Genomic DNA, 53,357 nt, shown 5'->3' on the forward strand with positions numbered 1-53,357 from the left:
CCTGCTCACAAATTGGAGCCTCCGGAAAACCCGGGGCGCTTCAGTCGCTGCGCAACATGGCGGCGTGAGTAGCGAGGACGATTACGTGATCGTAGTTGCGGTAGTCCTCCGGCAGTTCCTCGATCCGGCGACTGACCGAGCTTCGCCACGCATCATCCTGACTACTGATCTGGACGATGATGGGCCGGGTGCCCCGCTTGGCGGCTTCCCGTTCGATGTCCCGCTGAAGTTCAGAGAAACGCTCAATGCGCTCGACAATGAATAAAGTCCTACCTTTATTCGCAGTGATACCTTCGATTTGCCTATATGTTTTCCCGCTACCAGCGGGGGATTCATCAATGTGTATTTTCATGCAACTCCTGTGTTGTTAATTTGATGTCTCCTTATATAACTTGTTATATGGCGCGCGCAATATTATTTCGTCCGTTCGCCAGTCTATTTGGATGTGTCCGCTCTATTTCTCCAAAAGAAGTAAGAATTACGACGGACACGACGTGTTCAATTCAGCTCTTTCAAAGCAGGTCTGGCAGCGAGAGACTGAACTTCGATACGTCGCTTGCGGCGGAGCGAAGTTTGGTCACGAGTTGCCACGACCTTGCCTATGGTCAGATAGATTTGGATGCGGGCCTTGGGCCCGCTGCTAAATCTGGGTAACCATGCCCGTCATAATGGAAGGGTGGGCGTTTCAGCGCAGCGGGGCTGCGCCCAGAAGCGCTCTTCCGAACCCTTGGAGAAATCCCGACATCACAAGCGATGCCGGCGATTTCGCCGGGTTCGTTTTTGTGAAGATGTCGTTTTTTCGAGGTGGACCAAGATGAAGGCAGGTCATTGCCTCGTTCCCATGTCTATGAAGGAAAAGGCGACCGTTAGGGCGCCCGACCCGGCTAGATCGGCGAACGGACACCCATTCCATAACCCTCCCCCCCCCCCCAAAGGCCTCTCAAACGGCCCGGAAAACCGTCAATCTGACCGTCCGGATTTTGCCATTCCAGATATGTTTGATTTAGGGATGGCCGTTAACTGGCGAAGGACTAATGTCCGGCCACTATGATGCACGGCCCAACAGATATGTGGAATGACGACAACGCCATCTATGACGATGGCGAATGGATCACTTGGACTGAGATCAACTCGCACCTCGAACGGTTGGAGTTGGAAGCCCAATATCCCAACGCCGACATCGAACTGGTTCCAGTCTTCGAAGAGCTGCTGTCAACGGCCCAGCACTATCACCTCCTCACCGGACGCCACCTCCAAGTCTATGGCGACCTCGGCGAACTCTACGGGGCGATCACCTACGGGATCAAACTCCACCGCAACTACGCGCAAGGGTCGGATGGCAGGCTCGGCAACGACCTTGTGGAAGTGAAGACCATCACGCCCTTCAAGAGCAACAACATCGTCACCCTCAATCTCAAGCGCAACTTCAGCAAGGTGCTGATCGTGAAGATCGATGCCGACTTCGAAGTGCAGGGTAAGATGATCGACCGCAAGGCGCTCCCCAAGGTGAAGGGCGACCAACTCCAACTCAACTGGGATGACTTCAAAGGCGATGATTGATCGCACATTCCGATTATATTTTGTTCAATAATCGCCGGAGTCGATGTATAATACATGCGATGAAGCGCATCGCCCTCTACACCCGGGTCTCAACCGATCAGCAAACCACCGAGAACCAGCGCCTCGAACTCCTCGCCGTCGCCCAGCGGAATAGCTGGGAAGTCGTCGCAGAGTTCACCGACCTCGGCATCAGTGGTGCAAAGGGACGGGATCAGCGTCCCGGCTACGATGCCTTGATGAAGGCAGTAGCCCGCCGTGAGATCGACATGGTGGCGAGTTGGGCAGTGGATCGCCTCGGACGCTCACTGCAAAATCTCGTCGGCTTCCTCACCGAGATCAATGCGAAGGGTGTCGATCTCTACCTGCACCAGCAGGCTCTCGACACATCAACCCCAAGTGGACGCGCGATGTTCGGCATGCTGTCGGTGTTCGCCGACTTCGAGCGCGAGATGATCCGCAGCCGGATCATGGCTGGTCTTGCCCGCAGTGAGAAGAAAGCTGGTCGTCCGCGCCTCGATCCGGACAAGGTTGCTAAGATCGAACGCGCCCTGCTTCGCGGGACTTCGATCAATGAGACTGCGCGGAAGCTGCGCGTCGGCGTCGGCACGGTGCACCGGATTAAGGTGAAGCTGGATCAGGCTGCCTGATTAGGCTCGGCCAAGCCATTCAGCCACTCATAAAAGTCACCGTCTACGAGTTCGTGCTCGATCTCGTATTGAAGTTGCGCAAGATATTCCGGCGGCAACGGCTCACCACGACACAACGGGCAGTCATCGTCGTATTGGCCAAAATGGTGCTCGCGCTGACGCTCCTCCTCCTCTTTCTTTTTCTTCACCGCTGCTCGAAGTTGCTCGAAGCGTTCCTTGCCAAGCGTCGGAACAGGCTCCCCCGATGGCAGGCGACGCACTTCATCACGTTCGTGGTTCTGATCGTCAGCCATGATCATCAAGCCTCCCCTTCAACCGAGTCACCATAGCACATGCACGACCTGTCACCTTGAGCTATGATCTAAGCTCAAGGAGCACCGACATGGACGATGAGGACCCCAACATCGTAGTTTCTGATCTCTCCCGGATCGTCTCCGAGAAGGGCATCACCGTCGATGTCTCAATCTTCCGGCTCGAAGACGAGACCGAATGGACCCTCGAAGTCATCAACGAGTCCGGCACCTCTATCGTCTGGACAGACCTCTTCGATACGGAAGAGGAAGCCTTTGCTGCCTTCCAGCATGTGCTTGAGGACGAGGGCATCGAAACGTTTCTCGACGATAATTGCGGCCTGACGCCGCATACCATTCACTGATCCACGATCTGAAAAGCGTCGCTAGCCGATTGACGAAAGTCCGATCTGTGAGACGCTGCCGAAATGATCGACAAGAACGCTCCGAAGATCGTCGATGCCAACGGTCTGACATCATCCGGCACCACCCCTAAATGCCCCGGCCAAGCATCCAGCGAACCGTCCCCGGTTCAGTTCCCGCTACCGGAATCGCATCACGCGGAACCCCAACCCATTGAGGTGGAACCAGAACCGGAATCGAACCCCACCCCGAAACTCGGCTCCGAGGTCTGGCAGTCTCCCGCTACCCGCTCCAGCCGCCCTCCCAAGAGGTCTGAAAACGCTATCGCACAGTTCGGCAAAGCTGTCCTCGCCCGGCCATCCGTCGAGCACGATGCGGATATCGTCCTCAGCCGGGAAGTGCCGCCGCGTCTGACCGCGGATATCCTTCCATGCCCTTTTGAGGGCAGACAGCACCGGCCAGAGAAACCACTTGCAAAATTCGCAGCCTCTGCCCACGCCAATGGTGGGGCAAGCTGTTATGGCAGCCATCCAACAGGAGTTGCGATGATCAGAATAAACGAGGCGATTACCGGCCGGTTCGAAAAACCGCTGATTGGCGTTCTCTGTCAGCGGATGCCGGGATGGGTAACTTCGGATATGCTGACTTCTCTTGGTGTGGCGGGAGCGGCAGTTTCGCTTTGTGGCTACTGGGCCTCGGCCAGCGATGCCGGATGGTTATGGGTGGCGATTGGCGGTCTCGCAATCAACTGGCTCGGTGACAGTCTCGATGGTTCACTAGCCAGGCACCGCAACGCAGAGCGGCCCAGGTATGGCTTCTTCATCGATCATATGACGGACACCCTGGCAATGGCGCTGATAGCGATCGGTATTGGTTTGTCGCCATATGCCGACCTTACTTGTGCAATGGCCGTACTTCTGGCCTATTATGTGCTCGTTATCTTTTCGATGGCTAACTGCATCGCCACAGGCGTATTCCGGATTACTTTCAACGGCGTCGGCCCTACCGAGATCCGTCTGGTGATCATGGCGTGCACTGCAAGTGCTGCTCTGATGCCGATACCGAGGTATCAGGTTGGGATTTATATGCTGACGGTTTTCGATTTGATCATGCTGGTGTTCGCGGCAGTCATGATGGTCATGTGTGCGCAGCAGGCTATCAAGACAGCCCGTGCTTTGGCCGTAGAGGAGCCCCCGCTGCCGTAATTCCGGGCCGTGGCGTCCAAGGCCGGTCCGCGCTGCGGGCGATGTAATCGATGATTTGCGCTTTTTCGAGCGGACGGAATGCCTGGTACACAGCATCGCGAGCCCACCAGGGGCTGATCCCGGGTTCGTCGCGTATGGCCTCTCCCCACTTGTGGTAAAGAGCCCGCAATTCCTCCTGATCCCAGGCCACCTTCTTCCTGTTGTCGTTGACGCCGCGGGTCAGTGATTCATGGTGGATCAGTTCAATTCCCGGATCATAGAGCACTGTGCGGCCCAAGGCGCGCACGGCCAGGCACAGATCGACATCATTGTAGGCGACGATAAATCGAACCGGATCCAGACCGCCCGCTTGCACGTAGAGATCTTTGCGGATTGCCAGAAACGCACCGGTCACCGAACTGCACGCATGGCAATGGTCGAAGCGCGGGTCAGTGGCAGCGTTCGACAGTCCTGTGCCTACACCATCGTGAATTGGTGCGCCTTCGTTGAAACCGAAGATCATGCCGGCATGCTGGATACTGCGATCAGGGTAGAGCAGGCGGGCGCCCACGATGCCCACATCTTGCCGTTGCAACTGTATGCGAAGGCGATCGTCCCACCCCTCCGAGAGCATTTCGATATCGTTGTTGGCCAGAACAAGAATCGGTTCGCCGCTTTGCCCTGCCGCCAGATCGTTGAGCGCAGCCCAGTTGAACGGCGTATCGCAATGCAACACGGCGAAGCCGGTGCGTGACGCCAGTTGGCCCAGCAGGACTTGTGTCTGGGGTTCGGCGCTGCGGTTGTCGATAATGGTGAACGAGAGCAGTTCAGGTTGGCTGGCTGACTGGACGAGCGTGTCAATCGCCAGGTTTAGCTGAACGGCGCAATCGCGCGTCGGTATGATGACCCGGATTGGATCACGGCCTGTGGCAAAGGCGCCCTGCGTAAGGGGCGGCCGGCCGGGGCGGTATGTCACGCACAGAGGGGCGTCAGCCAAATTGCCGCTACCAGGCTCGGCACCATCGCGGGGTTGTGACCAAATTGGCATGTCCTCGCCATTTTTCGGGGCGATTTTGGCTCGTTCGGCGATGCTCCCGATGGCAGCAAGAGGCAGAGGGATGTGTGCGATCCGCGCCCCCACACCGAGCGAAAGCAGTATGCGGCGACGGTCTTCGCAGGCGAGCGGGCCGTCCCTGCTGGCGTTGCGCAACGCGATCAGCGGGGGAGGCACAGGGGATGCGGCAAGGCGATCCATATCGAAGACCCCGTGCACCTCAGGTGCGGCGTGACTGAGGTCCTTGTCCCAAGCGTGGCTGCACCAGTCCCAGTCGCACGTGGCAGCCTGGGCCTCCGTCGTCGAGAAGGTATGAATAATCCAGCCTAATGCCTCCGGGTCCAGCCAGGTGCCTGCAGTGAGATATGCCGATATGGCCGCTGATTGTAGGGGGGCACGCCCCTGATCATGAGCTGAAATGAAAGTGATGCGCGGATCAACGGTGGCGAGGCTGGCGACGGGATGCTCCATCCCTTTGTCATCCACATGGACAATCACCTGCCAATCACTGTGTGTGGATGCCAGCAGGCTTTCCAGCGTCATTCGCACGAAGGAAGGTGCAGCGGAAATGCCATCGACCTGTATCAAAACCGGGCCGGTTCCGGCAGGTGGCGTTGGTGCCGGGATGGTCATGGCGGGGCGAAACGAGGCATAATCGGAAAGGCCATGACGTTCAGCCGCCTGTTTTCGTCTGTTCTGGCGTGCCAGTGCTGCTTCTCGATCTGCCACATCGGCGCGCAGAGCCTGCCGGATGCGAGCCAGCAGTGAGGGCGGCAGATCCGGTAGCAAGCGCGAATTCCATAGCGCGTCGAATGCCCCTTCGTGCAGTGGGTCGCGGGAAAGCGCGCTTTCAAGTGCGGCAAGGGCGGCGTCCGGTGCACCGCGTGACATCTGGAGCAGTCCCAGATGGAATGGTGCATCCGGGTCGTCCGGAGCATCCTCGGCAGCGCGGCGATAGGCGTCCTCTGCGTCGGCGATGCAGTGCATTTCCTTGAAGGCGTGGCCGAGCTGTATTCGAAGATCCGCCCTCCCGGGATTGCGACGGAGGATGGCTGAATAGGCGTCAACTGCGCCCTGCCAATCGCCAGCGTCTGCGGCGCTGTGAGCCCGGGCGAGCAGGGTACGCAATCGCGGGCGAACCGAAAACATGGGAAAGGTCCGTGATCCGTTAGATGGCACGCATCTGCAGTGCGTGGTGCACTTCACACGCTTCGGCCACGGTGTCGTAGAAGGTTAGATTGCCGCCAAAAAGCACAGCGCCCCGCTTGCAGTAATGCTGGAGCGTGTAGGGGTCGTGTGAGATCATGATGATCGTTCCGTTCTGGCGGCGTTCGTTGAGCGCATCTTCGCAGCGCTGGCGAAAACGCGCATCGCCAGCAGCCGTCACTTCGTCGATCAGATAGCAGTCAAAACGGATCGCCAGAGAAGCGCCGAAGGCAAGGCGAGCGGTCATACCGGCGGAATATGTCATTACGGGCTGATGGAAGAATGGCCCTAGCTGCGCGAAATCCTCGACGTAATCCAGGACCGCCTGCTCGTCGTGCTGGTAAATTCGCGCTATGAAGCGGACGTTGTCGGCGCCGGTCAGCTTGCCGTCGAAACTGCTCGCGTAACCAATCGGCCACGACGTGGACATTGACTTGTGCACAGTGCCGGTCGTCGGATGTTCGACACCTGAAATCAGCCGCATCAATGTGGATTTGCCTGCACCGTTTGCCCCGCAGATGCCGATGCTGTCGCCTCTGGGGATCTGGAACGAGACATTGCTGAAAACGGTCTTGTTCATCCCGCGAAGATGGTAGACTTTTGAAACGTCTTCGAACGCAATCATCGGGCAATTCACCGTTATCATTGTAACAGGCAGGTTTCTGGTAAATCTGCTCGATTGCCTGTTGCACAGCCGGGCGTGTATCGCAATCCGAGGCTTTTGCACAATGCTGGCAAGGCCATCCAAACGAAGTGGCTCAAGTGAACGGCAGACCACTTGCTTGCTTGTGCCAGCTTGATTAGAGCGCCGGTGTGCCAATTGCAGAGAGCGGGATGACAGCTAGCCGGATATTCAGTCCTGAAACGATCCGGATCGGAATCGACGGCTTTAATCTTGCCATGCCCAAGGGCACCGGGGTCGCTAATTACGGGATGAACCTGGCTCGAGCCGTCAAGGCTGGTGGCCATCCGTTGGACGGTGTGTTTGGCCTGGATGCTGGCCGTGTCGAGGAGGGGCGCGAGGTAGCATTCTTCGATCTGCTTGGCCGGGAGATGCCGGTCAGGCCCAAGGCCGTGGCCGCTGCGGCGGCGCGTGCGCTTGCGGGAGTACGGCTGCAGGAAGTCCCGCTTACTGACCGGGTCGAGAAGCGGGCCTTCGCGGATCGATTGCCCAATTTTGATCGCATCTTTACATCGGCATTGCTGTTCCAGGCCGCGGACGTGCATTTCCGCGTGACCCGCTCGTTCCTGAAAGTGTCGATGCCGGACCCGCCTCAGGTCATGCATTGGACGTATCCAGTGCCCGTGCGCATGGTCGGTGCCAAGAATATCTATACCTTGCACGATCTTGTTCCGTTGCGGATGCCCTATGCCACGCTGGATGAAAAGGACATCTACAGACGGATTATCAGTGGCTGCCTGGCGGCCGGAGACCGGATTTGCACGGTCTCCGAGGCCAGCCGGCGCGATATCATGGAAACCTTCAACGTACCTGCGGACAAGGTGGTCAACACCTACCAATCGAGCCCCGTGCCGGACGAGGTCTCCCAGACCGACCCTTCCGAAGACGCGTCGATGATACAGGGGCTGTTTTCGCTGGAGCCCAAGAGCTATTTCCTGTTCTTCGGAGCTCTTGATCCCAAAAAGAATCTGCCGCGGATCATTGAGGCTTATCTGACGAGCCATTCGCAATCTCCCCTGGTTATCGTGGGTGCGCGTGACTGGGGCATGGCGGGTGAGCGCAACGCGCTGGCGTCGGGCGTCAGGGTGTACGGGCATCAGGCGAGCGGGCGAATTGTCCAGCTGGATTACATGCCGCGCGCTCTGCTGTGCCGAATGATCCGCAATGCCAAGGCGGTTATCTTCCCGTCGCTTTACGAAGGATTTGGCTTGCCGGTGCTCGAGGCGATCCAATTGGGCACTCCGGTGATCACTTCAAATGTTAGTTCGTTGCCGGAAGTCGCGGGAGACGCCGGGCTGATGGTCGATCCCTATGATGTGCGGGATATCGCTGCAGCCATCCGGCAGATCGATGACAATCCTCTGCTTGTTCAGTCGTTGCGAAACGCTGGCGTTCAACAGGCGGAGTTGTTCTCGGAAGAGAATTATCAGGGACGGCTGGAGCACTTGTATTCGACCACTCTGGGCGCCGGATGACCGTGAGATTTCGACTTGATGTGTTGGCTCTTGCCGGGGTGTTAATTAGTCTTGCCTTGAGGGGCGGTCTTGGTTTTGTTCCAAAAAAACGATCTTGTTGTTCCTGCCCTATTTTGGCAGACGCGCGCTGTGGATTGCGGAATTTCAGATCTGTGCAAGTTTGAGGATTTTATGATTTCTCGCTTTCCGAACGACCTTTTCCGGGGCGGTGCCGTGGCTGCGCGCACCCTTCGCCTTTTGCCGTTGGTTTGCGCGACGATGCTAGCGGGGTGCGCTGCTCTGCCAAACAATGGTCCCACTGTCGGGCAGTTGGAACGTTCCGTGAAAGACGGCAGCGTCGGCGTTCATCCGGAGCTGGTGCCGCTCGATGTGAGTCTTGTGGCGGATGCGGGGGGCGACCCCGAAATTTCTCCTAGCCCCTTCGCGATGTTGCCGGGCGATGGCAGCGCCTACAGGCCGGAAGTAGTCTATCCGAGCGACGTCCTGAGCGTCACGATCTTCGAAGTGGGTGTGACGCTATTTGGTCCCCAGGCCACGTCGCTGGCGCAGGCTGGAACGCCTACTGCAGGTGGGCAGACGATCGCTGGCGTACGGGTGGACGACCAGGGTGTCATAGACCTGCCATATGTTGGCACCCTTGCCGTCGTTGGCCTCACGCCCAGGGAAATTGCGCAGAAGATCGAGCAGCGGCTTAGCGGCCTGTCGCAAAGCCCGCAGGCGGTCGTCTCTGTTGTCAGCAGCGTAAAGAGCGCAGTCAGCGTGATGGGGGCAGTGGCCCACAGTGGTCGCTATCCCCTGACTGTGGCACGCGAAAGAGTCCGCGACATGATAGCTGTTGCGGGCGGTATCGCTGCCGACCCTGAAGACATCGTCGTGCGATTGACCAGGCAGGAACGCACTGTCGAAATGCGCCTGAGTGATATCAAGGCAGGGTCCGCGGACGATGCTTATCTGGCTGCGGGTGACCAGCTTGAATTGCTTCGCCGCCCGCGCACCTTCACTGTCTTCGGCGCGGCAGATCGAGTGTCGCAAGTGCCATTCGGTGCAGACAAGGTAAACCTGTTGGAGGCAATTGCGCGGGCCGGCGGGCCTTCGGACAGCCGCGCCAACCCGCGTGGCGTATTTCTCTTCCGGTGGGAAAATGGGACGGGGACGGAACCGAAGCCGGTCATCTACCGTCTGGATATGATGCAGGCGGGCAGCTATTTTGTGGCCTCCCAATTTGCGGTTCACGACAAGGACGTGCTGTACTTCGCCAATTCGGCGTCCAATCCGCCGACCAAGTTCATCTCGATCATCAACCAGTTGTTCTCGCCTTTCGTGACGGCCAAGGCGCTGACGCAATGATGACGCTGTCAGGCTGCTGATTTAATGCCCTTGTTCGGCCGCAAGTCCATGGAGACGAAGAAAGATCCGGGCGTGGATGGGGCGGGGGCGGCAGTGCCTGCCTTTGCGTTGAGCGACTTGCGTCCCCATCTGCGCGCGCGCAACGAACGCTTGTGTCGCAGTCTGTGCATGAGCACCTATCTTGGTGACTACTTTGGTATTCTGCGCGTTCTGTGCAGGGTTCTCGGGCGTTACAAGATGTACGTCGACCCAAACGATCACGGGCTTTCGCCTCACCTGATTCTCGACGGCTTTTGGGAAATGGCGACGACGGAGGCTGTCGCGCAATTGATCGAGCCAGGGATGGTCGCCGGCGATGTGGGCGCCAACCTCGGTTATTTCACGCTGCTCATGGCAGACTTGGCCGGGCCGGATGGCAAGGTCTTTGCCTTCGAACCCAACCCGCAAATGGCATTCCGGCTTGAGCGTAGTGCCAAGCTTAGCGGCCTTGCTGAGCGCATTGAGGTTTGCGAGGTCGTCTTGTGTGCCGAGAATGACCTCGTGGTTTCGTTTCTCATGCCCACGGACGAACCGAAGAACGCTTATGCCAGACCATTCGACGGCGAGGAACTGACCGGATCGGTGCTGATGCAGGGTCAACGGCTGGACAGCAGGCCCGAGTGGCGGAACATTGAGTTTCTCAAAATAGATGCCGAGGGTTCGGAGCAATGGATCTGGAACGGGATGGACGGTCTTCTTGATGGCGGGCGGTTGCGTACCATTGTGATTGAAGTCCGGCTGTCGCGCTATCCAGAGGGCATTGGCTTTCTGCGCCAGATCCTCGACCACGGCTTTAGCATGGCGCGCATCGATGATGTCGATGGCATTGTGCCCTTGCTCCTGGATGAGGCATGCAATCTGCCATCTGACGAAGATGTCATGCTGGTGTTCCGGAGATGACCCCCCCCGAAGATCCAAGACCGGCCGTCAGAAGGGTGGTCGAACCGTTCGTTTATTTTCGCGACCACGCGTCGGCCATTCCCGGGTTGGGCGGCAAATCGCGCAGCCCGAATCCAAACTATTGTTTTCACTCTAACTATTTCGAATATCTACCCGGGGTGGTGCTGTTCCATATCCGCATTCTCGATGCGCATTCGACCCGCGGTGAGTTGGAAGTGCGAGTCCATGGTTATCGCCCGGACAATCCTGATCTGGGGATCAAGCTCGTGGCCGGCACGCGGCTTTCGCTCGTCGATATTGGGCAGGATGTTCTGGAATTGACAGTCCGGATCTCAGCTATTCCCGGCGTTCATTATGCAGTCTTTGGGCACTATACCGAAGCAGCGGATTTGCGCGCGACAGCGATCGATATCGAGGCGGAAGAGTGCGGCGGAGAGAGTGCAGAAGATTATGGCGACGCTCAGGCGCCCGAGATAGCCTTCAAGGCCGTTCTGCCCGAGGCAGTCGCCTCATTGGTAGCGGACCGTCCATCGTCGTTGTCTATGCCTGGATCGCAGGCCTGCACGCTGGCTCAGGTCCAAAGCGATGAATTGATGATGGGTTGGCCTCAGCTGGTGGCCGGCCATGACGCGGATGGAGACCTATTGACGCACTGGCGGCAGGTCTACGTGCTCCAGGTGTTGGAGCGGTTTGGTTTCCTGGGCGTCGGTGCATCAGGCGTGGCCTTGGGTGCCTTGCCCGACGGGCTGGAAAACCTGCTGCATACGCAAGATTGCCTGATGGCGGCGCGCACAATCGAGGAAGTGGCTGATCCAGCGCTGACCTTGCGTGGCAGTGGCCATTTCGATTTTCTGATCTGCCTGGACGGAAGCGCGTATTTTGACAGTTTTGGCGGGTTTTCAGCCTTCGTAAAAGCCGCAATGCGGCGTGTTCTGAGCGGTGGCATCGTCATACTCGTGTTTGATTTTCATGCGCATCCAGCTGTCGAGGCTGATGCGGGACGTTGCGTGTTGGCACGTTTCGAGATCGAACGCCTGGCATTGAGTTTGATCGGTCATGGGGCAACGGTTGCCCAACTCGGATTCCCATCCGGTCGCGGAACAGACGTTGCACCAGCAGCGATCGTACCGTTCGGACTGGCCGTCCGCAGGTAAAAATTGGAAATCGAGAGAGCATGGCTCGGGAAATCGGAAACGGCATGAAGAACACGCTAATGGTCAAATTGGGCCGTGCATCGCGAAGGCAAGCGATGGATTGCCGTGCCCGCGGGGACGAGGCACGCGACAGCCGCGCTTGGGCAGTGGCAGCGGACCATTACGAGGCTTATCTTGTACACAATCCGGAAGATTTCGGTATCCGGGTTCAGTTGGGCCATATGCGCAAGGAGGCGGGAGCGCTCCAGGCGGCCGAAGCAGCCTATGCACAAGCATTGAAGCTGCGTCCCGACGATGCAGACTTGCTGCTTAATCTTGGCCACCTGAGCAAGCTGCAGGGTCGGCTTGAGGATGCAGCGCGCTATTATGTGAAAAGTGCGCGGCAGGTTCGCGGCGGATATGCCATGGCTGAATTGCGCGGTGGCTGGTTGCCTGAGGACGTGCGGCAGCGCTTTATGCAGGAACTGGATACGCGTGATGCGGCGACCGAAAAGGCGCTGCAACGCGTAACCAAGGGCGCGCGGGTAAGCGAAGGCTGGGGCCTTCATTCCGATCGTGCAACTGGCGGCGTGGTTTTCGGATTCGATCCGCGCATCAAACTGGAACTGTCCGCCGAGGTGCGTGCAGCGCCTGTCGCAGTGATCGAGATTGAATTCGATCGGGTCGGGGCCTTCTCGTGTCCTGCCGGGGTACTTTACCTCGATACCGGTAAAGGGTTTCGCGAAGAGGATCGCCTTGACGTAATTTATCCTGAGGGCGAAAGGTGCAGTCTGACACTGTTCCTTGCTGCACCGGCTGCGATCCGCCAGGTCCGCTGGGACCCGACCGAGTTGCCGCAGGGTGGCATTTCCATCAAGCGCATAGAGGTCAGTGGCATTAGCGACCTCGACATGCTGGTTGAGCGCGTCAGTGCAGAAGACGTCGTGTGGACGTATGACTACAATCGCACTGCCCCCGAAGAAATGCGGCGCTGCTTTGGCGCCTTCTTCGCGCACAGTCCGCTGACCGCCGACGACTTTGCGGTGCTGCAGGGCTTCTTGCCGACATCATCGGATCGTGGGCGGGACTATGCCCACTGGTGCTTTCGCTACGCTAATCCGGGCGTGGAGGAATACGAGCGAATGAAGGTGATGATCGGCGAAATGACTTGGCGGCCGACGTTTTCGTTCGTCATGCCGGTCTATAACACGCCACCGCACCTACTGCGCGAAGTGCTCGACGCGATGCTGGGCCAGAATTATCCTGATTTCGAGATTTGCATCGCCGACGATTGCAGCAGCAAAGCGGAAGTTGCTAAGATTCTCAGGGAATATGCAGACCGCTATCCGGCAGTTCGTTGGGTTCGCCGGACGCTGAACGGACATATTTCAGCGGCTTCTAACAGCGCGCTTGATCTGGCTAGCGGCGATTTCGTTGTGCTCGTCGATCATGACGATCTGATTCCGCCCTATGCGCTGTTTGTGGTGGCGGCTTATATCAATCGCTTCCCTGATGCGAAGATCCTGTTCAGCGACGAGGACAAGATAAGCCTCACGGGTGAACGGTTCGATCCCTATTTCAAAAGTGCCTATAACGAATACCTGATGTTCGGGCACAACATGGTTAGCCATCTGGGCATCTATGATCGCCAGCTTCTGACCGATGTCGGCGGCTTTCGCATGGGCCTGGAAGGAAGCCAGGACTACGACCTGTTCCTGAGGGCGTCCGAGCGCATAGATCCGGCGCAGATCATCCATATCCCGCATGTGCTCTATCATTGGCGCCAGGTGCCCGGCTCCACGGCCATCAGCGCAAACCAGAAGGACTATGCTGAACTTGCCGCGCGCAATTCGATCAATGGTCATTTCGAGCGCACACGCATGCCGTTGCAGTCGGTCGCCGGGCACGCTCCCGGAAACAGCGCGATCACGCCGAGGCGCGAATATGCGACGCCGGTCAGCATCATAATTCCGACAAGAAACGGTCTGGAACTCCTGCGATCCTGTATCGACTCGATTGTGGAGCGGTGCCCGGCCAACGTCGAGATTTTGATCGCCGATAACGACAGTGACGACGCGGCCACTTTGGCATTTCTCGAAGAGGCGCCTTCGCTCTACAAGCAGGTGCAGCTGCGTGTCGCCCGGACGCCCGGGCCGTTCAACTTTTCCGCTATCAACAACCAGGCCGCAGCGGCAGCAACCGGCGAAATCTTGTGCTTCCTCAACAATGACACAGAGGTTTTGGCGCCTGGCTGGATTGACCGCGCCCGCGGATTGCTGGCGATGGACGACGTAGGGGCAGTAGGCGGCAAGTTGCTGTATCCGGACGGGGCTATTCAGCATTTTGGCCTGGTCACCGGGATGTACGGCCACCGTGTCGCCGGTGGAGTGCATCTGTTCCAGCCGGCGGACGGTTATGGCTATTTCAGCAAGCCTTGCATGATCCAGGAATTTAGTGCTGCTACGGCGGCATGCCTGTTTGTGAGCAAGGACATGTTCGATGCCGTGGGCGGCTTTGAAGAGGAACTGGCTGTCGCTTACAACGATGTCGATCTGTGCCTGAAAGTGCGGCGGATAGGCAAACGGGTCCTGTGCGATCCGTCCATCCGGTTGCTTCACAAGGAATCGCGTTCACGGGGCAGCGATGCCTCCAAAATCAAGCGCGAACGCCTGGATCGCGAAGCGGAGTGGATGCGGAGGCGCTGGGGCAAGACGCTCGATGAGGATCCGTTTTTTTCACCGAACCATTCACTGGACCGGCCAGACTTTGCGCTGGCCTATCCACCGCGCCAGCAGTGGCCATGGGAACTTGGCGATACGGACGCGCCGCGGGTGGCGCCGGGAAAAATGGCACGGGCTCCGCAGTACTTCGGGCGCAGAGAGCGGCCAGGCTGCGGGTTCCTTGCGGTTTGCGCGATCATGAAAAACGAGGCGACCAACATCGTCGAGTGGCTGGCTTATCACCATGCTCTGGGCGTGGAGAAATTCTACCTTTATGATAATCGCAGTACAGACCATGTAGGCGAATTGCTGCAGCCTCTGGTGGCGCAAGGCATTGTCGAAATCATTCCCTGGCCAATCAATCCCGGGCAGCTTGAAGCCTATGATGACTTTGCTGACCGCTATGGCGCGAACTGGACCTGGACAGCATTCATCGATGCCGATGAGTTCATCAATCCTTACGGATTTGAATCGATCACCTCGTTTCTCGGCGGGTTCGAAGACGCTTCTGCTGTTGCAGTCCAGTGGATGAACTACGGCCCCAATGGCCACGATACGCCACCGTCGGGTTTGCTGATTGAGGCTTACACCAAGCGCTTTGAAGACTTCAATCCGATCCATCAGCACGTAAAGACGATCGTGCGGATGGGGGATTATGTGCGTGCCCGGTCGCCGCACAGCTTTTGGGTGAATGGACGCGTCGTCGATGAGTACAATCAGGAAATCGATGTGAACGCCGGTGATTACGCCATTATGCCAATTCGTGCGCACACAGGCATTTGCCTTAATCACTATTATACTCGGTCGCGCGCAGAATGGTACGCGAAGGTGGCACGCGGCATGGCAGATTCAGCGGCCAATGCACCCAATCGGCGTGATCCTGCATGGATCGAAGCCTATGAGCGCGAGGCGCTGTCCGAGGATCACACTATTACACGCTTTTCCGCAATGACGCGCGAAGTCATCACCAATTGGGGGTACGCCGAAGGCCCCTCCCTCAGTCCGGTAGATTGAGCATGCCTGCTTCCCCCCAACCCCCGGGGCAATCCCCTCTTGCAACACAGCTTGCGGTTCTTAAAGCATTGATAATGCGGGAGCTTCACGTCCGATTTGGACGTGACAACATTGGCTACCTATGGCTGATCGGTGAGCCGATGATGCTCGCAACAGTGATCAGTACGGTGCATTATGTGGCCTCTGTTGATGAGGGCTTCACTTCCCTGGCGCCATTTCCGTTTACGCTGGTAGGATATTGCCTGTTCATCATTTTTCGCGGGATATTCAATCGCGCAGAAGGTGCAATCGAGGGCAATAGTTCATTGTTCCACCACAAGATGATCAAGCCGATCGACATCATGATCGCCAAAGCGGTGATCGAGTGCCTGGGCTGTGTGTCTTCGCTCATCGTTTTGCTGACGATCGGCATTCTCCTTGGCATTGCTGATCCTCCTGCACGGCCACTCTATCTGATGTTCGGGGCGTTGCTGGTGACGTGGTGGTCATTTGCGTTGTCGCTGATTGTGGCCGGAGTGACATATGGCAGTCATGCGCTGGGGCGGTTTGTGCACCCTATTTCGTATTTCATGGTGCCATTGAGCGGTGCATTCTGGACTATGTCGTTCCTGCCGCTCAAGTTTCGTGCATTCATGGCGTGGAACCCGATGGCAACCATGTTTGAAATTGCCCGGTATGGTCAGTTTCGCTGGGCGTCGGCGGACTACATGTTTCCCGAGTATGCCATCGCAGTTTGTGCCGGATTGACCTTTGTGGGTCTCGTGCTGATCCGGAAGTTGAAATACAAGTTGCAGGTTAGTTGAGTAATTATCTTTATTTTACAAAGGTTTCCAGTAAAATGAGTGGGATCATCCGACCGGCGGGCGCGTCGCAATATGACGTGGAAGCTGCGGCAAAAGGGCGCTGGAGTGCGGCACTGTATGCCTACCGCTGGTTCTTGGGCCTGGTTATCCTGCCGACCGCCCTGGTGGCAGCCTATTACTACCTGGTTGCATCGGATCAATACGAATCCCGGGCGGATTTTGTGGTGCGCAGGGCGGGAGCAAATGCAACTGGTGGTGCAGGCGTCGGCCAGATCCTGGGCTTCAGTATAGGTGCGAGTGAATCCCATTCGGAGGCGCGGATAGTTGAGGACTATCTCCTGAGCCAGGATGCCGTGTCCCAATTGCGAAAGGAAGATTCGCTGGTGGAACGGTTTCAGCGCGATAGCATCGATCTGCTGAGCCGCCTTCGGCACAAAGAGCCCACGCCTGAAGATCTTCTCAGGTATTACAACAAACATGTGACAGTCGAATTCGACGCGGACAAGGGTATATCGTCGCTTTCCGTAAGGGCTTTTCGACCTGACGACGCATATGCTCTGGCGAAGAAGTTGCTCTCTATGGGGGAGGCGCAAGTAAACCGCATCAACGAGCGTACAAGCAGTGACGCGGTGAGCGCGGCGTCTCGCGAACTCGCGGCTGCCGAACAGGACATGTCAAAGATCCAGACCCAGATGACGGCCTTTCGCCGTATTCATGACGATATCGATCCGGCTGGGACCGGGAAGGCCCAGATTGGATTGGTGACCGAGTTGACGGCAAATCTTGCCATGGCCAAGGCCAACTTGGCCGCAATGGAAGGCTTTGTAAGCCATGCGAGCCCTCAATACCGGGCACTTGCTGCACAGGTGCATTCGCTTGAGATGCAGGTTGCGTCGCAGAGCTCAAAGCTTGCCAGCACTGGCGGCGGGAACACTATCGCCACCAAGCTGGGTTCATACGAAGAACTCGGCATTCGGCAGGAGTTCGCGGGCAAAAGGTATATCGCTGCTGCTGCTGCTTATCAGGAGGCGCTGGCGGAAGCGCGCAAGCAGCAGCTTTACCTGATAAGTGTTGTTCAGCCGAATGTTCCGGTAAAATCATTATTTCCGGAGCGAGGTCGTATAGTTATGACCGTATTTTTCTCTCTCGCAATAGCTTATGCCATTGGATGGTTGATGGTTGCCGGTGTAAGGGAGCATAGTGTTTCAAGTTAATATTCTATTTATTGTTCTATATTTTCTATTTAGGTGAGATGTAATGCAATTTGTAGAGCTGTCCATTCCCGGCCTGCTTGAAATTCAGCCAAAGCGGTTGGGGGATGAGCGCGGCTATTTTTCGGAAATTTTCCGTCTTGCTGAATTCCGGAACCGCGCCGGCGATTGCGATTTGGTGCAAGAGAATGAATCGCTTAGTGCGCGGGTTGGTACGGTACGCGGACTGCATTTCCAGACGGTCCCGTTCGCGCAGGGAAAACTGGTACGGTGTACCCGTGGCGCGATTTTCGATGTGGCTGTGGATCTGCGTCATGACTCGGAAAGTTACGGAGCCTGGGCAGCCGTCACGTTGTCGCCGGAGACAGGAAATCAGTTGTGGATCCCGCCAGGCTTCGCTCACGGGTTCTGCACGCTCGTTCCTGATACCATCGTGAACTACAAGGTTACTGCTGTCTATTCGCAACCGGACGACAAGGGGGTCGCATGGAATGACCCGGCGATCGGGATTGAATGGCCGGCGCAAGCGGACCCAGAGACGCTTTCTGCCAAGGATCGCCAGCAGCCTCTGCTGGCTGACTTGCCACCCTACTTTTCAATGAAAGGCTGACACCGTGCGCGTAATTGTTACAGGCGGGGCCGGGTTCATCGGTTCGGCGGTGGTGCGGCACCTCGTGCTCGACAAGGGCTATCAGGTACTCAACATCGATGCGCTGACCTACGCCGGCAATCTTGCTTCACTAAAAGCAGTGGATGGGCACAACGGTTATGCCTTCGCCCATGCCAATATCTGTGATCGCGCGGTGATGGAGCAGGCATTCGCAGATTTTCGTCCGGATCGGGTGATGCATCTGGCCGCCGAGAGTCATGTGGATCGTTCCATCACCGGTGCCGCGGATTTCGTGCAGACCAATGTGATCGGCACCTTCACGTTGCTGGAGGCCGCGCGCGGCTACTGGATGGGGCTGGAATCGCAGGCGAGAGATGCATTCCGGTTTCTTCACGTCTCGACGGACGAAGTCTATGGCTCGCTTGGCGATGAGGGCCTGTTTGAAGAAACGACGCCTTATGATCCCTCGTCTCCCTATTCGGCGACCAAGGCCTCTTCCGATCACCTCGCCAAGGCATGGCAGCGTACATACGGATTGCCGGTGATCGTCTCGAACTGTTCGAACAATTACGGGCCATTCCACTTTCCGGAAAAGCTGATACCACTCACCATACTTAATGCGCTCGCCGGACGGCCGCTGCCGGTCTACGGCAAAGGTGAAAACGTGCGTGACTGGCTTTTCGTTGAAGATCATGCCCGAGCGCTTGATCTGATCGCAGAACAGGGGCGGCTGGGTGAGACATACAATGTCGGCGGCCGCAACGAACGCCGCAATATCGATGTGGTGCGTCAGATCTGTGCGGTTCTTGATCGCATGGTGCCTGGCAGCGCGCCGCGCCATGAACTGATTGAATTTGTTACCGACCGTCCTGGTCATGATGCGCGCTATGCGATCGATGCCACCAAATTGGAGGAGGAACTCGGCTGGCGGGCGCAGGAAAATTTCGAAACGGGCGTCGAAAAAACCGTTCGCTGGTATCTTGAAAACGAGTGGTGGTGGCGTCCCCTGCGCGACAGTTATGATGGCCAGCGGCTTGGCCTGACCGAGCCGCAAAAGGCATGAGGTTCGTTGTAACCGGTCACAATGGCCAGGTCGTGCAAAGCCTGATCGAGCGGGGCGGAGCAGCCGGCCATGTGGTCGTGCCCGCCGGGCGGCCCGAATTGGACCTTGCGAGCGGGAACGCGGCGGCAATCCTTTCTGCACTGGAACGCACGACGCCTGATGTGATCGTATCGGCCGCAGCGTACACTGGGGTCGACAAGGCTGAGAGCGAACGCGAGCTTGCGTTCGCCGTTAATGCGGCCGGTGCAGGGCACGTTGCCGCTGCTGCGACGGCTCTCGGCGTGCCTCTGCTGCACCTTTCGACCGACTATGTGTTTTCAGGCGAGGGTACGCGGGCATGGAACGAAGATGACCCGCCCGGGCCAATGGGCGTTTACGGTGCATCGAAGCTTGCGGGCGAACGGAAGGTGCTGGCCGCCAGTCCGAACAGCGCTGTGTTGCGCACAGCTTGGGTTTACAGTCCGTTTGGCGCGAATTTCGTGAAGACCATGTTGCGCCTTGCAGAAAGCCGCGAAGAAGTGGGAGTGGTTGCGGACCAGTTTGGCAATCCGACAAGTGCGCTGGCCATTGCCGATGCGGTTATCCGGGTGGCTGGGAACCTTGCTACAAGCGATGATCCCGCCATGCGGGGGGTGTTTCACATGGCGGGCAGTGGCGAAACCAGCTGGGCCGGACTTGCGGAAGAGATTTTTGCCCTGTCGGCCGCGCGTGGCGGCCCCACGGCGCGTGTTCGCCCAATCTCGACGGCGGATTATCCGACAGCGGCCGCCCGCCCTGCCAATTCGCGACTGGACTGCTCGCGGCTTGCCGCCGTCCACGGGCTCCGCTTGCCCGATTGGCGGTATTCGCTGACGGAAGTAATCGACCGCCTCGTGGCGCAAAGGACGTAATGGCTATGAAGGGTATAATTCTTGCGGGGGGGAGTGGCTCGCGGCTCTATCCGATGACCATGGCTGCATCCAAGCAATTGATGCCGGTCTACGACAAGCCGATGATCTATTACCCGCTGACGACACTGATGCTAGCGGGCATTCGTGAAGTTCTGATAATTACGACGCCTCACGACGCCCCCATGTTCCAGTCCTTGCTCGGTGATGGTTCGCAATGGGGCATAGAACTTATCTATGCTGTGCAACCTGAACCAAAAGGGCTGGCGCAGGCCTACACGATCGGTGCGGATTTCGTCGACGGGGGGCCTTCTTGCCTCGTTTTGGGTGATAATATCTTCTTTGGTCACGGCTTGCCCGGCATCCTCCGCAGCGCGGCGAGGCGAAAATCGGGTGCTACCGTGTTCGCTTACCATGTCGCTGATCCGGAGCGGTATGGCGTCGTCGAGTTCGACGAACAAATGCGTGCCATCTCGATCATGGAAAAGCCGGAACAGCCCCGATCCCACTGGGCCGTAACCGGGCTGTACTTTTACGACGCGCAAGTCGTCGACATCGCAGCAAACCTGGCGCCTTCGCCGCGCGGAGAGCTCGAGATCACCGACGTGAACCAAGCCTATCTGGATCGCGGTGAACTTAATGTCGAGGTCATGGGCCGGGGATATGCATGGCTGGATACGGGTACGCCCGACAGCCTGCTCGAGGCCGGAGAATTTGTTGCAACGCTCGAACGCAGGCAGGGCATGAAGATCGCGTGTCCTGAAGAGATTGCCTGGCGGTTGGGCTTCATAGACGACGCAGGCCTGGAGCATTCAATCGCGCGCCACGGTAAGAGTGCCTATGCGCGTTATCTGGAAGGGGTGCGGCGGCAAGATTGAGGATGGATCTGTGGATCGCATTCTTACCCTTTCGCTCTGAAAGCAGTCATGTCGCGCATTATTGCCTACGATCTCACGCGGCTGTTCATTGGGCCGCTCTTTTTGACACCGCGAGGGATTGACCGGGTTGATCTGGCATTAGCACTGCACGTCTTCGAGCACGAAAATACGCGCAACCTGGGGATCTTGCCCACTCCATGGGGAACACGCGCCTATCCGGCGAAGGTGGTTCGCCAGTTGCTGGAGAAGTTGCAGCAGCTCTGGTCCGAAGACCTTGCCGGTTCTCGCGACCCGCAATTACAGTTTTTGATTGAACGGATTCAAGAGCCCTTTGCGGTACACCAGGTCACGGCTTCTCCAGCACGGCTTTCGCTGGCTGGCAAAGTTCGACGGATTGTTGACTTGCTGCTCGTGACGGGCTTGAAACTGGGCCGTTCTGCGAAGAGGTCAGTGCCCCGTGGTGCGGTCTATGTGAACATTGGACAACTCGGTCTTGCCGTACCGATATTTCACGCTTGGCTCGAAGAGCGACGCGATCTTACTTGCGCAATCATGCTGCATGATGTCATTCCATTGGAATACCCGCATTTGGTGAGCAAGGCAGCGGTTGGTCATCACGCCCGTATGGTGAAGACGGCTGCACGCCATGCGGACTGCCTCCTTTTCAATACCGAATACGCGCGTGCTGGAATAGATGCTGCGCTGCAGGAGTATGGGCGGATCGGAGTGCCTAGCCTGGTGCGTTCGTTGCCCTTGCCTGATGCTTATGCCGAGGCGGAAATGAGCGTGCCGGAGCTCGACAATGTGAACTATTTTCTCGTGGTTTCGACTATCGAGCCGCGGAAGAATCATGATTTGCTGTTGCGCGTCTGGAAGCGTCTGATCAAACGCATGGGGGTTGAGGCACCTCACTTGATCGTGGTTGGTGCGCGTGGCTACGATTCAGAACGCATTCTCGCGCCGCTTGATCACGACCCCGTTCTCCAGGCGCACGTGCATATTGTTTCGGGACTTTCCAGTGCTGCCTTGGCGTCGCTCACGCTGGGGGCAACTGGCATGTTGTGTCCGTCGCTGGCTGAAGGATTCGGGCTGCCAGTGCTGGAGGCGAATGCCCTGGCTGTTCCGACTGTTGCATCCGATATTGCAGCACATCGCGAAGTTGGAAATGACGCGACCATATTTCTGCCAACCGATGATGAAATCGGCTGGGAACGGGCGATCACTGGTCTCCCTGCAACCGGGCAGCGGCGGGGCGTTCCCATTGCGGCCAGCCTTACCGAGCAGGCCTACTGCGATGACGTGCTGGATTTCCTGACCGAGATGAAAATCTGACCGCGGGAGCGCTCAGTTCGCGCGGCCAACAATCAGGGCAGCATTGATTCCACCGAATGCGAATGAGTTGGACAAGGCGGCGTCGAACGAATGGCCGGCGGGCTCGTCGAGCTGGATGTTCAGGGCGCATTTGGGGTCAATACCGCGGCAATTTATTTGGGGCGGGATGGTTTGTTCTTGCAACGCGCGAATCGTGATCAGCAGCTCCAGCGCCCCGGAAGCACCCAGGGTATGGCCAATGATGGGTTTGCTGGATGACAACGGTATCGTGTCGAGACTGTCACTAAAGACTGCCCTTAGTGCCAGCGCTTCGTTGATATCGTTGGCGACAGTTCCCGTTCCGTGGGCGTTGATGTAGCCGATTGCTTCAGGCGTCAGCCCGGCATCGGTAAGAGCCGCGGAAACTGCACTTGCGGCACCGTCAACGTCCGGTTGAACCATGTCACGGGCATCGCTCGACGTTCCGAACCCGGAAAGCCAAGCCTGTGCCCGGCCGCCACGCGCGAGCAGGGCATCCTCGGACTCGAGGATGCAGATGCCGGCGCCTTCGCCAATGACCATGCCGCTGCGACCGACTGAAAAGGGTCTGCATGCATCGGCAGTGAGGACACGCAGATATTCCCAGGTGCGCATCGTTGCCGGAGTCAGGCATGCTTCCGCACCGCCGGTGATGGCGCGGTCAATCAGCCCGGATCGAATTAACTGGGCCGCAATGCCGATCGCCTGACTGGCAGAAGCGCATGCGCTGGTTACCGCGAAGGTCGGTCCCGTAATGCCATGGGCAATACTGAGGTGGCACGAGGCGGAACTTGCCATGCCCCGGGGGACTGCAAACGTATCGAACCGCTCGCCGGAATAATAGGCGCGGCATCCGTCATCAAGAGTGCCAATCCCGCCGGCACCGGTTCCCAGGATTACCGCTGTCCTGTTGCCAAGCAATTGTGACGGGGCCAGTCCCGCCGCTGCAATGGCTTCGCGGGCGGCCACAACCGCGAATTGCGCGTGGCGGTCACAGGTGCGCAAGGAAGCTTCATCTATGTGCACAGCCGGATCGAAGGAGCTCACCGCCGCGCCGATATGGATGCGATTGCCGCGAGCGTGCTCTAATACGATGGGCCCTACGCCTGAGCTGCCTGTACGCGCGGCTTCCCATAACGCATCAATGCCTATGCCAGTGGCACTGATAGCACCCATTCCAGTCACTGCAACACGGTGCATCAGGAGGTTGAGCCCGGTGCTGAGGTCCCTTCCCGGATTAGCACGGACAGCAGTTCCACGAGATCTGCAACATATGTAACGTTGCTCAACTCGTCGCCCATCGGAATATAAACGTTGAAGTTTTCTTCCATGGCAAAGAGGATGTCGACCATGTCCAGGGACGCGATGTTCAGGGAATCCAGGGTGGCGTCAGGCGTCAGTGCTGTCCGTTCCAGCTTGGTCGATGTGACGATGATGTCGAGCAACTGGTCTACTGTGTAGGGCTCGGGCAGATCCGGCCATTCAGCCGGCGGAAGAGAGTCGGTGGTTGCCATGCGAAAGTGTTCTCAAATCAAAGGGTTGTCGGAGCAGGAGCAGTGTCCTTGCCGTAGATGCGGAAGGTCTTGCTCCGCCGAAAATTAAACCTCTCCAGAATCTGGATGAGCGCGTGATTGTTTTCCAGTACCCAGCCTGCTTCCACCCAATGCCCCTTCAGTGCCTGATGACTGGCGATCAGTTCATCTACCAGCAGTGACGCTATCGCGGAACCGACTAGCGTTCCGCGCAGCCGATAGGCAACCCCGGTGATGATGATGCGCCCACTTTGGAAGCGATGATTGCATGCGCGCCACAGGATCTTGAGCCATTGCAGCGGACCGGGGGTGGGCGGAATGCCACGAGTCAGTTCGAACAGGTTCGGAATAAGCAGTGTCGCGGCGACTGGCACACCATCAAGTTCCACGATCTTGAAGGCTTCGCGCGGCACAAGCCATTTCATCAATTGATCAAGGCCAGCGAGATCAGCGGGGGCAAGCGGGATAAAGCCCCAATTGTCCCGCCAGCCGTCGTTATAGATATCGCAGAGGATCTGGATATCCGCGGCATAAGTGGCGCGTGAGGGATGCCGGACGGTGAGGTTGGGAATGCGCTTGGACAGCGCCGAATGGCCTTGCCGGATGGCCGGTGGGCCCTGATCCAGATCGAGGCGCCAGTTGTGCAGATCCCGCACCCGTGAGAAACCGAGGTGATCGAGATGCTCGCCGAGGTAGGGGGGATGCCAGGGGCACAATGTCATGGCAGGCTCGTTGGCTCCTTCGACAAGCAGTCCAGGCTCTTCGTTCATGTTCAGGGAGCAGGGGCCATACATGTACGTGCAGCCCTGCTCTTCCAGCCATTGGCGCGCTGCTTCCATTAGTGACGCAACTACTCGCTCGTCGTCGATTGCATCCAGGCAGCCGAACATTCCCGATCCGGAGGCAACGCCGATAGGGATCGTTTCGTCAATCTGTGCAGAGATGCGCCCTACCGACTGGCCATCAATCCGGGCAATCCAATAGCGTATTCTGGACCGCTTCCACGCCGCGCTTTGTTTGGGGTCGAGCATAAGGCCACGATCCATCCGCAGCGGTGCAACAAATGTATCGAATTTTGAGTATATTTGGGAAGGCAAATCTATGAATTCGCGGATATCACGCCGCGATGAAGCAATCTGGATTCTAAGCATTCGGATCTGCCAATCATCACCTCGCACGAACCGATTTTCTTCGGACAAATCCATGCGAGGCGACTGACTAGCCGAATAGGATATCCGGCCTATCATCCCAGCAGCAAATGTTGTGTCGTGGAAACTGCGGTGTGGGGACGCCTAAAGTAATGGCTCGCTTCTAAAAGGCAAATTCCATCTTTCAAGTGGAGATTGCCAGCATTTCAAAATTGTAAGGCGCTGCCAGTATGAATCTGATCCATTAACCGGGGCGTGGTATCCACTCGGCCAATGCCAGAAACCGCGAAATGGCCGTCGCGGCATACTCTTGCGCCCATTATGCCGCTTCAGGCCTGAACCCGCGACAGAGCTTCCTGTGTTGCATCAGCATTCCCCGGTTGATGAGAACACCTCATTCAGGGACCACTGCACCGGCAGCAGGCCAATTGGTGTGGGACCCGGTTGCATGATCATTGCTTCGGCACAGCAAACGGGCCGTGCGCCAGCACAGGAACACGAGCATCGGGGCAATCAAGGTAACTCCGGCGCTTTCGGCCCTTGTCTCTTCCGGCACGACCGCGCTCCACCCCAGACCGAAACCGCATACGAACCAGCTCATCAGAAGCAGCGACAGCACTTCCCATCCGCTGCACCGTTCCAGAAGATCGGGGATGACGAAGGCCAGCCCGACACCCAGGATCGTCAGGTCGTAGTCGTAGCCATAGGGGCTGACGAACAGGGATGCCGCGCAAGTGAGCGCGGCAAGATGGCGATAGGCCAGCCCACGCAGGCAGGCCCAGCCGAGCAGCCCGAGTGCGGCAAGGGCGCCGATGACCTGCAGCGCCATCGCGCCCGCAGCACCGAACCCGAGGGTGTAGGCTGCCGCATAGATCGAACTCATGCGGTAAAGGGGATAATAGCCCTGAGCCAGAAATCCACTCGCCTCGCGCACGGCGCTCCCGAAGTCGGACCATATGCCCATTCCATAGGCCCAGGTGGAAAGACCGAGCAGACTGAGGGCCACCGCAGCCGCGAGGCACAGCACCGGCCAGCGGCGCTGCAGCAAGGTGACAAGCCCAACGCCGGCGGCGAGATGCGGCTTGATGATCAGCAGCCCCAGCGGCAACCCGGCGGCCATCCGCTTGTCGCGGGAGACGAGGAGAAAAGACCCGATCAACCCGGCGATCAGAAAGCCGTTCTGCCCGGTTCTCAGATTGAGGATGACGGCCGGCATCACGGCGACGATCGCCGCCGGGAACGTCTCGCCTGCGATCCGGCGAAGAACCCACAGGTAAAATGCGAAACTCGACAGGGTGAAGAAGACAAAGGCCAGGCCGATGGGCAGGCTGGCCAGCCCCTGCATCATTAGCGTGAACGGTGGCGGATACGTCCAGGGCATGAAGCTCTGAGTGCCCGACGCCTCGCGCTGAGCCGTCAGCATGTCACGGATGTGGTAGGCCGCATTTGCCCGGCCGTCGGCCGCCAGGCGGCCGGCAATGTGGAAGGCATCGAAGTCTGTCAGGACCTTGTGTCGATCGAGCAGTTCGGGCGCCTGGAATAGCAAGGCCGACATCAGCGCCAGCACAAGCCCTGCGGCAATCAGGGCAAAGAGCAGCGGCCGGCTCACTGCGATCCGTCCGGCTGTCGGGGAGCGGCTTGGAGTCACAGCTGCGTTCCCTTGAAAACGCGCTCGGGCACGGAGCGGATGACGCCCATCACAAGCCGCCAGACCGGCTTCACATAGATGACGTCGCGTTTTTTCAAGACAGCCGCGAAAATGGCCTCGGCAACCCGGCCGGGTTCGGCGATCAGGCGGGCGGGGAGGTCCATGCCTTCGGTCATCCGGGTCCGCACGAAGCCGGGCAGGACCGTGAGCACATGGACGTTCTTCTTCGCCAGCCGGTTGCGCAGACCGGAAAGGAAGGCGGTGTACCCGGCCTTGGCCGAGCCGTAGACATAGTTGCTGGCCCGGCCGCGGTCGCCGGCGACGGAACTGATTCCGACGAGCGTTCCGCTGCCGCGCGCCTCGAAGCGTTCGGCGAGCAGCCCCGTGATCAGGGCCGGGCCTTCATAGTTGCTGCGCATGACGAGACTGGCCGCAGCCAGATCGCTCTGCGATGCCACCTGATCGCCCAGCAGTCCCACCGCGCAGATGGCGACTTGCGGCAGCACCGGAAGACTGTCGGCAAAGGCTTCGAAGGTATCGGCAGCCAGCAGGTCGAGTTCGTGCATTGTCACGCTGACGCCGTGGCGCAGGGCGATGTCCGCAGCATCGGCCTCAAGCTGGGCCACGTTGCGCGCGGCAAGCTGCACGCTGTACCCGGCAGTGGCAAAACGGTGGGCCGCCGCCAGGCCGATATCCGAGCGGGCACCGATCACGAGTACAGACGAAGTCACAGATTCAACCTTTCCGCCATGCTGGAGCGAAACGGGGTGAGGCCGCGCTGTTCGCGCAGCTGAGCAAAATCAAGGGTTCGCGGGTCCGAGGCCCGCAGAGTGGCAGCACTCATGCGCGCATCCTTGGCGAGGTAGAAGCGCCCGCCGTGATCGATGGTGATGGCATCCAGGCGTTCCATCAGTGCCAGCGCGTCCGGATTGACCGGGAAGTCGAGGGCAAGGGTATAGCCCTCGCGCGGGAACGAGATCGGGCCTTCGCTCGGCCCCATCCGCTTGAGCACGGCCAGGAAGGAACCCTGCCCGCTGGCGCTGATCGTGCGGAGCAGTTCGGTCAGACCCGCTTTCGCGCTCTCCAGCGGGATGACGCACTGGAACTGCGCGAAACCGCGCCTGCCGTAGATGCGGTTCCATTCCAGAAGCGCGTCGAGGGGATAGAAAAACCCGTCCCAGTCCACCAGCGCCTCGCCACGCTGCGCAACGGCGCGGTGGTAATAGAGCGCATTGAAGGCCCGCACGGTCAGGGAATTGAGGGCGATTTGCGCCGCATCGAACGGCACTTTGCGCATGCGCCGCCGCGGCGTGGCGAACGGGGCACCGCTCCGGGCGTCGAGTTCGTCCAGCCGTGCGTGCTCGCCGAGCATGAGCGAAGACCGTCCCAGCCCCTTGCCGCCATGCAGGCAGTCGATCCAGGCTACTGAATAGGTCGCCCCGGCATGTTCCTCGAACAGCGACATCGCCGTTTCGAGATCGGGTGCGGGCAGCGTCTGCTGGCGTATCCAGCCGCTCTCGACCGGACGCAGCCGGAAGGCCAGCCTCACAACAATTCCGGTCAGACCCATCCCGCCGATCGTCCACGCGAACAGATCGGCGTTCTCCTTCCGGCTGCAACGGCGGACTTCTCCATCTGCGCCGAGCAGGTCGATCCATTCGATGCAGCGCCCGAAGCTGCCGTCCTTGTGATGGTTCTTGCCGTGGACGTCGGCCGCGACCATGCCGCCCAGCGTCACGAACTTCGTGCCGGGCGTTACCGCAGGGAACCAGCCGCGCGGCAGGAAGACCGAGATCACGTCGGCCAGCAGGACCCCGGCTTCGGCGGCCAGTGTTCCGGTTTGCGCATCGAAGGAAAGGATGCGGTTGAACCGGCGCATGTCGGCCGTTCCTGTGCGGCTGATCGCACAGTCCCCGTATCCGCGCCCGTTGCCCCTTGCGATCAACGGTCCCTGCCGTGTCAGGGCCCGCAGGTCCGCTTCGGAGCGCGGATTATGGACAGTGCACTCCTGCCGGGGATACCGGCCCCAGCCCGACAGTATCACGGCGCCGTGCTCCAGCCTTGCTGACGGAATACGAACTTGCGATCGAGCCTGTACTTCACGACATAGCCGATAGACAGGCCGATGGCCGCACCGGCCTCGCGCGCGACCTGCGAGTGCCAGACCAGCCAGAACAGCGTTTCGGTGCCCCAGAATATCGCCGTCGTTGCCACCCCCATCAGCACATAGAGCGTGAACTGCCTGCCATGGGCCTGCAGGCCCTGCGTGCGGTCATGGAAGATCCAGCGCTTGTCGAGCACATACTTGAGCAGCAACCCGGTCAGGGTGCCAGCCGCCACCGCCGTGCAGTAAACGAGGATCGGTTCAAGCTGCGGCATGGTCCCTGCTCCGGTAAAGACGAGACGCTGCGTGGCAAGGTTCGCGAGCGTGGCGAGCACAGCGAAAGCGATATACCGGGCGGCAAGGACGTGCGGGCTCACAGGACCGTTCCGGCAACACCCAGAGCGAGGATACCAAGGCCGCAAAGCTGGCTCGTGCGGTCCCGGGCCGCGAACACGAGCGGATCGTCGTGCATCTCGCCGCGATGTGTGAGGATGGCGATACGGCTGTTCCAGAACAGCAGGATCAGGCAGACACCCCAGAGCATTTCGGGGCGGCTGTAGAGCTGCAGCACTGGCGCCGAATTGGCATAGAGCGCCAGCACCATCACCGAAACCATCCCCGAGGCAACCACGATGTTGCTGACAATGGCAAGGTCGTCGACATGGTACCCGCGGCCGTGCGCGGTCACCAGTCCCGAGGCAATGCCGTCAACCAGTTCCGCCTGACGCTTCACCGCTGCGAGCGAGAAGAAGAAGAAGATGGAAAAGGCCAGCAGCCAGACCGAACTCGGTATGCCCGTCGCCGCGCTGCCCGCCAGGATGCGCATGGTGTAGAGCACCGCGAGCATGCAGATATCGATGACCACCAGCCGCTTGAATTTGAACGAATAGGCCGTCGTGGCGGCGAAGTAGAGTGCCAGCATGCCCAGCAGTGCCAGGCCGGACATCATTGCAATCGCCACGCCCGCCACGGCCAGCGCCGGCACCATGACCGTCCCTTGTGCCAGACTGACCGCACCCGATGCCAGTGGCCGGTTCCGCTTGCGGGGATGGGCGCGGTCGGCATTGAGGTCCAGCAGGTCGTTGAGGACGTAAGTGCTGGACGCGATCAGGCTGAAGGCGATGAAGGCCAGCAGAGCCTGTGCGAAAGCCGCAAGCGTAAGGTGATGCGCGGCGATCATTGGCACGAAGATCAGGAAGTTCTTGAGCCACTGGTGCGGACGCACCAGCCGCAAGGCTGCCGGCACCCGGTTGAGGGACTTGTCCGGCGCGCTGGCCGCCGCCTTCAAGTCAGGCTCCAAAGCGGCACGCGACGGCACCACATTTTCGAATTCGGCATAGCGCCCCGGCCCATAGAGCGCGTCGAGGTGGCCATCGCGCTCCGCCTTTGGTCCGGAAATGTCATGAATCTCGTCGAACAGATCGAGGTGCGCGGCCACTGCCCGAGTGGCTTCGGTTTGCCCGTCAGAAACGAGCGCAACCCGTCCGCCCCGACGGCGCCATTCGCTCACTGACGCCAGGGCGTCATCACGATAGGCCAGCCTGGCGGGAGCCACCAGAGATGCCGCTTCCAGCCTTTTGCGAAAGCCTGGGCCTCCTTGCCTGCGCACCAGAACCTCGAGCGGCGCGGACCATCGGGCCGATGCCGCGGTCCAGAACGCCTCCAGCGTGCTGTCGGAACGCCGCACAATATCGCTCAGGTCAACAACAAGAATCCGACTCGTTGCATCCCAAACGCTAGCGTTCATCGCTGAATGCCCCTCGAAGAATACACACGCCACTGCAGTATGGCAGTATCACATGGCGAGAACAGAGTTAATTTATCACTAATCAAAGTGGATGGAAGGAAAGCTCGCCAGCGGCCCTCCTGTCGCTTATCTCTCACGGCGGAGGAGAACCCCGTGCGCGCTTGCGACGACCAGAGCGGAACCATAGACCTCCTGTCCAGGCCCGAAACCTATGGCCTTTCCGGTCCGGTCGAGCGGATAGACACCCACGCGGCCATGGTATTCCTTGCCGGTTGCCGGGCCTTCAAGCTCAAGCGCGCGGTGCGCTACCCCTATCTGGATTTCTCGACGGTGGACCGCCGCAAGGCCGTCTGCGACGCGGAACTGGCGCTCAACCGCCGGACCGCGCCGGACCTCTACCTCGCCGTGCAGCCGGTCGGGCGGCAGCCCGATGGCCGCCTGACGCTGGGTGAAGGCGTGCCGGTGGACTGGGTGGTGGTCATGCGCCGTTTTGCGCCCGAATGCCTGCTTGATGCCATGGCTGGGCAGGGGCCGCTGGAACCGGGCCTGATCCGCGATCTGGCCGATGGCATTGCGGCATTCCATGACACAGCGGACATCGTGCAGGGCCCCGGCGCCGACCGGGTGCGCGCTGTGATTGACGGCAACCGCGCGAGCATGGCGGCGCTGCCCGAGGACCTGCTGCCCGCCGCCATGTGCGACCAGCTCCATCGCCGCAGCCTTGCGGTTCTCGAAACACTGGCCCCCCTGTTGGACAAGCGCGGGCAAAGCGGTCACGTTCGGCACTGCCACGGAGATCTGCACCTTGCGAATATCTGCCTGTGGCAGGGCCAGTCGACGCTGTTCGACTGCCTGGAATTCGATCCCGAACTGGCGACTACGGACGTTCTCTACGATCTCGCTTTCCTGGTCATGGATATGTGGCAGCGCGGCCTCCATGCCGGGGCCTCGCTGCTGTTCAACCGCTATTGCGACATGCGCGCGGAAAGCGATGGCCTTGCCGCGATGCCGCTCTTCCTCTCGATGCGGGCCGCAGTGCGTGCCCACGTCAATGCAAGCGCCGCCGCACGGCAGTCCGGCGACAGGCAGCGCGCGGAAAAGGCCAATGCAGCACGCGGCTATCTCGAAGCTGCGCTTGCCTTCCTCGACCGCAAACCGCCCCGGTTGATCGCGGTCGGTGGCCTCAGCGGCACGGGTAAATCGACGCTGGCGGGCCATCTTGCGCCACTGTGCGGCGCTGCGCCCGGCGCGCGATGGCTGCGCAGCGATGTGCTGCGCAAGCGGCTGGCCGGTCTCCCGCCCGAACAGACGTTGCCTCCCGAAGCCTATGCGCGCGAGCGCAGCGCAGAGGTGTACCGGACACTGACGGAAGTGGCGCGGCGCACACTGGCATCGGGGATGGATGTGATCGTTGATGCTGTCTTTGCCGATCCTGCAGAGCGCGATGCTGCCGCCGACGTCGCGGCACAATGCGGCGTGGCGTTTACTGGCCTGTGGCTCGAAGCCCCGGCCAGCGCCATGCGCGAGCGGGTGGGCGCGCGGCGTGGCGATGCGTCCGATGCCAATGCCGCTGTGGTCGACCGCCAGCTCGGCTATGATCTCGGCGGTCTTGGCGCATGGCGGCGGATCGATGCCGGAGGATCGCCGGATACCGTCCTGAGGGCGGCACTGGAGCAGCTACACGACAGCGGGAGTTGAAACCGGCAAATGAACTGGCACGCAACCCACGCGCCAATGCAGTGAAAGAATGGGCGATGTGGCGTGCTGCTGCGACGGAATGTGTGAAACAGGCCTGTGCCAAGTGTTGGTGGCAGGGCTTCAACGACGTTGAGGTCCTCGCGGTTTCTCGCCCGGCACTGCCCGCTGGCGATATCATTCGCGCATGCTGTGGCCGGCTACAGGGCAGCAGGAGCTCCTACGATCCCGCAGGGTCTTTCGCGGCGACCAGGTCCTCCCAGTCCGCCCAATCGATCGATCGTCCGGGATAGGCGACGCCTGCGAAGGGCCAGTCCGCCTTGATCCACTGCGTTACCCAGCCGTAGAGTTCGTCCTCGAAGCCTGCGTCGTATTCGGCCTTGGTCACCCACATCCTGACCACGGCGTCATAGCCGGCGACGGGGCTTGGACGAACATAGACGCAGCCACGCTCGCGAAGGCCATCGGGCGTCAGCACGGCGTAGGCGAAGGACTTGCGGCTGGCGAAGCGGGCCTGTTCGGTCTCCATGTCCTTGATGGTATCCGCGTCCGTGATGCCCTCGTGCGGCCAGGACGGGCTGCGGCTGAAGGTCTTCTGCAGGTGCTCGACGGACGACATGTAGGCATCGTAGTCGATCCGGGCGAGGCTGGGGCCCAGCGGCACGAGCTTGAAGCCCTTGGCCTCGGCCAGCGTCGGAACGGCGAAACCGGCCGGGACGAAGGGGGACTTGGCCGGGACTTCCGAAGGGACGGGAGCCTCCGGAGATACCTCTGCAAGCGCCGGACGACCAGCCATGGCCAGTACGATCAACGCCAGACCAGCGCCTGCGACCTTCGAATTCATTACGCGCACTCCTGCCGCGGGACCGCCGTCCGCATTCCCGCCGGGCGGGACTGTAGGCAGCAGCCCTGCACTCCTGCAAGCGCCAACGAAAAACCCCGGCCCGCGCGCGGCGGGACGGGGTTTTTCAAACCGTCAGTCTGGCTGCGGTCAGGCGGCCAGCTTGCGCAGCACGTACTGCAGGATGCCGCCGTTCATGAAATACTCGACTTCGTTGGCGGTATCGATGCGGCACAGCGCGGTGAAGGTGAACTTCGAGCCGTCAGCCTTGGTGACTTCGACTTCGACGTCCTGCTGCGGCTTGAGATCCGCGACACCCTTGATGGTGAAGCTGCAATCGCCGTCGAGGCCGAGCGAGGTGCGGGTCTGGCCGTCCTTGAACTGGAGCGGCAGCACGCCCATGCCGACGAGGTTCGAGCGGTGGATGCGCTCGAAGCTCTCGACGATGACCACGCGCACGCCCAGCAGGTTGGTGCCCTTGGCCGCCCAGTCGCGGCTGGAGCCGGTGCCGTATTCCTTGCCCGCGACGACGATCATCGGGGTGCCGGCGGCCTTGTGCTTCATCGCGACGTCATAGACGGCGCCAACTTCGTCGCCGAAGCGGCTCATGCCGCCTTCGATGCCGGGGACCATCTCGTTCTTGATGCGGATATTGGCGAAGGTGCCGCGCATCATGACTTCGTGGTGGCCACGGCGCGCGCCGTAGGAGTTGAAGTCGGCCTTGGCGACCTGGTGCTCCATCAGCCACTGGCCTGCCGGGCTGTCGGCCTTGATCGAACCGGCCGGCGAGATGTGGTCGGTGGTGATCGAGTCGCCCAGGATGAGGAGCGGCTTGGCCTCGATGATGTCCGAAACCGGCGCCGGGGTCATTTCCATGCCCTCGAAGTAGGGCGGGTTGGCGACATAGGTCGAACCGGCGCGCCACGAGTAGGTGTCCGAACCGACGACGTCGATCGCCTGCCAGTGCGCGTCGCCCTTGTAGACGTCGGCATAGCGGGCCTGGAACATGGCGCGGTCCATGCAGGTCGCCATGGTGTCATAGACTTCCTGATTGGTCGGCCAGATGTCCTTGAGGAACACGTCCTGACCGTCCTTGCCGGTGCCGATCGGGGTGGTGATGAAGTCTTCGATCACCGTGCCCTTGAGCGCATAGGCGACAACCAGCGGCGGCGAGGCGAGGAAGTTCGCGCGCACGTCGGGCGAGACGCGGCCTTCGAAGTTGCGGTTGCCCGAGATCACGGCGGCGGCGACGAGACCGTTCTCGTTGATCGCCTTGCTGATCGGCTCGGCGAGCGGGCCGGAGTTGCCGATGCAGGTGGTGCAGCCGTAGCCGACGAGGTTGAAGCCGACATTGTCGAGGTGCGGCTGGAGGCCGGCCTTCTCGAGGTAGTCGGTGACGACCTGCGAGCCCGGTGCCAGCGAGGTCTTGACCCAGGGCTTGGGCTTCAGGCCGAATTCGTCGGCTTTCTTGGCGACGAGACCGGCGGCGACCAGCACGCCCGGGTTCGAGGTGTTGGTGCACGAGGTGATCGCGGCGATCATCACGTCGCCGTCACCCAGGTCGAAGTCCTTGCCTTCGACCGGAACGCGGGTCTGGGCCTTCTTGTAGACTTCGGCCATGTCCTTGTTGAACACGTCGTCGACCTCGGGAAGGGCGACCCAGTCCTGCGGGCGCTTCGGACCGGCGAGCGAGGGCACGACGGTCGAGAGGTCGAGTTCGAGGGTGGACGAGAAAACCGGCTCGGGGTTCGACGGGTCCATCCAGAAGCCCTGCTCCTTGGCATAGGCTTCGACGAGGGCGATCTGGTCTTCCTCGCGGCCGGTGAGGCGCAGGTAGTCGAGCGTCTTGTCGTCGATGCCGAAGAAGCCGCAGGTGGCGCCGTATTCCGGGGCCATGTTGGCGAGCGTCGCACGGTCGGCGAGGGTCAGGCCGGCGAGGCCCGGGCCGTAGTATTCGACGAAGCGTCCGACCACGCCGTGCTTGCGCAGCATCGAGGTGCAGGTCAGCACGAGGTCGGTGGCGGTGACGCCTTCCTTCAGTTCGCCGGTGAACTTGAAGCCGACGACTTCAGGGATGAGCATCGAGACCGGCTGGCCGAGCATCGCGGCTTCCGCCTCGATGCCGCCGACGCCCCAGCCCAGCACGCCGAGGCCATTGACCATGGTGGTGTGGCTGTCGGTGCCGACGCAAGTGTCGAAGTAGGCGACGGTTTCGCCGTTCTGGTCCTTCGAGGTCCACACCGACTGGGCGATGTTCTCGAGGTTGACCTGGTGGCAGATGCCGGTGCCCGGGGGCACGGCGTAGAAGTTGGCAAGCGACTTGGAGCCCCACTTGAGGAAGTCGTAGCGCTCCATGTTGCGCTGGTATTCGATCTCCATGTTCTCTTCGAACGCCTTGGGATGACCGAATTCGTCGACCATGACCGAGTGGTCGATTACGAGGTTCACGGGAACCAGCGGATTGATCTTGCTGGTGTCGCCGCCGAGCGAGGCGATCGCGTCGCGCATCGCGGCCAGGTCGACAACGCAGGGCACGCCGGTGAAGTCCTGAAGAAGAACGCGCGCGGGGCGGTACTGGATTTCCTCGCCGGTGGTGGGGTTCTTCTGCCAGTCGGCAATCGCCTGGACGTCGGCGGTGGAAACGGTGAAGCCGCCGTCTTCAAAGCGGAGCAGGTTCTCGAGCAGGACCTTCATCGAGAAGGGCAGCTTCGAGATGTCGCCGATCTTCTCCGAGGCTTTCTTGAGCGAGTAGTAAGCGACGGTCTTGCCGCCGACGGTCATGGTGCTGCGCGTGCCGAGCGTGTCCTGTCCGACCTGGGTCATGGTGGGCAATTTCCCCTTCTTTGTGGAGCTTGCCGGGCTGGCGCGGCGATCGCTGGCAGAGCCTGATCGTGTTGCAGTGCGACAAGCGGATTCGACGCGCCCGCCGATGCGCGCTCAGCAGCAGAACGTCAAGGGGGCGGGCCTAGACTATCGTCCTGTTGCGCTGCTTTTTGGTGGCGATCCAGCATCCCAGAACGATCAGCATGGCCCCGGCCAATGTCGCCGGTTCGACGCTTTCACCAAAGAACAGCCAGCCGAACAACGCGGCCCAGAGGAAACCGGTGTATTCGACAGGGACCAGAACCTGCGCCTCCGCACGGGCATAACCCCAGGACAGGAACAGCAGAGCGGAAGTCGCTAGTGCTGCCCCAAGCAGGATCACGCGCAAGCTCATGGCGTCGGGCCAGACCGCGAACCACGGCGAAAAACACAGGAAAATCAAGGCAACGATGCCGTTCTGGAACAGGGCGATCTCGACCGGCCCGGCGAGCAGCGCCTGCTTGCGCTGGTAGACCAGATTGACTGCATAGAACATCGCCGAGCACAGGATGGCCACCGTGCCCCGGATCGCATCCGGCGAATAGGTGCCCGAGCCGAAGCGGCCCCAGCCGATCACCACTACGCCGATCACGCCGAGCAGCGAGGCCGTGATCGCCTGCGGGCGGATTTTTTCGCCCAGCATCACCGACGCGAAATAAAGTGCCACGATCGGAGCGATGAAGGAAATGGCAATGCCTTCCGCCAAAGGGATCCTCACGAGGCCATAGAAGAAGAGTGTGGCCATGGCCGCCGTCATGGCCGAGCGCGTGGCATGCACCTTCAGCACCGCGCGACTGGGCAGAGGGCAGCCGACGGCCAGCCACAGCGGCACCGTCAGCACCGTGCCGAAGACATTGCGCAGGAGCAGGGCCGTGAACACGCCGGTGGCGATCGAGGCGCCCTTGATCGCCGCGTCCATCGCACTGAACGTCCCGATCCCCGCAACGACGGACAGAACGGGCAGCCAGGGGGAGGAAGGCGGGAACGTTTGAGCGCGCATGACGTTGTGCCTCTTGCCCGGCGGAAAGTTGTGCGCAAGCAATTCATCACAGCGACAGGACGAATGCTTGAAGATCGCCGGACGAAGGAGCACATCGGCAGCGCTCCGGGGGCTGCCCGTATTGGCAGCCCGATTGCAGGAAACAGGGCAGGTTTTAAGGGAAATGGCGAAATTCAAGCGGTTCGGTTCCGGCATGGTGTCGGCTTTGGTGGCACTGGGTCTCCCGGTGGAGCCGGTGCTGGCCGAAAAGGCGAAGTCCGGCGAACCGGAAAGCATCCTTCCCGAGGCCCAGCCGGCAGATCCGGTGCAGCCGATACCGGAGGGCACGCCCGCTCCGGCGCCTGCAACCGCACCTTCCGGCGCTCCGGCATCGCCCGATGTGAAAATCGTCGCGGAGCCGGTCGTCCAGGAACTCGTGGTGTCCGAACCGGTGATGCCGTGGACCCTTGCCGACGCCAATGCTTTGCTCTCGACCATCGAATATATCGGCAAGGAAGGCCTGGTCCCCGCAGATTACCAGCCTGCCGCGCTCAAGGCGGCGATTGCCAAGGGCGAAGGTGACGATCTCGATACCTTGGCCAGCCGCGTCTTCGGCTGGCTGATCGAGGACTTGCGCGACGGCCGCACGCCAATGAAGGACCGCGTCCAGTGGTTCGCCGTCGATCCCGATCAGGACGCAATGCCGACCGCCCAGATCATGGCGCAGGCGCTGTCCGATCATGACGTGCCCGGTGTCGTCGATGCGCTGGCGCCGACCAACCCGGGCTATGCCGCGCTCAAGGCTGAATTCAATGCCACGCCCATGACGGACAAGGCCAAGCGCGCCCTGATCCAGGCCAACATGGACCGCTGGCGCTGGCTCAGGCACGATCTTGGCGACGTCTACCTGATTACCAATATTCCCGAATTCCAGCTGCGGCTGGTGGTGAAGAACAAGATCATCCGCACATACAAGACGGTGGTCGGCAAGCCGGGCCGCACTGCGACCCCGCAGCTTGCCGAGACGGTGAGCGCGGTCGTCTTCAACCCCACCTGGACGGTGCCGCAGTCGATCGTGAAGGGCGAGGGGCTGGGCGCGAAAGTGCTCGCCAATCCAACCTGGGCGCGCAACGCGGGCTACAAGGCGGTCAAGGCAGAGGATGGCACGGTCTACGTCGTCCAGCAGCCCGGGCCAACCAATTCGCTGGGGCTGATGAAGATCGACATGCCCAATGAGCATGCGATCTACCTGCATGATACGCCGTCCAAGCAGTATTTCGACCGCGACGTGCGCGCGTTCAGCCACGGCTGCATCCGCACCGAGCGTGCGGTGGAACTGGGCATGACGATGGCGATCCTCGGCGCGCAGATGCCGGCGGTGGAAGCTGCGGATATCTCGCGCTCGGGCAAGTACACCAAGGTCGCGATGACCCGGACTTTTCCGGTCTATCTGACCTATTTCACGTATGCGCGTTCGATCGATGGCGAGCTTCAGCCCTTCAATGACATCTATGGCCGGGACAAGCCGGTTCTCGACAGCTTCGCGTCGCCGCGCGAATTGAAGACCACGCAGCGGAAGAGCGACGAGGAAGTGATCCAGCTCGACAACCCGCTCTGAGGATCAGGCGGCAACGCGCCGGCGATTGTCCGGCGTCGAGCCTTGCGGAGATTCAGGGAGAGCCCCACTTTGGACGTTCCCCCGAGCCAAGCCAGAGGACCAGCCATGACCGGAAAAGCCGCCAGCCGCATCGAGGAAGCGACCGCGCGCGTCATCGAACTGGAAGCTGAACTGGAGGCTGCGGGCAGCGCCACGACCGAGGAGGCGCAACTCGCCCGCGCCAAGGAAATCCTGCACGCCTGGGTGGACAGCGTGACCGCCGTCGTCGCGACGCCGGGCGTCGGCCGCGCGGTACTGATCCACGACAACGGTACCGAATCGCGCATTGCTTCGCCCGATCTGCCGTTCAAGCTGGCGGTGCCGATTACCTTTACCAAGCGCGAGGGGTAAGGGCGCGATTGTGCCTGCCAAGCGCTAGGGGCGATTGAAAAACCAGCGTGTCAGTCTGTAAATGAGTAAGGCAAACACGATGATGAGCGGCAAGGTTCCTCCAATGAGGAGCGATCTCAGCCGTTGCATTTTATAATCTGGCGTTGGTGCGGAGAGATATTCCTTAAGCCAATAGGCACACCAAGCAATTAGGGTGAGAACACCGGCAAGCCTTGCCATTTTTTGCATGGCTTCAACCCTAACCCGATCAGAACTGCCTGATCACGTGCAGGAACTCTTCCCCGTAAGTATCCAGCTTGCGTGCGCCCACACCGCCGATTTCGCCGAGTTCCGCCAGTGACGAGGGCCGGGCCTGCGCCATCTCGCGCAAGGTGGAATCGTGGAAGATGACATAGGGCGGCACGCCGGCGTCCTTCGCCAGATCGCGGCGCAGTTCGCGCAGGGCGTCGAACAGCGGATCGCCCACAGGGTTGGCTCCGCCATCGGCACCACCCCGGCGGCGCCGTTCCTTCTTCGGCGGGCGCACGATCATCACTGCGGCATCGCCTTTCAGGATCGTACGGGCATCTCCGCCGAGCGCCAGTCCGCCGTGTTCTGTAGGCACGAGGCTGCCGCGGGCCTGCAGCGCGCGGGCGAGGGCCTTCAATAGCGGCTTTTCTTCCTCGCGCAGGATGCCGAAGACCGAGAGCTGGTCATGCCCGCGCTGAAGCACGCGGTCGTCGCTCACCCCGCAGAGCACCTTTTCGAGATGACCGAAGCCATAGCTCTGTCCGGTGCGGTAGACCGCCGAGAGCAGTTTCTGGGCGATCGTGGTCGCGTCGATCACGTCGGCGGGTTCGAGGCAGTTGTCGCAGTTGCCGCAGCGGGCGGAGGGCTCCTCGCCGAAGTGGCGCAGCAGCACGGCGCGGCGGCAGTCGGCGGTCTCGACGAGGCCGGCCAGTGATTCGAGCCGCTGGCGCTCGTTCTGCTGGCGTTGCGGATCGACTTCGGACAGGCGCTGGCGGGCGCGGGCGAAATCGTCGGCGCCCCAGAACATGACCGCCACGGACGGATCGCCGTCGCGTCCGGCGCGGCCGGTCTCCTGATAATAGCCCTCGATCGACTTGGGTATGCCCGCATGCGCGACGAAGCGCACGTCGGGCTTGTCGATGCCCATGCCGAACGCGACGGTGGCGACCATCACCATGTCCTCGCTGGCGACGAAGGCCGCCTGATTGCGCGCGCGTACCTCGGGCGGCAGCCCGGCGTGGTACGGCAGCACGCGGCGGCCGGTGGCGGAAGCGAGGCTCTCCGCCAGTTGCTCGACGCGGGCGCGGGTGGGGGCGTAGATGATACCGGGACCGGGGTTCTCGTCGAGCACCGCCTTCAATTGCCGCATCGCATTGTCGCGCGGGCGGATGGTGTAGCGGATGTTCGGGCGGTCGAACCCGGCGACGATCAGCCCGTCTTCGGCAATGCCGAGCTGGGCGAGGATGTCCGTGCGGGTATGATGGTCCGCAGTGGCCGTCAGCGCGAGGCGCGGGACTTGCGGGAACATGTCCAGCAGCGGCTTCAGCAAGCGGTAGTCGGGCCGGAAATCGTGGCCCCATTCGGAGACGCAGTGCGCCTCATCGATGGCGAAGAGGGCGATCCGGGACTGCGAGAGCAGCTCGCGGAAATGCGGCTGGCTGGCGCGTTCGGGGGCGACGTAGAGCAGGTCCAGCTCTCCGGCGCGGAAGCGGTCCATGGTCTCGCCCCGGTTCTCGTCGGCGCTGGTAAGCGTGGCGGCGCGGATGCCGTTAGCCGTCGCCGAGCGCAACTGGTCGTGCATCAGCGCGATCAGCGGCGAGACGACGACGCAAGTGCCCGGCAGCAGCACGGCGGGAAGCTGGTAGGTCAGCGACTTGCCCGCGCCGGTGGGCATCACCGCGAGCGTGGACTGCCCCTGCAGCACGCGCCCGACCACCTGATCCTGCACGCCGCGAAAGCCGGGAAAGCCGAAGACATCGTGGAGCGCCTGTGACACGGCCTCGGGCGAGGGCGGTTCAGCGGGGGTAAAATCGAATGCGGGCGCCCATGCGTCCATCATGTCCGCATCGGGTTCGCCGTAGAATGTCGTCTCGTAGGGCCAGTCGTCTTCGTTCACTGCGCGATTATGGCAGAGCCTTGCCCCCTTGGAAAACCCCTGTGGCCAAGGGTTGCACCGTTTTCATCCGGCCCGCCGTCAGGCCCAGAGTTCGGGGTGCCGCAGCAGCAGCGCCTGCGCGAGGATCAGCGTCTTGGCATCGGTCAGGGTGCCGTCCATGACCATGGCGCGCAAGCGGTCGAGCCCGACCTCGTGAACGGTGATGCACTCGTTTTCATGATGTGCGCCACCGCCTGCGGCCACGCGATTCTCCGGGCCATACTCCGCCAGATACAACGTGAGGCGCTCGGTTGAGACAGGAGGCAGGGGCCAGATCGTCGAGACGAGTTCGAATGCGGCAAGGCGCAGGCCACCTTCCTCCATGGCCTCCTCGACGATCCGCTCTTCGGGTGACGCACCGTCCAGACCGCCGGCGATGGCTTCCAGCAGCGGCGGTTCGCCGGCAGCCAGAACGGCGGCGCGGGGCTGGTCGATCAGCATGCAGACCCGCCTGCCCGGATCGTAAGGCAGGACTGCCACTGCCGAACCGTTGTCGAGCAAATGGCGTTCTCCGGTGCTGCCATCGGGCATGGCAATCTGAATCTGGAAGAACTTGTACCAGCCGTCATAGACGAGCGTGCGGGAAAAAATCTGCGCAGCATTCATGGCTGCTGGGATATCGGATGGTGGCGATGTTGCAAGTGCGAAGGTGCCATATGGCGCGCTGATCAAGATTCGCGTTGCCAGACGGCCCCTCGCTGCGGCGTGTGACGAAAGTCACAAGGCCCCTGTGCCGCACCACACGGACGCCAGGGCAGCAAGAAGGCATGATCACTGCATCGAAACGATAACCGGACCGCAAGCGCCGGGTGATGCGAGGGAAAAACGATCATGGAACCGACTGCTGGCAAGCTCTTTGGATTGATTGGTGATGCCGTTCGTCTGGCCGCTGGCATGGTGGCGCAGCAGCCGCTCACGGCACCGATGCCTTACCGGCAGCCGCAGGCAGTTGCGGTTCTTGGAGGCATGCAGCACCGCGCTGCGTGTTGAGAAGCCTCCCGATTGGCATATTCGGGTTCTAATCCAGGTTTGGCCTCAGCCAGCGTTCCGCCGTCTGCAGCTCCACACCGCGCCGTCCGGCATAGTCCTCGAGCTGGTCCCGGCCGATCCGGGCGACGCCGAAGTACTGGCTTTCCGGATGCGCGAAATAGAACCCCGAGACAGCCGCCGTGGGCAGCATCGCCTGGCTTTCGGTCAGCACGATCCCGGCATTGTCCGTGGCCTTGAGCAGGTCGAACAGGATCGGCTTTAGCGAGTGGTCCGGGCAGGCCGGATAGCCCGGTGCCGGGCGGATGCCGCGGTATTCCTCGCGGATCAGCGCTTCGTTGGTGAACTGCTCGTCCGGTGCGTAACCCCATAGCGTGGTACGCACATGCTGGTGCAGGCGCTCGGCGAAGGCCTCGGCGAAGCGGTCGGCCAGCGCTTTCAGCAGGATGTCCGAGTAGTCGTCGTGGCCCGCCTTGAAACGTTCGAGGTGCGGATCGATGCCGTGGATGCCGACCGCGAAGCCGCCCAGCCAGTCATTCTCGGTATCGACGAAGTCCGACAGGCAGAAGTTGGCACGGCCGCGCGATTTCTTGAACTGCTGGCGAAGGAACGGCAGGCGCGTTCCGTCTTCGAGCAGCACGTCGTCGCCCTCGCGGTGCGCGGGCCAGAAGGCGCAGACGCCTTTCGCGGCCAGCCACTTTTCCGAGATGATCTTTTCCAGCATCGCCTTGGCGTCGGCGAAGAGATTGCGGGCGCTTTCGCCGACCACTTCGTCATCGAGGATGGCGGGATAGGTGCCCGCGAGTTCCCATGCGCGGAAGAACGGCGTCCAGTCGAAGGTCTCGACCAGATCGGCGAGGTCCCAGTCCTCGAACACGTGCAGGCCGGGCTTGACCGGCGCCGGGGCCTTCTGCGCGAAGTCGGGCGCGAAGGCATTGGCGCGGGCATCGGCGATGGGCAGCAGGTCCGACTGGCCCTTGCCTTCGCGCGCGATACGCACCTTTTCGTAGTCGATCGCGACTGACGCCTTGAAGCCTTCGGCCTGCGTGTCAGAAAGCAGCTGCGAGGCGACGCCCACCGCGCGGCTTGCGTCGAGCACGTGGACCACGGTGCCTTCATAGGCCGGATCGATGCGCAGCGCGGTGTGGACTTTCGATGTCGTGGCGCCACCGATCAGCAGCGGGATGGTCATCTCGGCGCGCTGCATTTCCTCGGCCACGGTTACCATCTCGTCGAGCGAGGGGGTGATGAGGCCGGAGAGGCCGATGATGTCGACCTGCTCTTCCTTGGCTGTGTCGAGGATCTTCGACCACGGCACCATGACGCCAAGGTCGATCACTTCGTAGCCGTTGCACTGCAGGACCACGCCGACGATGTTCTTGCCGATGTCGTGAACGTCGCCCTTCACGGTGGCCATGATGATGCGGCCCTTGGCCTTGGAGTTCGCGTCCTTTTCCGCCTCGATGAAGGGGATCAGGTGCGCGACCGCCTTCTTCATCACGCGCGCGGATTTCACCACCTGCGGCAGGAACATCTTGCCCGAACCGAACAGGTCGCCGACGACGTTCATGCCGTCCATCAGCGGGCCTTCGATCACTTCGATCGGGCGGCCTCCGGCTTCGGCGGTGGCGGCGCGCATTTCCTCGGTGTCCTCGACGATCCAGGCATCGAGGCCCTTGACCAGCGCGTGTTCGATCCGCTTGGCGACCGGATAGCCGCGCCATTCCTCGGCGGCCTTTTCCTCGGCCACCGACTTGCCCTTGAAGCTCTCGGCCAGCTCGATGAGCCGTTCCGTGGCATCCGGGCGGCGCATCAGGATCACGTCCTCGCAGGCATCGCGCAGGGCGGGGTCGATCTGGTCGTAGACGTCGAGCTGTCCGGCGTTGACGATCGCCATGTCGAGCCCGGCGGGAATCGCGTAGTAGAGAAACACCGAGTGCATCGCGCGGCGCACCGTCTCGTTGCCGCGGAACGAGAACGAGAGGTTGGACAACCCGCCCGAGAAGTGGACGTGCGGGCAGGCCTCGCGGATTTCCTTCACCGCTTCGATGAAGTCGAGCGCGTAGCGGTCATGCTCCTCGATGCCGGTGGCGACGGCGAAGACGTTGGGGTCGAAGATGATGTCTTCGGGCGGGAAGCCGATGCCGGTCAGCAGCTTGTAGGCGCGGGTGCAGATTTCGACCTTGCGTTCCTTGGTGTCCGCCTGCCCGGTCTCATCGAAGGCCATCACGACCACGGCGGCACCATAGGCCATGCACTTGCGTGCCTGCGCCAGAAACGGCTCTTCGCCTTCCTTCATCGAGATCGAATTGACGATCGGCTTGCCCGAAACGCACTTCAGGCCTGCCTCGATCACCTCCCACTTGGAACTGTCGACCATCACCGGCACGCGGGCGATGTCCGGCTCGGCGGCGATCAGCTTGAGGTAGGTGGTCATGGCATGAACGGCGTCGAGCAGGCCTTCGTCCATGTTGACGTCGATGACCTGCGCGCCATTCTCCACCTGCTGGCGGGCGACTTCGATCGCGGCGGGGTAGTCGCCGGCCATGATCAGCTTCTTGAACTTTGCCGAGCCGGTGACGTTGGTACGCTCGCCGATGTTGACGAAGCGGGCAGAGGAGGGTGTCGCGGTCATTATGGAATCTCGTTGAATCAGAGGGCCGGTGCGGCTTCGAGGGGCCGCGCCAGCACGAAGTCGTCATGCTCGACAGAGCCGACGAGGAACCGGCGCGTGCCGATCGTCTCGAAGCCCTGTCGTCGATAGAAGGCGAGTGCCCGGGTATTGTGCGAATTGACCCCGAGCAGAAGGCGGCGATGGCCTTGCGCGGCTTCGACGGCCGTGGCCATCAGCGCCGCGCCCAGGCCGGTGCCCTGCATGCGGGTGAGCGTGTAGATGCGCTTGAGTTCGATGTCGCCCGGCTCGGCGCTGTCCAGTTCGGGCGGCGTCAGCATGGCATAGCCGACCGGCGAGTGGGTGCCTTCGGCTTCCGCCAGCCAGATCCTGGCCCCCTTTTTCAGGAAGCGGCGATAGGCATCGGCGCTGTGCTCGCCGCTGCAGAATGCCAGCATGTCCTCGCGCTGGAGCAGCCCTGCATAGGTTTCGAGGATCGTCGCCGCGCCTACCAGCGCGACGGCGTCCACATCATCGGGTCCGGCCTCCCGGATATGCCAGGCGGAAACGTCGAACATCGATCACGCAGCCATGATGAAGGGCTCGAGGCCCGCCAGCCGCGTTACCGGCTCCAGCACCGGAACCTTGCGCGGTTCCACGCCCGCGACGACCTTTGCCATCGCAGCAATGTGTGCTGGCGTGGAGCCGCAACAGCCGCCCAGCACGTTGACCTGCCCGGCGATGGCCCATTCCTTGACGAAGCCCGCCGTGGTGTCGGGCATCTCATCATAGGCGCCCAGTTCGTTGGGCAGGCCCGCGTTGGGGTAGATCATGATCAGCGTGTCGGCGATTTCGGACAGCGCCTTCACATGCGGGCGCAACTGCGTGGCGCCGAACGAGCAGTTGAGCCCCACGGTCACCGGCTTCGCGTGCCGCACCGCGTGCCAGAACGCCTCGACCGTGTGGCCCGAGAGGTTGCGTCCCGAAAGGTCGGTGAGCGTCATCGACAGCATGATCGGCACTTCGCGGCCGAGGTCTGCCTCGAGCTGCTTGACCGCCATGATCCCGGCCTTGGCGTTGAGCGTGTCGAACACCGTCTCGATAAGGATGAAGTCCGCCCCGCCTTCGACGAGCGCGGCGGCCTGTTCCTTGTAGACATCGACCAGCGTGTCCCAGTCGATCTCGCGGTAGCCCGGATCGTTGACGTCGGGGCTGAGCGAGAGCGTCTTGTTGGTTGGGCCGATGGCGCCCGCCACGAAGCGGGGGCGCCCGTCCTTCGCCTGATATTCGTCGGCAAGACGGCGGGCGAGCTGGGCGGAGGCGACATTGATCTCGCGCACGAGGTGTTCGGCGCCGTAATCGGCCTGGCTGATGCGGTTGGCGCTGAAGGTGTTGGTTTCGGCGATGTCCGCCCCGGCCTCGAAATAGGCGCGGTGGATCGCCTCGGGCACTTCGGGCTTGGTCAGCGCGAGGATGTCGTTGTTGCCTTTTTGCTCGTGGCTGAGGCCGAGAGTCCCGGCGTAGTCCTCTTCGGCGAGTTTCCAGTTCTGGATCTCGGTGCCGAAGGCGCCGTCGGTGATGAGGATGCGCTTGGCAGCCTCTGCGAAGAAGGATTCACGAGCCGACATTATGCGGTTTCCCCGGATTGCGGTTTTGGGCGAAGGCCGAGCAGCTGGCAGATCGCGTACGTCTGTTCGGCCTTGTTCAATGTATAGAAGTGAAAGTCGCGCACGCCGCCATCATAAAGGCGCTTGCACAAGTCCGCGGCGGCGACGGCGGCGACCAGCGCGCGCGGGCCGGGGCGTTCGTCCAGCCCTTCGAACATCGATTCGAGCCACGTCGGAATTTCCGTATTGCCCGACATGCGGCGGATCGCGGCGAAGCTCGTCACCGGCATGATGCCGGGCAGGATTGGCGCGGTAATGCCTGCGGCCAGCGCCTTGTCGAGGAAGCGGAAATAGGCGTCGGTCGAAAAGAAGAACTGCGTGATCGCGCGGCTGGCGCCAGCATCGATCTTGCGCTTGAGGTTGTCGAGATCGGCCTCGGCGCTCACCGCTTCGGGATGGACTTCGGGATAGGCGGCGACCGAGATGTCGAAGTCATGCCGCGCCTTGAGGCCCGCGACCAGATCCGCGGCGCAGGTATAGCCTTCAGGATGGGGCACGAACTTGCCGCCATCGGCCGGCGGCGGGTCGCCGCGCAGCGCGACGATATGGCGTACGCCGGCGTCCCAGTACTGGTCGACGATCTCGGCGATCTCGTCCTTGCTGGCGCCAACGCAGGTGAGGTGCGCGGCGGGCACCAGATCAGTCTCACGCACGATGCGGGCCACCGTTGCATGCGTGCGCTCTCGCGTGGAGCCGCCGGCGCCGTACGTCACCGAGACGAAGCTCGGGGCCAGCGGCGCCAGTTGGGTAATTGCGTCCCATAACTGCGCGTCCATCTTCTCCGTCTTGGGGGGGAAGAATTCGAAGGACACGGAAATGTCGCCCGGCACTTCTCCGAAAAGAGGATGTTCGGCCGGTCTTGGGGCAGCGGTCATGCGGATGTCGTCTTTCGTGGTTCGAAGGTCTTGCCGGTGTCGGCAGGCGCCGTGGCGCAATCGCGGCGCGCCGTCCAGATTTTCACAGTGAGCGGATCACCCGGAAGCGCAACGGGTGTGTCCGGACTCAGGCCCGCTTCGCCGAGCAAGGTAAGAATCTGCTCGTCAGAAAAGCCCAGGCGCGAGTGAGCGTGACGTTCGCGCAGTTCTTCACGATCGTGCGCGGCCAGATCGACTACCGCGATGCGGCCCGAGGGGCGCAGCACGCGCGCGGCTTCGGCCAGCACCAGGCCAGGGTCCTGCGCATAGTGGAGGACCTGGTGAAACAGCACGGTGTCGAAAGCGGAATCGCCGAAAGGTAGCCCGGTGAAATCGCCCTGCACCAGATCGACTTTGCCGGCGGGAAGGGCCTGCAGCCGTGCCCGGGCGATGCGAAGCATTTCCGGGCTTTTGTCGAGCGCGGTAACGTGAACCGCACGTCCGGCCAGCAACTCGGCCATACGGCCGGTGCCGGTGCCGACGTCGAGCAGCGCGCCGAGGCCTTGCCCGTCGAGCGAATCGAGCAAGGCCGTCTCCACCGGCCCGTCGGCACCATGCAGCAGGCGCAGCGTATCCCACTCTTCTGCATGGCGGGCAAAATAGGCTGCGGCACTGGCTTCGCGGCTCGCGCGAATCGCAGCGAGATGGCGCCGGTCCTCGGCGCAGCGTGCGGCGAATGATGCATCTTCCTGCTCGGCGACGGTAAGCAGACGGGCCGCCGCTGCGCCGAGCGGGCGGCTGCCCTGCTCATTGACGGCATTGCGCAGGAATACCCAGCTGCCTTCCTTGCGGCGTTCGGCGAGCCCCGCGTCGCAGAGGATTCGGATGTGGCGCGAGACGCGTGGCTGGCTTTGCCCGAGTACCTGTGCAAGCTCTCCCACGGCCAGTTCCATATGGGCCAGCAGACGCATGATGCGCAGGCGCGTCGGTTCCGAAAGGGCGCGCAGGAGGGGGTCGATCCGCATGGGAGATCATATAAAGATATCTTTATATGTGCGCAACCCCTAGGGATTCAGCGGGTTTTTGCCTCCATTTTTCCCGTTTGCGTTGCACCATAGTCTCGTCTAAAGAATGGCGCTGCAGGCTTGCCTGCAAGCGTTGGCCTGTGGGCCAAACAATGCAAGGGGATTCGCATGAAGAAGATTGCTTTCGCCGCGTTCGCGTCGGCTGCTGCTCTGTCGCTCGCCGCTTGCGGTGAGACTCCGGCTCCGACCGAGACCGAGTCTGTTGAGACCGCTCCGGAGGAAATGATGACCGGTGACGCCACCGACGCTCCGACCGAGGCTGCGTCCGAGGCGATGTAATCCGGCCAGGGGGCCGTTACGTGCCTTAGCGGCACACCGGCCCCCGCCGCTTTCCATCCAGTCCGGTTGCCGGATGAAATGGAGAGTCCGTCGAAAGGCGGACAGAAGCCCTCCCCAGCGGGAGGGTTTTTTGTATCTGCCGTCCGCGCGGATGCCTGGCCTTTTGTCTGTCTGTTCTAACTTCGCGGCGGGATTTCAATTGCATCGCGCAAGGCTGCCGGGCATCAAACTTGGATGCCTGATACGCTGAAGATTGCCCTCGCACAGCTCAACCAGTCGGTGGGGGATATTCCCGGCAACGCCCAGGGGGTACTTGCAGCACGCCAGCGGGCAAGGGGCACGGACCTCATTGTTTTTCCCGAACTGCACCTGATCGGCTATCCGCCCGAGGACCTGATTCTCAAGCCCTCGCTGATTGAACGCGCGGCGGCCGAATTGCAGAAGCTGGCGGAGGCCAGCGCGTCGGACGGCCCGGCCATGCTCGTAGGGTCAGCCTTCGTGCTTGATGGTGCGTTGCACAACGGCGTGGCGCTGCTCGATCAGGGCAGGATTGCCGCCGTCCGGCTCAAGCACGAGCTGCCCAACTACGGCACCTTCGACGAGATGCGCCTGTTCCAGCCGGGGCCGCTGCCCGAGCCGGTCATCGTGCGCGGCACCATGATCGGCGTGCCGGTATGCGAGGACATCTGGCAGCCCGAAGTGTGCCGCCATCTGGCCGACTTCGGCGCCGAAATGTTCGTGTGCATCAACGGCAGCCCTTACGAGATCAACAAGGATGCGCTGCGAATCGAGGGCGTGGCCAAGCGCCGCGCGGTCGATACCGGTCTACCGCTGGCCTATCTCAACCGTGTCGGCGGGCAGGACGAACTGGTTTTCGACGGCGCGAGCTTCGTGGTGAACGGCGATGGCGCGCTGGCGGTGCAGTGCCGCGACTGGGAGGAGCAGGTCGTCGAGACTGCCTGGACCAAGACCGCGCAGGGCTGGCGCTGCGATCGCGGCACCGTCGAGACGCTCGCGACCCATCCTGAGGACATCTACTGCGCCATGGTCCTGAGCCTGCGCGACTATGTGAACCGCAATGGTTTTCCCGGTGTCGTGCTGGGATTGTCGGGCGGGATCGATTCGGCGGTTTGCGCGGCCATTGCCGCCGATGCGCTTGGGCCTGACCGGGTGTGGGGTGTGATGATGCCTTCGCGGTTTACCAGCCAGGAGAGCCTTGACGATGCGGCGGCCTGCGCCGGGGCGCTGGGCATCCGCTACACGGTCATGCCCATCGGAGTGGCGGTCGACGGGTTCGACGCGATGCTGGGCGAAGCATTCGAGGGCACCAATCGCGATCTCGCCGAAGAAAATCTGCAGTCGCGCATTCGCGGCACGGCGCTCATGGCCCTGTCCAACAAGTTCGGACCGATGCTGATGACCACCGGCAACAAGAGCGAGATGAGCGTCGGCTATGCCACGATCTATGGCGACATGGCGGGTGGCTACAATCCGCTGAAGGACGCGTACAAGATGACGGTCTTCGCGATCGCCCGCTGGCGCAACCGCCATGTCCCGCGGATCGGTCTGGGTCCCGCAGGGCCGGTGATTCCCGAAAACGTGCTCACCAAGCCGCCGACCGCGGAGCTGCGCGCGGACCAGCGCGATTCGGACAGCCTGCCACCCTATGAAGTGCTTGACCCAATTCTCCTTGGGCTGGTCGAGCATGACAAGAGCGTGGAGCAGGTCGTCGCCGAAGGTTTCGACCGCCAAACCGTGCAGCGCATCGAGCGGCTGCTCCACCTTGCCGAGTACAAGCGCCGTCAGGCCCCTCCCGGCGTGAAGCTCACGGCCCGCAATTTCGGCCGCGACCGGCGCTATCCGATCACCCACGCCTTCCGCAGCGGCTAGGCGGCGTGGCGGAAGATCCAGTCCGCGAAAAGTTGCCTCAGGATCGGGGTTCTGAGACGAACTGTGTCTTGATTAAGGCCGGTCGCGGGCATTTGTGCGTCGCACAAACTCAACCTTGCTTGAAGTTTAACCATTGCTCCCTTAGCTTTTGGGGGAAGAGAGATAAAACCGGGATCGCTAGAAGATGGATGTGAGTCGTCGCTATTTTGTCGGCGGCGCGGTTGCGATGGTCGCGGGCGCGTCGGCATCGGGGGTCATTGCCAAGCCGGACAACAAGATCGTTTGGCCCAACACCACCACTCCCAGTGAACCTGCCGCACCGGCTGTACCGGCAGCGCCGAAACTGGCTGAACGTCCGCCCCTGCTGCAAGCGGCGTTGGCCGCGCTCGACAAGCACGGCTCACGCGTTGGCAACCGTCAGCGTATCGGCGTTGTCGATTTCACCGAGCATTCGAGCCAGAAGCGTTTCCAGATCGTCGATGTGGCGCACGGCGCGATTCTGGGGTCCTATCTTGTCGCGCACGGTCGCGGGTCCGACCCGCGGCATACCGGTTGGGTGGAGCGTCTGTCGAACCGGCCCGGCTCGAACGCATCGTGCCCCGGCAGTTTCGTGATCGCCAGCCGCTATTATGGCAAGCATGGTGTGTCGCGACGCCTGATGGGGCTCGATCCGGAAAACAATCTGGCGCTGGAACGCGCGATCGTGATCCACGGGGCCTCTTACGTCGACCGGAGCCTGATCAGTGCGCAGGGGCAGATCGGCCGCAGTCTGGGCTGTTTCGCAGTGGCGGAGAACGAGATCGCGGAAGTGATCAGTGAACTCGGCGAAGGCTGTTTGCTTTACGCATCGGAAGCGAGAGCCTGATCCGAACCCTTTGACGTAGCCGCCCGCGCACCGTAATCGCGCGGGCCATGACTGTTACCCGCTTTGCCCCTTCGCCCACCGGGCACCTGCATGTCGGCAATATCCGCACGGCGTTGCACAACTTTCTGCTGGCGAAACAGGCGGGCGGACGTTTCCTGCTGCGGATCGACGATACCGATGCCGCGCGCAGCCGCGAAGAATATGTCGTGGCGATCCACGCCGACCTGGCATGGCTGGGGCTTCACGCGGAAGGCGAGGAACGGCAGTCGGCCCGCTTCGATCTTTATGAAGCTGAATTCGAACGGCTGCAGGCGGCCGACCGTGTCTATCCCTGCTGGGAAACCCCGCAGGAACTGGAGCTTAAGCGCAAGGTCCTGCTCGGGCGTGGGTTGCCGCCGATCTACGACCGCGCGGCGCTTTCGCTGAGCGAGGATGACAAGGCCGCAAAGCTGGCTGCAGGCGAATTGCCCCACTGGCGATTCCTGCTCGACCGCGACGAGCCAATCGATTGGACCGACGGCATTCGCGGCGACCAGAAATTCGATCCGGCGATGATGTCCGACCCGGTGATCCGCCGCGCGGACGGATCGTGGCTCTACATGCTGCCGTCGGTAATCGATGATATCGCGATGGGCGTCACCGACATTCTGCGCGGCGAAGACCACGTCTCGAACACGGCGGCACAAGTGCAGATGTTCACGGCGCTCGGCGCAGGCGTGCCGCGCTTCGCGCACGAGGCACTGCTCGTTGGTACCGAGGGCAAGCTCTCCAAGCGGCTGGGCTCGCTGGGCGCCGCGCATTTCCGCGAGGCTGGAATCGAGCCACAGGCACTGGTGGCGCTGCTCGGGCGGCTGGGCACGTCCGATCCGGTCGATCCGGCGCTGGGGCTGGCCGACCTTGCCGCGCATTTCGACTTGTCCCGTTTCGGCCGCGCGCCCGCCCGGTTCGACGAGGTGGAACTGGAGCGTGTGAATGCCGCTGTGGTACATGGCATGCCTTATGCGGCAGTGGCGGACCGCCTGCCCGATGGCATGGACGAGGCGGCTTGGGATGCGGTGCGTCCCAACCTCACGCATGTGCGGGAGGCGGCGGACTGGTGGCAGGTGGTGACCGGCCCGGTCGATGCACCAGCCTTTTCCGAAGAGGACCGCGCCTATCTGGCGCAGGCGGCTGAAGCCTTGACGGATCTCGACTGGAGCGAGGGCGTCTGGAAGGCGCTCACCGAAGCGCTCAAGGCGTCCACCGGACGCAAGGGCAAGCCGCTGTTCCTGCCGCTGCGTCAGGCACTGACAGGCATGGACCATGGCCCCGACATGGGGGCGTTGCTGCCGCTGATCGGGCGGCAAAAGGCGGCGGAGCGTCTTCTCGCCGCGAGAGGTTAATTTGCGTTAGCTAAATTCTTGAGGTCTGAAATTTACCAATCGGTGAGAGATTGGCATTTCGGTCATCGGGACAGGAAACATGCAAGTCGCGGTCGTCAACGTCTCATGGGAGCCCGCGTCGTTCGCGCGGCCCGTTGTTGGCCGCCCCAAGGCTCGGATCTGTTCCAGTTGCGGCTACTGGGATGCCTTAGAACGGACCGGCGAGGAAAGTGCCGGGCTCTGCCGCCGTTTCGCTCTTGCACCCGGTTTTGACGCCTGGCCTATCACCGAATCTGCTGACAGGTGCTCCGAATGGTCGGAAGCGCGGCCGCGATAGAGACATCGCGCAAGGGCGCTTGACTGCGATCAAGGTGTTTGTGGCTGCCGCGATTAGTATTGCCAGGCGAAGACATGCGAGGAGGGCGCCGTTGGGCGCCGGATCCTGGCGAAAACGTTGAAGAGCTGACCCTTCGACCCGAAGGGCCGGGCCCCGCGCGGCGTGCAATGGGGGCACGCCGCGCGGGGCTTGTTTCCGGCTATTCCATGTACCAGCCGTGGCTGGCGATCAGCGACTGGCCGGTGAGCGCGTTTGTCTGGAACGCGGCGAAGAACAG

Annotated in this window: 46 protein-coding genes; 25 read left to right on the plus strand and 21 right to left on the minus strand. The window is 61.4% G+C overall.

From position 1 onward, the window contains the following. The 3 genes from MTR64_RS18660 to MTR64_RS18670 form a co-directional block, all read left to right on the plus strand. On the plus strand, nucleotides 1-265 hold a 265-nt coding region (locus tag MTR64_RS18660; protein WP_243996020.1), incomplete at its 5' end, for a hypothetical protein. 785 nt (nucleotides 266-1,050) lie between these two features. Further along, nucleotides 1,051-1,560 (plus strand): hypothetical protein, encoded by a 510-nt coding sequence (locus MTR64_RS18665; protein WP_243996021.1) that lies wholly within the window; start codon nucleotides 1,051-1,053, stop codon nucleotides 1,558-1,560. A gap of 59 nt (nucleotides 1,561-1,619) precedes the next feature. Continuing rightward, nucleotides 1,620-2,207 (plus strand): recombinase family protein, encoded by a 588-nt coding sequence (locus MTR64_RS18670; RefSeq protein ID WP_243996022.1) that lies wholly within the window; start codon nucleotides 1,620-1,622, stop codon nucleotides 2,205-2,207. Here MTR64_RS18670 and MTR64_RS18675 read toward each other — a convergent pair. Beyond that, complete coding sequence (locus MTR64_RS18675) at nucleotides 2,195-2,506, minus strand: hypothetical protein (RefSeq protein ID WP_243996023.1); 312 nt, start codon at nucleotides 2,504-2,506, stop codon at nucleotides 2,195-2,197. The two genes, MTR64_RS18670 and MTR64_RS18675, sit on opposite strands and share 13 nt — an antisense overlap. An 83-nt stretch (nucleotides 2,507-2,589) precedes the next feature. Between MTR64_RS18675 and MTR64_RS18680 the strand changes: the two genes are divergently transcribed. After that, nucleotides 2,590-2,862, plus strand: a complete 273-nt coding sequence (locus tag MTR64_RS18680; protein WP_243996024.1) for a hypothetical protein — start codon at nucleotides 2,590-2,592, stop codon at nucleotides 2,860-2,862. Nucleotides 2,863-3,498: 636 nt separating this feature from the next. Continuing rightward, nucleotides 3,499-4,065, plus strand: a complete 567-nt coding sequence (locus tag MTR64_RS18685) for a CDP-alcohol phosphatidyltransferase family protein (RefSeq protein ID WP_243996084.1) — start codon at nucleotides 3,499-3,501, stop codon at nucleotides 4,063-4,065. On the opposite strand, the gene MTR64_RS18690 is transcribed toward MTR64_RS18685, so the two are convergent. Both MTR64_RS18690 and MTR64_RS18695 read right to left on the minus strand, forming a co-directional pair. Beyond that, entirely contained in the window at nucleotides 4,019-6,247 is a 2,229-nt protein-coding gene (locus MTR64_RS18690; protein WP_243996025.1) for a tetratricopeptide repeat protein, read from the minus strand. The two genes, MTR64_RS18685 and MTR64_RS18690, sit on opposite strands and share 47 nt — an antisense overlap. A gap of 19 nt (nucleotides 6,248-6,266) precedes the next feature. After that, on the minus strand, nucleotides 6,267-6,929 hold the full coding sequence (locus MTR64_RS18695) for an ABC transporter ATP-binding protein (RefSeq protein ID WP_243996026.1): 663 nt from the start codon (nucleotides 6,927-6,929) through the stop codon (nucleotides 6,267-6,269). A 209-nt stretch (nucleotides 6,930-7,138) separates the two neighbouring features. Here MTR64_RS18695 and MTR64_RS18700 point away from each other — a divergent pair, with 209 nt between their 5' ends. From MTR64_RS18700 to MTR64_RS18755, 12 genes are all read left to right on the plus strand, one after another. Then, a complete protein-coding gene (locus tag MTR64_RS18700) occupies nucleotides 7,139-8,461 on the plus strand; it encodes a glycosyltransferase family 4 protein (RefSeq protein WP_243996027.1) in 1,323 nt (440 codons plus the stop codon). 321 nt (nucleotides 8,462-8,782) lie between these two features. After that, nucleotides 8,783-9,808: a polysaccharide biosynthesis/export family protein gene (locus MTR64_RS18705; protein WP_243996028.1), complete on the plus strand. Its 1,026-nt coding sequence runs from the start codon at nucleotides 8,783-8,785 to the stop codon at nucleotides 9,806-9,808. Nucleotides 9,809-9,856: 48 nt separating this feature from the next. Beyond that, complete coding sequence (locus MTR64_RS18710) at nucleotides 9,857-10,747, plus strand: FkbM family methyltransferase (RefSeq protein ID WP_243996029.1); 891 nt, start codon at nucleotides 9,857-9,859, stop codon at nucleotides 10,745-10,747. Continuing rightward, nucleotides 10,744-11,901, plus strand: coding sequence for a hypothetical protein (locus MTR64_RS18715; RefSeq protein WP_243996030.1), 1,158 nt, complete (start codon nucleotides 10,744-10,746; stop codon nucleotides 11,899-11,901). The genes MTR64_RS18710 and MTR64_RS18715 overlap by 4 nt, the downstream gene beginning before the upstream one ends. Nucleotides 11,902-11,921: 20 nt before the next feature. Further along, complete coding sequence (locus MTR64_RS18720) at nucleotides 11,922-15,614, plus strand: glycosyltransferase family 2 protein (RefSeq protein WP_243996031.1); 3,693 nt, start codon at nucleotides 11,922-11,924, stop codon at nucleotides 15,612-15,614. Nucleotides 15,615-15,616: 2 nt separating this feature from the next. Then, entirely contained in the window at nucleotides 15,617-16,417 is an 801-nt protein-coding gene (locus MTR64_RS18725) for an ABC transporter permease (RefSeq protein WP_268741015.1), read from the plus strand. Next, the gene (locus tag MTR64_RS18730; protein ID WP_243996033.1) at nucleotides 16,414-17,631 is read left to right on the plus strand and encodes a lipopolysaccharide biosynthesis protein; all 1,218 of its coding nucleotides are present in this window, start codon (nucleotides 16,414-16,416) and stop codon (nucleotides 17,629-17,631) included. Before MTR64_RS18725 ends, MTR64_RS18730 begins: the two co-directional genes overlap by 4 nt. Nucleotides 17,632-17,674: 43 nt before the next feature. After that, nucleotides 17,675-18,238 (plus strand): dTDP-4-dehydrorhamnose 3,5-epimerase, encoded by a 564-nt coding sequence (gene rfbC, locus MTR64_RS18735; RefSeq protein WP_243996034.1) that lies wholly within the window; start codon nucleotides 17,675-17,677, stop codon nucleotides 18,236-18,238. 4 nt (nucleotides 18,239-18,242) lie between these two features. Beyond that, nucleotides 18,243-19,301 carry a dTDP-glucose 4,6-dehydratase gene (gene rfbB / locus MTR64_RS18740; RefSeq protein WP_243996035.1) on the plus strand — a complete coding sequence of 353 codons (1,059 nt, stop codon included), beginning with the start codon at nucleotides 18,243-18,245 and terminating at the stop codon, nucleotides 19,299-19,301. Next, complete coding sequence (gene rfbD / locus MTR64_RS18745) at nucleotides 19,298-20,191, plus strand: dTDP-4-dehydrorhamnose reductase (protein ID WP_243996036.1); 894 nt, start codon at nucleotides 19,298-19,300, stop codon at nucleotides 20,189-20,191. Before rfbB ends, rfbD begins: the two co-directional genes overlap by 4 nt. 5 nt (nucleotides 20,192-20,196) lie before the next feature. Then, complete coding sequence (gene rfbA / locus MTR64_RS18750; RefSeq protein ID WP_243996038.1) at nucleotides 20,197-21,066, plus strand: glucose-1-phosphate thymidylyltransferase RfbA; 870 nt, start codon at nucleotides 20,197-20,199, stop codon at nucleotides 21,064-21,066. 48 nt (nucleotides 21,067-21,114) lie between these two features. Next, a complete protein-coding gene (locus tag MTR64_RS18755) occupies nucleotides 21,115-22,398 on the plus strand; it encodes a glycosyltransferase (protein ID WP_243996040.1) in 1,284 nt (427 codons plus the stop codon). A gap of 12 nt (nucleotides 22,399-22,410) precedes the next feature. Here MTR64_RS18755 and MTR64_RS18760 read toward each other — a convergent pair whose 3' ends face one another. From MTR64_RS18760 to MTR64_RS18795, 8 genes are all read right to left on the minus strand, one after another. After that, nucleotides 22,411-23,616 (minus strand): beta-ketoacyl-[acyl-carrier-protein] synthase family protein, encoded by a 1,206-nt coding sequence (locus MTR64_RS18760; protein ID WP_268741016.1) that lies wholly within the window; start codon nucleotides 23,614-23,616, stop codon nucleotides 22,411-22,413. Beyond that, nucleotides 23,616-23,930, minus strand: a complete 315-nt coding sequence (locus MTR64_RS18765) for an acyl carrier protein (RefSeq protein WP_243996044.1) — start codon at nucleotides 23,928-23,930, stop codon at nucleotides 23,616-23,618. The genes MTR64_RS18760 and MTR64_RS18765 overlap by 1 nt, the downstream gene beginning before the upstream one ends. 17 nt (nucleotides 23,931-23,947) lie before the next feature. Then, a complete protein-coding gene (locus tag MTR64_RS18770) occupies nucleotides 23,948-25,153 on the minus strand; it encodes a hypothetical protein (RefSeq protein ID WP_243996046.1) in 1,206 nt (401 codons plus the stop codon). Nucleotides 25,154-25,490: 337 nt separating this feature from the next. Further along, entirely contained in the window at nucleotides 25,491-26,705 is a 1,215-nt protein-coding gene (locus tag MTR64_RS18775; protein WP_243996047.1) for a glycosyltransferase family 87 protein, read from the minus strand. 35 nt (nucleotides 26,706-26,740) lie between these two features. Further along, on the minus strand, nucleotides 26,741-27,475 hold the full coding sequence (locus tag MTR64_RS18780; protein WP_243996048.1) for an SDR family oxidoreductase: 735 nt from the start codon (nucleotides 27,473-27,475) through the stop codon (nucleotides 26,741-26,743). Continuing rightward, the gene (locus MTR64_RS18785) at nucleotides 27,472-28,788 is read right to left on the minus strand and encodes an FAD-binding oxidoreductase (protein ID WP_243996050.1); all 1,317 of its coding nucleotides are present in this window, start codon (nucleotides 28,786-28,788) and stop codon (nucleotides 27,472-27,474) included. Before MTR64_RS18785 ends, MTR64_RS18780 begins: the two co-directional genes overlap by 4 nt. Next, complete coding sequence (locus MTR64_RS18790; RefSeq protein ID WP_243996052.1) at nucleotides 28,785-29,225, minus strand: GtrA family protein; 441 nt, start codon at nucleotides 29,223-29,225, stop codon at nucleotides 28,785-28,787. The genes MTR64_RS18785 and MTR64_RS18790 overlap by 4 nt, the downstream gene beginning before the upstream one ends. Then, the gene (locus tag MTR64_RS18795) at nucleotides 29,222-30,535 is read right to left on the minus strand and encodes a UbiA family prenyltransferase (RefSeq protein WP_243996053.1); all 1,314 of its coding nucleotides are present in this window, start codon (nucleotides 30,533-30,535) and stop codon (nucleotides 29,222-29,224) included. The genes MTR64_RS18790 and MTR64_RS18795 overlap by 4 nt, the downstream gene beginning before the upstream one ends. A gap of 213 nt (nucleotides 30,536-30,748) precedes the next feature. Here MTR64_RS18795 and MTR64_RS18800 point away from each other — a divergent pair, with 213 nt between their 5' ends. Continuing rightward, nucleotides 30,749-32,293, plus strand: coding sequence for an AAA family ATPase (locus MTR64_RS18800; RefSeq protein ID WP_243996054.1), 1,545 nt, complete (start codon nucleotides 30,749-30,751; stop codon nucleotides 32,291-32,293). Between the two features lie 217 nt (nucleotides 32,294-32,510). Here the strand turns inward: MTR64_RS18800 and MTR64_RS18805 are convergent, their stop codons facing one another. The 3 genes from MTR64_RS18805 to MTR64_RS18815 form a co-directional block, all read right to left on the minus strand. Next, on the minus strand, nucleotides 32,511-33,134 hold the full coding sequence (locus tag MTR64_RS18805; protein WP_243996056.1) for a twin-arginine translocation pathway signal protein: 624 nt from the start codon (nucleotides 33,132-33,134) through the stop codon (nucleotides 32,511-32,513). A 147-nt stretch (nucleotides 33,135-33,281) separates the two neighbouring features. Further along, nucleotides 33,282-35,954, minus strand: a complete 2,673-nt coding sequence (gene acnA / locus MTR64_RS18810) for an aconitate hydratase AcnA (RefSeq protein ID WP_243996058.1) — start codon at nucleotides 35,952-35,954, stop codon at nucleotides 33,282-33,284. Between the two features lie 142 nt (nucleotides 35,955-36,096). Further along, nucleotides 36,097-36,993 (minus strand): DMT family transporter, encoded by an 897-nt coding sequence (locus tag MTR64_RS18815; RefSeq protein WP_243996059.1) that lies wholly within the window; start codon nucleotides 36,991-36,993, stop codon nucleotides 36,097-36,099. Between the two features lie 163 nt (nucleotides 36,994-37,156). Here MTR64_RS18815 and MTR64_RS18820 point away from each other — a divergent pair, with 163 nt between their 5' ends. Both MTR64_RS18820 and MTR64_RS18825 read left to right on the plus strand, forming a co-directional pair. Next, the gene (locus MTR64_RS18820) at nucleotides 37,157-38,590 is read left to right on the plus strand and encodes a L,D-transpeptidase family protein (RefSeq protein ID WP_243996060.1); all 1,434 of its coding nucleotides are present in this window, start codon (nucleotides 37,157-37,159) and stop codon (nucleotides 38,588-38,590) included. 105 nt (nucleotides 38,591-38,695) lie between these two features. Beyond that, nucleotides 38,696-38,980, plus strand: a complete 285-nt coding sequence (locus MTR64_RS18825) for a hypothetical protein (RefSeq protein ID WP_243996062.1) — start codon at nucleotides 38,696-38,698, stop codon at nucleotides 38,978-38,980. Nucleotides 38,981-39,227: 247 nt separating this feature from the next. On the opposite strand, the gene recQ is transcribed toward MTR64_RS18825, so the two are convergent. Further along, nucleotides 39,228-41,048, minus strand: a complete 1,821-nt coding sequence (recQ, locus tag MTR64_RS18830) for a DNA helicase RecQ (protein ID WP_268741023.1) — start codon at nucleotides 41,046-41,048, stop codon at nucleotides 39,228-39,230. 135 nt (nucleotides 41,049-41,183) lie between these two features. Next, nucleotides 41,184-41,750: an NUDIX hydrolase gene (locus MTR64_RS18835; protein ID WP_243996065.1), complete on the minus strand. Its 567-nt coding sequence runs from the start codon at nucleotides 41,748-41,750 to the stop codon at nucleotides 41,184-41,186. A 225-nt stretch (nucleotides 41,751-41,975) separates the two neighbouring features. Between MTR64_RS18835 and MTR64_RS18840 the strand changes: the two genes are divergently transcribed. Beyond that, nucleotides 41,976-42,134 (plus strand): hypothetical protein, encoded by a 159-nt coding sequence (locus tag MTR64_RS18840; protein WP_243996067.1) that lies wholly within the window; start codon nucleotides 41,976-41,978, stop codon nucleotides 42,132-42,134. A 28-nt stretch (nucleotides 42,135-42,162) separates the two neighbouring features. Here MTR64_RS18840 and metH read toward each other — a convergent pair whose 3' ends face one another. Genes metH through MTR64_RS18865 form a run of 5 tightly spaced genes read right to left on the minus strand, consistent with a single transcriptional unit; the run spans nucleotide 42,163 to nucleotide 48,288 of the window. After that, entirely contained in the window at nucleotides 42,163-44,766 is a 2,604-nt protein-coding gene (gene metH, locus MTR64_RS18845) for a methionine synthase (protein ID WP_243996068.1), read from the minus strand. 17 nt (nucleotides 44,767-44,783) lie between these two features. Then, the gene (locus MTR64_RS18850) at nucleotides 44,784-45,320 is read right to left on the minus strand and encodes a GNAT family N-acetyltransferase (RefSeq protein ID WP_243996070.1); all 537 of its coding nucleotides are present in this window, start codon (nucleotides 45,318-45,320) and stop codon (nucleotides 44,784-44,786) included. Nucleotides 45,321-45,323: 3 nt separating this feature from the next. Next, nucleotides 45,324-46,370 (minus strand): homocysteine S-methyltransferase family protein, encoded by a 1,047-nt coding sequence (locus tag MTR64_RS18855; protein ID WP_243996072.1) that lies wholly within the window; start codon nucleotides 46,368-46,370, stop codon nucleotides 45,324-45,326. Next, nucleotides 46,370-47,284: a methylenetetrahydrofolate reductase [NAD(P)H] gene (gene metF, locus MTR64_RS18860; RefSeq protein ID WP_243996074.1), complete on the minus strand. Its 915-nt coding sequence runs from the start codon at nucleotides 47,282-47,284 to the stop codon at nucleotides 46,370-46,372. The genes MTR64_RS18855 and metF overlap by 1 nt, the downstream gene beginning before the upstream one ends. Beyond that, a complete protein-coding gene (locus tag MTR64_RS18865) occupies nucleotides 47,281-48,288 on the minus strand; it encodes an ArsR/SmtB family transcription factor (protein WP_243996075.1) in 1,008 nt (335 codons plus the stop codon). Before MTR64_RS18865 ends, metF begins: the two co-directional genes overlap by 4 nt. Nucleotides 48,289-48,456: 168 nt before the next feature. On the opposite strand from MTR64_RS18865, the gene MTR64_RS18870 reads away from it, so the two are divergent. From MTR64_RS18870 to MTR64_RS18885, 4 genes are all read left to right on the plus strand, one after another. Further along, nucleotides 48,457-48,627: a hypothetical protein gene (locus MTR64_RS18870; protein WP_243996077.1), complete on the plus strand. Its 171-nt coding sequence runs from the start codon at nucleotides 48,457-48,459 to the stop codon at nucleotides 48,625-48,627. 234 nt (nucleotides 48,628-48,861) lie between these two features. Further along, nucleotides 48,862-50,517, plus strand: coding sequence for an NAD+ synthase (locus tag MTR64_RS18875; protein WP_243996079.1), 1,656 nt, complete (start codon nucleotides 48,862-48,864; stop codon nucleotides 50,515-50,517). Nucleotides 50,518-50,701: 184 nt separating this feature from the next. After that, nucleotides 50,702-51,382 (plus strand): murein L,D-transpeptidase catalytic domain family protein, encoded by a 681-nt coding sequence (locus MTR64_RS18880; protein WP_243996081.1) that lies wholly within the window; start codon nucleotides 50,702-50,704, stop codon nucleotides 51,380-51,382. Nucleotides 51,383-51,429: 47 nt separating this feature from the next. Continuing rightward, nucleotides 51,430-52,764 carry a glutamate--tRNA ligase gene (locus MTR64_RS18885; protein WP_243996082.1) on the plus strand — a complete coding sequence of 445 codons (1,335 nt, stop codon included), beginning with the start codon at nucleotides 51,430-51,432 and terminating at the stop codon, nucleotides 52,762-52,764. Nucleotides 52,765-53,357 lie beyond the last annotated feature (593 nt).

Origin of the sequence: Novosphingobium album (ex Hu et al. 2023) (assembly GCF_022832385.1) — a bacterium.
In the GTDB taxonomy this organism is placed as follows: Bacteria; Pseudomonadota; Alphaproteobacteria; order Sphingomonadales; family Sphingomonadaceae; genus Novosphingobium; species Novosphingobium album.

What these genes read in the sequence shown, in the direction of transcription:
- MTR64_RS18665 (WP_243996021.1), top strand. Translation starts at nt 1,051, where the DNA reads ATGCACGGCCCAACAGATATGTGGAATGACGACAACGCCATCTATGAC.
- MTR64_RS18670 (WP_243996022.1), top strand. Translation starts at nt 1,620, where the DNA reads ATGAAGCGCATCGCCCTCTACACCCGGGTCTCAACCGATCAGCAAACC.
- MTR64_RS18675 (WP_243996023.1), bottom strand. Translation starts at nt 2,506, where the DNA reads ATGATCATGGCTGACGATCAGAACCACGAACGTGATGAAGTGCGTCGC.
- MTR64_RS18680 (WP_243996024.1), top strand. Translation starts at nt 2,590, where the DNA reads ATGGACGATGAGGACCCCAACATCGTAGTTTCTGATCTCTCCCGGATC.
- MTR64_RS18685 (WP_243996084.1), top strand. Translation starts at nt 3,499, where the DNA reads ATGCTGACTTCTCTTGGTGTGGCGGGAGCGGCAGTTTCGCTTTGTGGC.
- MTR64_RS18690 (WP_243996025.1), bottom strand. Translation starts at nt 6,247, where the DNA reads ATGTTTTCGGTTCGCCCGCGATTGCGTACCCTGCTCGCCCGGGCTCAC.
- MTR64_RS18695 (WP_243996026.1), bottom strand. Translation starts at nt 6,929, where the DNA reads ATGATTGCGTTCGAAGACGTTTCAAAAGTCTACCATCTTCGCGGGATG.
- MTR64_RS18700 (WP_243996027.1), top strand. Translation starts at nt 7,139, where the DNA reads ATGACAGCTAGCCGGATATTCAGTCCTGAAACGATCCGGATCGGAATC.
- MTR64_RS18710 (WP_243996029.1), top strand. Translation starts at nt 9,857, where the DNA reads ATGGAGACGAAGAAAGATCCGGGCGTGGATGGGGCGGGGGCGGCAGTG.
- MTR64_RS18715 (WP_243996030.1), top strand. Translation starts at nt 10,744, where the DNA reads ATGACCCCCCCCGAAGATCCAAGACCGGCCGTCAGAAGGGTGGTCGAA.
- MTR64_RS18720 (WP_243996031.1), top strand. Translation starts at nt 11,922, where the DNA reads ATGGCTCGGGAAATCGGAAACGGCATGAAGAACACGCTAATGGTCAAA.
- MTR64_RS18725 (WP_268741015.1), top strand. Translation starts at nt 15,617, where the DNA reads ATGCCTGCTTCCCCCCAACCCCCGGGGCAATCCCCTCTTGCAACACAG.
- rfbC (WP_243996034.1), top strand. Translation starts at nt 17,675, where the DNA reads ATGCAATTTGTAGAGCTGTCCATTCCCGGCCTGCTTGAAATTCAGCCA.
- rfbD (WP_243996036.1), top strand. Translation starts at nt 19,298, where the DNA reads ATGAGGTTCGTTGTAACCGGTCACAATGGCCAGGTCGTGCAAAGCCTG.
- rfbA (WP_243996038.1), top strand. Translation starts at nt 20,197, where the DNA reads ATGAAGGGTATAATTCTTGCGGGGGGGAGTGGCTCGCGGCTCTATCCG.
- MTR64_RS18755 (WP_243996040.1), top strand. Translation starts at nt 21,115, where the DNA reads ATGTCGCGCATTATTGCCTACGATCTCACGCGGCTGTTCATTGGGCCG.
- MTR64_RS18760 (WP_268741016.1), bottom strand. Translation starts at nt 23,616, where the DNA reads ATGCACCGTGTTGCAGTGACTGGAATGGGTGCTATCAGTGCCACTGGC.
- MTR64_RS18765 (WP_243996044.1), bottom strand. Translation starts at nt 23,930, where the DNA reads ATGGCAACCACCGACTCTCTTCCGCCGGCTGAATGGCCGGATCTGCCC.
- MTR64_RS18770 (WP_243996046.1), bottom strand. Translation starts at nt 25,153, where the DNA reads ATGGATTTGTCCGAAGAAAATCGGTTCGTGCGAGGTGATGATTGGCAG.
- MTR64_RS18805 (WP_243996056.1), bottom strand. Translation starts at nt 33,134, where the DNA reads ATGAATTCGAAGGTCGCAGGCGCTGGTCTGGCGTTGATCGTACTGGCC.
- acnA (WP_243996058.1), bottom strand. Translation starts at nt 35,954, where the DNA reads ATGACCCAGGTCGGACAGGACACGCTCGGCACGCGCAGCACCATGACC.
- MTR64_RS18815 (WP_243996059.1), bottom strand. Translation starts at nt 36,993, where the DNA reads ATGCGCGCTCAAACGTTCCCGCCTTCCTCCCCCTGGCTGCCCGTTCTG.
- MTR64_RS18820 (WP_243996060.1), top strand. Translation starts at nt 37,157, where the DNA reads ATGGCGAAATTCAAGCGGTTCGGTTCCGGCATGGTGTCGGCTTTGGTG.
- MTR64_RS18825 (WP_243996062.1), top strand. Translation starts at nt 38,696, where the DNA reads ATGACCGGAAAAGCCGCCAGCCGCATCGAGGAAGCGACCGCGCGCGTC.
- recQ (WP_268741023.1), bottom strand. Translation starts at nt 41,048, where the DNA reads ATGATGGACGCATGGGCGCCCGCATTCGATTTTACCCCCGCTGAACCG.
- MTR64_RS18835 (WP_243996065.1), bottom strand. Translation starts at nt 41,750, where the DNA reads ATGAATGCTGCGCAGATTTTTTCCCGCACGCTCGTCTATGACGGCTGG.
- MTR64_RS18840 (WP_243996067.1), top strand. Translation starts at nt 41,976, where the DNA reads ATGGAACCGACTGCTGGCAAGCTCTTTGGATTGATTGGTGATGCCGTT.
- metH (WP_243996068.1), bottom strand. Translation starts at nt 44,766, where the DNA reads ATGACCGCGACACCCTCCTCTGCCCGCTTCGTCAACATCGGCGAGCGT.
- MTR64_RS18850 (WP_243996070.1), bottom strand. Translation starts at nt 45,320, where the DNA reads ATGTTCGACGTTTCCGCCTGGCATATCCGGGAGGCCGGACCCGATGAT.
- MTR64_RS18855 (WP_243996072.1), bottom strand. Translation starts at nt 46,370, where the DNA reads ATGTCGGCTCGTGAATCCTTCTTCGCAGAGGCTGCCAAGCGCATCCTC.
- metF (WP_243996074.1), bottom strand. Translation starts at nt 47,284, where the DNA reads ATGACCGCTGCCCCAAGACCGGCCGAACATCCTCTTTTCGGAGAAGTG.
- MTR64_RS18865 (WP_243996075.1), bottom strand. Translation starts at nt 48,288, where the DNA reads ATGCGGATCGACCCCCTCCTGCGCGCCCTTTCGGAACCGACGCGCCTG.
- MTR64_RS18870 (WP_243996077.1), top strand. Translation starts at nt 48,457, where the DNA reads ATGAAGAAGATTGCTTTCGCCGCGTTCGCGTCGGCTGCTGCTCTGTCG.
- MTR64_RS18875 (WP_243996079.1), top strand. Translation starts at nt 48,862, where the DNA reads ATGCCTGATACGCTGAAGATTGCCCTCGCACAGCTCAACCAGTCGGTG.
- MTR64_RS18880 (WP_243996081.1), top strand. Translation starts at nt 50,702, where the DNA reads ATGGATGTGAGTCGTCGCTATTTTGTCGGCGGCGCGGTTGCGATGGTC.
- MTR64_RS18885 (WP_243996082.1), top strand. Translation starts at nt 51,430, where the DNA reads ATGACTGTTACCCGCTTTGCCCCTTCGCCCACCGGGCACCTGCATGTC.